At 64.0% G+C, this 55,269-nt stretch carries 54 protein-coding genes and 1 pseudogene (1 of these 55 only partly in view); 23 read left to right on the forward strand and 32 right to left on the reverse strand.

The genetic code is table 11. From position 1 onward, the window contains the following. Nucleotides 1-173 precede the first annotated feature (173 nt). The gene (locus ACCO56_RS31910; protein ID WP_433645000.1) at nucleotides 174-941 is read right to left on the reverse strand and encodes an N-formylglutamate amidohydrolase; all 768 of its coding nucleotides are present in this window, start codon (nucleotides 939-941) and stop codon (nucleotides 174-176) included. 183 nt (nucleotides 942-1,124) lie between these two features. On the opposite strand from ACCO56_RS31910, the gene ACCO56_RS31915 reads away from it, so the two are divergent. The 5 genes from ACCO56_RS31915 to ACCO56_RS31935 are packed head-to-tail and all read left to right on the forward strand — an operon-like array spanning nucleotide 1,125 to nucleotide 5,177. Next, a complete protein-coding gene (locus ACCO56_RS31915) occupies nucleotides 1,125-1,913 on the forward strand; it encodes an ABC transporter ATP-binding protein (protein ID WP_433645001.1) in 789 nt (262 codons plus the stop codon). Next, complete coding sequence (locus ACCO56_RS31920) at nucleotides 1,906-2,628, forward strand: ABC transporter ATP-binding protein (protein WP_433645002.1); 723 nt, start codon at nucleotides 1,906-1,908, stop codon at nucleotides 2,626-2,628. The genes ACCO56_RS31915 and ACCO56_RS31920 overlap by 8 nt, the downstream gene beginning before the upstream one ends. Beyond that, nucleotides 2,625-3,515 (forward strand): branched-chain amino acid ABC transporter permease, encoded by an 891-nt coding sequence (locus ACCO56_RS31925; RefSeq protein ID WP_433645003.1) that lies wholly within the window; start codon nucleotides 2,625-2,627, stop codon nucleotides 3,513-3,515. The genes ACCO56_RS31920 and ACCO56_RS31925 overlap by 4 nt, the downstream gene beginning before the upstream one ends. After that, a complete protein-coding gene (locus tag ACCO56_RS31930; RefSeq protein WP_433645004.1) occupies nucleotides 3,496-4,530 on the forward strand; it encodes a branched-chain amino acid ABC transporter permease in 1,035 nt (344 codons plus the stop codon). Before ACCO56_RS31925 ends, ACCO56_RS31930 begins: the two co-directional genes overlap by 20 nt. 8 nt (nucleotides 4,531-4,538) lie before the next feature. Beyond that, nucleotides 4,539-5,177 (forward strand): cysteine hydrolase family protein, encoded by a 639-nt coding sequence (locus ACCO56_RS31935; protein ID WP_433645005.1) that lies wholly within the window; start codon nucleotides 4,539-4,541, stop codon nucleotides 5,175-5,177. Nucleotides 5,178-5,211: 34 nt separating this feature from the next. Here ACCO56_RS31935 and ACCO56_RS31940 read toward each other — a convergent pair whose 3' ends face one another. Together ACCO56_RS31940 and ACCO56_RS31945 are read right to left on the reverse strand one after the other, a co-directional pair. Further along, nucleotides 5,212-6,522, reverse strand: a complete 1,311-nt coding sequence (locus tag ACCO56_RS31940) for a glutamine synthetase (RefSeq protein WP_433645006.1) — start codon at nucleotides 6,520-6,522, stop codon at nucleotides 5,212-5,214. Beyond that, nucleotides 6,512-7,429, reverse strand: coding sequence for a MurR/RpiR family transcriptional regulator (locus ACCO56_RS31945; RefSeq protein WP_433645007.1), 918 nt, complete (start codon nucleotides 7,427-7,429; stop codon nucleotides 6,512-6,514). The genes ACCO56_RS31940 and ACCO56_RS31945 overlap by 11 nt, the downstream gene beginning before the upstream one ends. Before the next feature lie 196 nt (nucleotides 7,430-7,625). Here ACCO56_RS31945 and ACCO56_RS31950 point away from each other — a divergent pair, with 196 nt between their 5' ends. Then, on the forward strand, nucleotides 7,626-8,768 hold the full coding sequence (locus ACCO56_RS31950; RefSeq protein ID WP_433645008.1) for an ABC transporter substrate-binding protein: 1,143 nt from the start codon (nucleotides 7,626-7,628) through the stop codon (nucleotides 8,766-8,768). Between the two features lie 299 nt (nucleotides 8,769-9,067). Here ACCO56_RS31950 and ACCO56_RS31955 read toward each other — a convergent pair whose 3' ends face one another. From ACCO56_RS31955 to ACCO56_RS31990, 8 genes are all read right to left on the reverse strand, one after another. Continuing rightward, nucleotides 9,068-10,237, reverse strand: a complete 1,170-nt coding sequence (locus tag ACCO56_RS31955) for an acetate/propionate family kinase (RefSeq protein ID WP_433645009.1) — start codon at nucleotides 10,235-10,237, stop codon at nucleotides 9,068-9,070. A gap of 313 nt (nucleotides 10,238-10,550) precedes the next feature. Then, on the reverse strand, nucleotides 10,551-12,944 hold the full coding sequence (locus tag ACCO56_RS31960; protein WP_433645010.1) for a phosphoketolase family protein: 2,394 nt from the start codon (nucleotides 12,942-12,944) through the stop codon (nucleotides 10,551-10,553). Nucleotides 12,945-13,347: 403 nt separating this feature from the next. Further along, nucleotides 13,348-14,148, reverse strand: a complete 801-nt coding sequence (locus tag ACCO56_RS31965; RefSeq protein WP_433645011.1) for an IclR family transcriptional regulator — start codon at nucleotides 14,146-14,148, stop codon at nucleotides 13,348-13,350. 39 nt (nucleotides 14,149-14,187) lie between these two features. Then, on the reverse strand, nucleotides 14,188-14,574 hold the full coding sequence (locus ACCO56_RS31970) for a RidA family protein (RefSeq protein ID WP_433645012.1): 387 nt from the start codon (nucleotides 14,572-14,574) through the stop codon (nucleotides 14,188-14,190). A 19-nt stretch (nucleotides 14,575-14,593) separates the two neighbouring features. Beyond that, entirely contained in the window at nucleotides 14,594-15,364 is a 771-nt protein-coding gene (locus tag ACCO56_RS31975) for an amino acid ABC transporter ATP-binding protein (protein WP_433645013.1), read from the reverse strand. 10 nt (nucleotides 15,365-15,374) lie between these two features. Next, entirely contained in the window at nucleotides 15,375-16,037 is a 663-nt protein-coding gene (locus tag ACCO56_RS31980) for an amino acid ABC transporter permease (protein WP_433645014.1), read from the reverse strand. A gap of 5 nt (nucleotides 16,038-16,042) precedes the next feature. Further along, entirely contained in the window at nucleotides 16,043-16,705 is a 663-nt protein-coding gene (locus tag ACCO56_RS31985; protein ID WP_433645015.1) for an amino acid ABC transporter permease, read from the reverse strand. Between the two features lie 54 nt (nucleotides 16,706-16,759). Continuing rightward, nucleotides 16,760-17,593, reverse strand: a complete 834-nt coding sequence (locus ACCO56_RS31990) for a transporter substrate-binding domain-containing protein (protein ID WP_433645016.1) — start codon at nucleotides 17,591-17,593, stop codon at nucleotides 16,760-16,762. Nucleotides 17,594-17,739: 146 nt separating this feature from the next. On the opposite strand from ACCO56_RS31990, the gene ACCO56_RS31995 reads away from it, so the two are divergent. Continuing rightward, nucleotides 17,740-18,798 carry a D-TA family PLP-dependent enzyme gene (locus ACCO56_RS31995; protein WP_433645017.1) on the forward strand — a complete coding sequence of 353 codons (1,059 nt, stop codon included), beginning with the start codon at nucleotides 17,740-17,742 and terminating at the stop codon, nucleotides 18,796-18,798. An 11-nt stretch (nucleotides 18,799-18,809) separates the two neighbouring features. After that, a pseudogene (locus tag ACCO56_RS32000) lies at nucleotides 18,810-19,057 on the forward strand (PIN domain-containing protein); the annotation flags it as partial. A gap of 32 nt (nucleotides 19,058-19,089) precedes the next feature. Here ACCO56_RS32000 and ACCO56_RS32005 read toward each other — a convergent pair. Both ACCO56_RS32005 and ACCO56_RS32010 read right to left on the reverse strand, forming a co-directional pair. After that, nucleotides 19,090-20,679 (reverse strand): gamma-glutamyltransferase family protein, encoded by a 1,590-nt coding sequence (locus tag ACCO56_RS32005; RefSeq protein ID WP_433645018.1) that lies wholly within the window; start codon nucleotides 20,677-20,679, stop codon nucleotides 19,090-19,092. A gap of 14 nt (nucleotides 20,680-20,693) precedes the next feature. Continuing rightward, nucleotides 20,694-21,101 (reverse strand): hypothetical protein, encoded by a 408-nt coding sequence (locus ACCO56_RS32010; RefSeq protein WP_433645019.1) that lies wholly within the window; start codon nucleotides 21,099-21,101, stop codon nucleotides 20,694-20,696. 359 nt (nucleotides 21,102-21,460) lie between these two features. Between ACCO56_RS32010 and ACCO56_RS32015 the strand changes: the two genes are divergently transcribed. Continuing rightward, entirely contained in the window at nucleotides 21,461-23,023 is a 1,563-nt protein-coding gene (locus ACCO56_RS32015; protein ID WP_433645020.1) for an amidohydrolase, read from the forward strand. A 61-nt stretch (nucleotides 23,024-23,084) separates the two neighbouring features. Beyond that, nucleotides 23,085-23,579, forward strand: coding sequence for a serine protease inhibitor ecotin (gene eco / locus ACCO56_RS32020; protein WP_433645021.1), 495 nt, complete (start codon nucleotides 23,085-23,087; stop codon nucleotides 23,577-23,579). An 88-nt stretch (nucleotides 23,580-23,667) separates the two neighbouring features. On the opposite strand, the gene rpmF is transcribed toward eco, so the two are convergent. Then, a complete protein-coding gene (gene rpmF, locus ACCO56_RS32025; protein ID WP_433645022.1) occupies nucleotides 23,668-23,850 on the reverse strand; it encodes a 50S ribosomal protein L32 in 183 nt (60 codons plus the stop codon). A gap of 163 nt (nucleotides 23,851-24,013) precedes the next feature. Beyond that, on the reverse strand, nucleotides 24,014-24,772 hold the full coding sequence (locus tag ACCO56_RS32030; RefSeq protein ID WP_433645023.1) for a biosynthetic peptidoglycan transglycosylase: 759 nt from the start codon (nucleotides 24,770-24,772) through the stop codon (nucleotides 24,014-24,016). A gap of 128 nt (nucleotides 24,773-24,900) precedes the next feature. Here ACCO56_RS32030 and ACCO56_RS32035 point away from each other — a divergent pair, with 128 nt between their 5' ends. Both ACCO56_RS32035 and ACCO56_RS32040 read left to right on the forward strand, forming a co-directional pair. Beyond that, complete coding sequence (locus tag ACCO56_RS32035; protein WP_433645024.1) at nucleotides 24,901-25,818, forward strand: polyprenyl synthetase family protein; 918 nt, start codon at nucleotides 24,901-24,903, stop codon at nucleotides 25,816-25,818. Between the two features lie 87 nt (nucleotides 25,819-25,905). After that, nucleotides 25,906-26,106 (forward strand): DUF2905 domain-containing protein, encoded by a 201-nt coding sequence (locus ACCO56_RS32040; protein ID WP_433645025.1) that lies wholly within the window; start codon nucleotides 25,906-25,908, stop codon nucleotides 26,104-26,106. Nucleotides 26,107-26,303: 197 nt separating this feature from the next. On the opposite strand, the gene ACCO56_RS32045 is transcribed toward ACCO56_RS32040, so the two are convergent. The 4 genes from ACCO56_RS32045 to ACCO56_RS32060 are packed head-to-tail and all read right to left on the reverse strand — an operon-like array spanning nucleotide 26,304 to nucleotide 28,934. Next, nucleotides 26,304-26,873 (reverse strand): DUF2076 domain-containing protein, encoded by a 570-nt coding sequence (locus ACCO56_RS32045; RefSeq protein WP_433645026.1) that lies wholly within the window; start codon nucleotides 26,871-26,873, stop codon nucleotides 26,304-26,306. 33 nt (nucleotides 26,874-26,906) lie between these two features. Next, nucleotides 26,907-27,626, reverse strand: coding sequence for a Bax inhibitor-1/YccA family protein (locus tag ACCO56_RS32050; RefSeq protein ID WP_433645027.1), 720 nt, complete (start codon nucleotides 27,624-27,626; stop codon nucleotides 26,907-26,909). Nucleotides 27,627-27,643: 17 nt separating this feature from the next. After that, nucleotides 27,644-28,411 carry an anti-sigma factor family protein gene (locus ACCO56_RS32055; protein ID WP_433645028.1) on the reverse strand — a complete coding sequence of 256 codons (768 nt, stop codon included), beginning with the start codon at nucleotides 28,409-28,411 and terminating at the stop codon, nucleotides 27,644-27,646. After that, nucleotides 28,404-28,934 (reverse strand): sigma-70 family RNA polymerase sigma factor, encoded by a 531-nt coding sequence (locus ACCO56_RS32060; RefSeq protein WP_433645029.1) that lies wholly within the window; start codon nucleotides 28,932-28,934, stop codon nucleotides 28,404-28,406. Before ACCO56_RS32060 ends, ACCO56_RS32055 begins: the two co-directional genes overlap by 8 nt. A gap of 296 nt (nucleotides 28,935-29,230) precedes the next feature. On the opposite strand from ACCO56_RS32060, the gene ACCO56_RS32065 reads away from it, so the two are divergent. After that, nucleotides 29,231-31,561 carry a response regulator gene (locus ACCO56_RS32065; RefSeq protein WP_433645030.1) on the forward strand — a complete coding sequence of 777 codons (2,331 nt, stop codon included), beginning with the start codon at nucleotides 29,231-29,233 and terminating at the stop codon, nucleotides 31,559-31,561. Nucleotides 31,562-31,620: 59 nt separating this feature from the next. On the opposite strand, the gene ACCO56_RS32070 is transcribed toward ACCO56_RS32065, so the two are convergent. The 8 genes from ACCO56_RS32070 to ACCO56_RS32105 form a co-directional block, all read right to left on the reverse strand. Further along, complete coding sequence (locus tag ACCO56_RS32070) at nucleotides 31,621-32,508, reverse strand: lytic transglycosylase domain-containing protein (protein ID WP_433645031.1); 888 nt, start codon at nucleotides 32,506-32,508, stop codon at nucleotides 31,621-31,623. Then, nucleotides 32,477-33,730 (reverse strand): flavodoxin-dependent (E)-4-hydroxy-3-methylbut-2-enyl-diphosphate synthase, encoded by a 1,254-nt coding sequence (gene ispG, locus ACCO56_RS32075; RefSeq protein ID WP_433645032.1) that lies wholly within the window; start codon nucleotides 33,728-33,730, stop codon nucleotides 32,477-32,479. The genes ACCO56_RS32070 and ispG overlap by 32 nt, the downstream gene beginning before the upstream one ends. Nucleotides 33,731-33,958: 228 nt before the next feature. After that, nucleotides 33,959-35,842, reverse strand: a complete 1,884-nt coding sequence (locus ACCO56_RS32080; RefSeq protein WP_433645033.1) for an MFS transporter — start codon at nucleotides 35,840-35,842, stop codon at nucleotides 33,959-33,961. A gap of 239 nt (nucleotides 35,843-36,081) precedes the next feature. Further along, nucleotides 36,082-36,252, reverse strand: coding sequence for a hypothetical protein (locus tag ACCO56_RS32085; RefSeq protein WP_433645034.1), 171 nt, complete (start codon nucleotides 36,250-36,252; stop codon nucleotides 36,082-36,084). A gap of 174 nt (nucleotides 36,253-36,426) precedes the next feature. Continuing rightward, nucleotides 36,427-36,840: a hypothetical protein gene (locus tag ACCO56_RS32090; RefSeq protein ID WP_433645035.1), complete on the reverse strand. Its 414-nt coding sequence runs from the start codon at nucleotides 36,838-36,840 to the stop codon at nucleotides 36,427-36,429. A gap of 173 nt (nucleotides 36,841-37,013) precedes the next feature. Further along, nucleotides 37,014-40,352 (reverse strand): error-prone DNA polymerase, encoded by a 3,339-nt coding sequence (locus tag ACCO56_RS32095; protein WP_433645036.1) that lies wholly within the window; start codon nucleotides 40,350-40,352, stop codon nucleotides 37,014-37,016. After that, a complete protein-coding gene (locus tag ACCO56_RS32100; RefSeq protein ID WP_433645056.1) occupies nucleotides 40,349-41,845 on the reverse strand; it encodes a DNA polymerase Y family protein in 1,497 nt (498 codons plus the stop codon). The genes ACCO56_RS32095 and ACCO56_RS32100 overlap by 4 nt, the downstream gene beginning before the upstream one ends. Continuing rightward, entirely contained in the window at nucleotides 41,727-42,716 is a 990-nt protein-coding gene (locus ACCO56_RS32105; RefSeq protein WP_433645037.1) for an ImuA family protein, read from the reverse strand. Before ACCO56_RS32105 ends, ACCO56_RS32100 begins: the two co-directional genes overlap by 119 nt. Nucleotides 42,717-42,998: 282 nt before the next feature. Here ACCO56_RS32105 and ACCO56_RS32110 point away from each other — a divergent pair, with 282 nt between their 5' ends. Next, nucleotides 42,999-43,442 (forward strand): metallopeptidase family protein, encoded by a 444-nt coding sequence (locus tag ACCO56_RS32110; protein ID WP_433645038.1) that lies wholly within the window; start codon nucleotides 42,999-43,001, stop codon nucleotides 43,440-43,442. Between the two features lie 11 nt (nucleotides 43,443-43,453). On the opposite strand, the gene ACCO56_RS32115 is transcribed toward ACCO56_RS32110, so the two are convergent. The 3 genes from ACCO56_RS32115 to ACCO56_RS32125 are packed head-to-tail and all read right to left on the reverse strand — an operon-like array spanning nucleotide 43,454 to nucleotide 45,159. Beyond that, on the reverse strand, nucleotides 43,454-44,038 hold the full coding sequence (locus ACCO56_RS32115) for an HD domain-containing protein (protein WP_433645039.1): 585 nt from the start codon (nucleotides 44,036-44,038) through the stop codon (nucleotides 43,454-43,456). Nucleotides 44,039-44,077: 39 nt separating this feature from the next. Continuing rightward, nucleotides 44,078-44,284, reverse strand: coding sequence for a DUF1737 domain-containing protein (locus tag ACCO56_RS32120; RefSeq protein ID WP_433645040.1), 207 nt, complete (start codon nucleotides 44,282-44,284; stop codon nucleotides 44,078-44,080). Then, the gene (locus ACCO56_RS32125) at nucleotides 44,281-45,159 is read right to left on the reverse strand and encodes an HpcH/HpaI aldolase/citrate lyase family protein (protein WP_433645041.1); all 879 of its coding nucleotides are present in this window, start codon (nucleotides 45,157-45,159) and stop codon (nucleotides 44,281-44,283) included. The genes ACCO56_RS32120 and ACCO56_RS32125 overlap by 4 nt, the downstream gene beginning before the upstream one ends. 522 nt (nucleotides 45,160-45,681) lie before the next feature. On the opposite strand from ACCO56_RS32125, the gene ACCO56_RS32130 reads away from it, so the two are divergent. From ACCO56_RS32130 to ACCO56_RS32150, 5 genes are all read left to right on the forward strand, one after another. Beyond that, complete coding sequence (locus tag ACCO56_RS32130; RefSeq protein WP_433645042.1) at nucleotides 45,682-46,848, forward strand: NAD(P)/FAD-dependent oxidoreductase; 1,167 nt, start codon at nucleotides 45,682-45,684, stop codon at nucleotides 46,846-46,848. A 190-nt stretch (nucleotides 46,849-47,038) separates the two neighbouring features. Beyond that, nucleotides 47,039-47,362, forward strand: coding sequence for a hypothetical protein (locus ACCO56_RS32135; RefSeq protein WP_433645043.1), 324 nt, complete (start codon nucleotides 47,039-47,041; stop codon nucleotides 47,360-47,362). Between the two features lie 3 nt (nucleotides 47,363-47,365). Next, complete coding sequence (locus ACCO56_RS32140; RefSeq protein WP_433645044.1) at nucleotides 47,366-49,246, forward strand: M6 family metalloprotease domain-containing protein; 1,881 nt, start codon at nucleotides 47,366-47,368, stop codon at nucleotides 49,244-49,246. Nucleotides 49,247-49,354: 108 nt separating this feature from the next. Further along, nucleotides 49,355-50,749 (forward strand): selenium-binding family protein, encoded by a 1,395-nt coding sequence (locus tag ACCO56_RS32145; protein ID WP_433645045.1) that lies wholly within the window; start codon nucleotides 49,355-49,357, stop codon nucleotides 50,747-50,749. A 10-nt stretch (nucleotides 50,750-50,759) separates the two neighbouring features. Next, entirely contained in the window at nucleotides 50,760-51,392 is a 633-nt protein-coding gene (locus ACCO56_RS32150) for a hypothetical protein (RefSeq protein WP_433645046.1), read from the forward strand. A 116-nt stretch (nucleotides 51,393-51,508) separates the two neighbouring features. On the opposite strand, the gene ACCO56_RS32155 is transcribed toward ACCO56_RS32150, so the two are convergent. After that, nucleotides 51,509-51,820, reverse strand: coding sequence for a zf-TFIIB domain-containing protein (locus ACCO56_RS32155; protein WP_433645047.1), 312 nt, complete (start codon nucleotides 51,818-51,820; stop codon nucleotides 51,509-51,511). 151 nt (nucleotides 51,821-51,971) lie between these two features. Between ACCO56_RS32155 and leuD the strand changes: the two genes are divergently transcribed. The 4 genes from leuD (at nucleotide 51,972) to leuB (ending at nucleotide 55,104) form a co-directional block, all read left to right on the forward strand. Next, complete coding sequence (gene leuD / locus ACCO56_RS32160; RefSeq protein ID WP_433645048.1) at nucleotides 51,972-52,577, forward strand: 3-isopropylmalate dehydratase small subunit; 606 nt, start codon at nucleotides 51,972-51,974, stop codon at nucleotides 52,575-52,577. A 100-nt stretch (nucleotides 52,578-52,677) separates the two neighbouring features. Further along, entirely contained in the window at nucleotides 52,678-53,508 is an 831-nt protein-coding gene (locus ACCO56_RS32165; RefSeq protein ID WP_433645049.1) for a hypothetical protein, read from the forward strand. Between the two features lie 11 nt (nucleotides 53,509-53,519). Then, nucleotides 53,520-53,903, forward strand: coding sequence for a RidA family protein (locus tag ACCO56_RS32170; protein ID WP_433645050.1), 384 nt, complete (start codon nucleotides 53,520-53,522; stop codon nucleotides 53,901-53,903). 94 nt (nucleotides 53,904-53,997) lie between these two features. Next, the gene (gene leuB, locus ACCO56_RS32175) at nucleotides 53,998-55,104 is read left to right on the forward strand and encodes a 3-isopropylmalate dehydrogenase (protein WP_433645051.1); all 1,107 of its coding nucleotides are present in this window, start codon (nucleotides 53,998-54,000) and stop codon (nucleotides 55,102-55,104) included. Here the strand turns inward: leuB and ACCO56_RS32180 are convergent, their stop codons facing one another. After that, a protein-coding gene (locus ACCO56_RS32180) for a DUF6644 family protein (RefSeq protein WP_433645052.1) crosses the window boundary here: on the reverse strand, nucleotides 55,105-55,269 show its final stretch. 306 nt of this gene lie beyond the right edge of the window; only the last 165 of its 471 coding nucleotides appear in the window; its start codon lies beyond the right edge, outside the window — the gene reads right to left on this strand; its stop codon occupies nucleotides 55,105-55,107. It abuts the gene before it with no gap.

Here is a 55,269-nt window from a genome sequence, read left to right on the forward strand (position 1 = left end):
GCTTGCGGGGAGAAGACCGCTTTCATCCCCACTTTCGCCAATCGTTCGCCTCTGGCGACTGGCGAAAACCCAAGCGGCCGTCGTCTCTCTCCCCGTTCTTCACGGGGAGAGATGTCCGGCAGGACAGTGAGGGGCCATTTCGCGACCTGGCCCAGAGATCGACGCCCTCGGTATCAGGAAGCCGGCTGCAACGCCGCTGCGTGGGTGACTGCGCGGGCGATCAACATGGCCCATTCCCCAGCTGCGGCACCGGAGGTCAGGTCGTTGCGGATCTCGATCTCCACGCAGGGCAGGTTGCGCGCCTCGCCATGCACGGGGATGGCGTAGTCGGTCTCGTCGCCGACGCTGTAGGGTTGGTTCTCGCCGACGTCGTAATGCGTGTTGGATCGCAGATAGTCGAGCACGGCATGCGAGAAATGGCGGTCGCGATTGAACAGGACGCCGATCTCCCACGGCCTCGCTACGCCCTTGAAGACAGGCGTGAAGGTGTGGATCGTGATCAGGAGCGTCTTTCGCCCCGCCCGGCGGCGCGCATCGAGCACCGAGGCGACATGGTCGTGGAACGGCCAAAAGATCTCCTTTTCCCGGCGCTCGCGATCTTCCCGGGTTAACCCGATATTGCCGGGGATGAAGGTCGTCTCGCTCATCTCCGGAATGAAGGTCGCCACGTCGGGGCGGCGGTTGCAGTCGCACACCAGCCGGGAATAGATTTGCATGAAGAGCGGCGCATCGAGCAGCCGCGAAAGCCCCAGAGAGATATCTCGCGCGCCGACGTCCCAGGCGATGTGTCGCAGAAGTTCGGATTCCGGCAGGCCGAGGTCTCCGAGAGCTCGGGGGATCTGCCGGCCGGCATGCTCGCAGACCAGCACGAAGTCGGACTTGCCGTCGGGATTGACAGCTTCGAGCGGTGGCGGCTCGCTCGGCTGAAGCAGTCGGGTCAAGATTTCTTCCATAGGCTTCGTGTGATTGAAATAGCGGCAGACTGGCGCAAACCATGCGGTCCGGCGCGAACCAAATCATACAAATTGCTCAAATTATGGCAAGATGTATCTAATGATTGACGCCGGACTCCCCGGTGGCTAACCTTCGCCAAAAAGGGAACACTCGTAGAGCGAATTTGCGTATTGGCGGAAGCGGCAATCATCGAAGGCCGGGATCTGACCCGGAAATTCGGCGGCCTTGCCGCTGTCTCGCATTGCAGCCTCACCCTCAACAAGGGCGATCTCAACGGCCTGATCGGCCCGAATGGCGCCGGCAAGACGACCGTCTTCAACCTGATGACCGGGGTGCTGGCACCAACCAGCGGCGACATTATCGTCGCGGGCGAGAACCTCACGGGACGTTCGCCCTGGCGCTTCGCCGCCGCCGGCATTGCGCGCACCTTCCAGAACATCCGGTTGTTCAATGATTTGAGCGTGACGGAGAACGTGATGTGCGGCGCCCATCGTCGTCATGGCGAAGGGCTCGTGGCATCCGTCCTGCGTAGCGGTCGCTTCCAGCGGTCCGAACGCGCGATTGCCGAGCGCGCCGAGGCGGCGCTCGAACTGGTCGGCCTGGCGCGTTTTCGCCATCACCGCGCCGGCGATCTCTCCTATGGGGACCAGCGCCGCGTGGAGATCGCGCGGGCGCTCGCCACCGAGCCTGTCGCTCTGATGCTCGACGAACCGGCCGCCGGTCTCAATCCGACGGAAACCGCGAGCCTCATCGACCTCGTCCGCCGGCTCAATGGCGAATTCGGGGTGACCATTCTGCTGGTCGAACACGATATGCGCCTGGTGATGGAGCTCTGCCGGCACATCCAGGTGCTCAATCGCGGCCAGACGATCGCTGTGGGAACAGCGGCCGAGATCCAGTCCCATCCGGCGGTCATCGAGGCTTATCTCGGCGTGCGGCGCAGAGGGCGTGATGCTTGAGCTGAGCAAGATCAGCGTCCGCCGCGGCGCGACCCAGGTGCTGCATGATGTGGATATCAGGGTTGGGGAAGGCGAGATCGTCGCGCTGATCGGAGCCAACGGCGCGGGGAAATCGACCACGCTCCTTACCATTTCGGGACTGCTGCGGCCGGTGACCGGTGTTATTCGCTGGCAGGCCGACGGCCGGGAACGCGCACTCAATCGCTTGTCGCCCGAGGCCATCGTGCGTGCCGGGGTGGTCCAGTGCCCCGAAGGCCGCCAGATCTTCGGCTCGCTCAGCGTAGCGGAAAACCTCGCCATGGGCGCCTATACGCGCACCGACCGGGCGGATGTCGCGAGAGACGTAGAGGAGGTCTACGCTCTCTTTCCCATCCTGGCGGAGCGCGCCCGCGTTGCCGGAGGTGCATTGTCGGGCGGCGAGCAGATGATGCTGGCCATCGGGCGCGCGCTGCTCGCCCGGCCGCGTATTCTCTTGCTCGACGAACCTTCGCTCGGCCTCGCGCCCAAGATGATCGAGCAGATATTCGATGTGATCGAAGATTTGCGCAGACGCGGCACGACCTGCCTGCTGATCGAGCAGAACGCGGCGGCGGCGCTCGATATCGCCGACCGCGCCTATGTGATGGAGAACGGCCGCATCGTGACGAGCGGCAGCGGGCGGGAGCTGGCCGCCGACGATGCGGTGCGTCGGGCATATCTCGGAGGCGCGGCATGAGCCAGTATGTGTTCCAGCAACTCGTCAACGGCCTCTCCCTCGGCAGCCTCTACGCGCTGGTCGCAATCGGTTTCTCGATGATCTACGGCATCGTGCGGTTGATCAATTTCGCCCATGGCGACCTGGTGATGGTCGGTGCCTATGCCGCGCTCGCCATGGTGCTGACCGGCGTGCCCTGGCCCGCCGTCGTGCTCTTGACCTTCCTTATCGGAGCGCTCGCCGGGATGAGCATCCAGACCGCCGTGTTCCGGCAATTGCGGGGAGCACCGCAGGTCACCGGATTCATCGCCACGCTCGCGGTGTCGGTCGTCATCCAGAACACGGCGCTGATGCTTGTCAGCGCCCAGCCCCGCACCTTCAATTTTCCTGCCTTCATGCGCCAACGCGTCAGTTTCGGCGACGTCAGCGCCGCCCTCACCGACGTGGTCATCATCGCCCTTTCCCTGGTTCTCATCCTGGCGCTGGCCTTCGTCGTCTACCGCACGCGCCTGGGCGTGGCGATGCGGGCGACGGCGGAAAACCTTACCGCCGCGCAGCTCATGGGCATATCGATCAACCGAACCATCCTCGCCGCCTTCGCCATCGGCAGCGGGCTGGCGGCGGTGGCCGGGGTCATGTGGGGCGGCAAGTTCGGCCAGATCGACCCGCTGCTCGGCTTCGCGCCGGGGCTGAAGGCTTTCATCGCCTGTGTGATCGGCGGCGTCGGGTCGATCGGGGGTGCTCTCGCCGGAGCCTATCTGCTCGGCATGGCGGAAGTGCTCTTCGTCGGCCTGTTGCCGCCGGAATATGCGCCCTATCGCGATACCTTCGTCTTTCTGCTTCTGATCCTCATCCTTCTTCTCAGACCGTCCGGACTGTTCGCAAGCCATGTCGAAGAGCGCGCCTGACCTTCATCCGGCCGGACCGCCCACGACGGGCGCGCTCGGCGTGCAGGCGCCCTGGCTCGTTCTGGCTGCGTTGCTGGCGGCCGGAGTGTTCGTCCTTCAGAACGCTGTCAGCGACTATGCGCTGACGCTCGCGGCGCTTCTCTGCCTCAACATCGCGCTTGCCGTCTCACTGACGCTCACCAACGGCCTGACTGGACTGTTCTCGCTCGGCCATCCCGCCTTCATGACCATCGGCGCCTATGTCTCGGCGGTGCTGACCTACCCGGTGGCGCGTAAGTCCTTCATGCTCCAGTCGCTGCCGGAACCCTTCGTCTCGATGCAACTGCCTTTCCTTGTCGGCCTTGGGGCCGCCGTCATGGTCGCCGGCGTCGCTGCTTTCCTCATCGGCGTGGTGGTGCTGCGGCTGAAAGGCCATTATCTCGCCGTCGCCACGCTCGGCTTCATCGTCATCGTGCAGGGTCTCGCCACCAATTGGCAGGGGCTGACCCGCGGCGGCTCCGGCCTCAACGGCATCCCGCGCTTCACGAACCTTTGGTGGTGCGCGGGGCTGATGGTCCTGACCTTTCTCATCGTCTGGCGAATCAAATTCTCTTCGCTCGGCCGTGCCATGCTGGCCGTGCGCGAGAACCAGCTCGCCGCCGAATGCACCGGCATCCGCAGCGCGCGGGTGAAGCTCGTCGCCTTCGTGCTCGGCGCCATTATCGCCGCGATCGCCGGGGCGATGATGGCGCATCTGATCACGGTGGTGACGCCGAAGAGTTACGGGATCGGGCTTGCCTTCAACCTCGTCGTCATGGTGGTGATCGGCGGCGCCGGCTCGATCAGCGGCGCCGTCCTTGCGGCGATCGCCATAACCGCCATTTCGGAGGGCATGCGCCCGTTGGAGGAAAGCCTCAACTTCTACGGCCTGAGCCAGGTGGTCGTCGCGCTGGCACTGATCGTCGCGCTGCTCTACCGGCCGGCCGGGCTTTTCGGCAGCGGCGAGCCTGGCTGGCTCAAACGCCTCTTGCGTTAGGAGACAAGATGAAACCGCGTCCCTCCGACATCTATCCCAGCCGCATCGTGCCGATCCGGGCTGAGCGGACCGCGCTGCTTGTCATCGACGCGCAGAACTGGGTCATGGACGAAGCCAGCCGCCAGCCGCGTCCGGAATTCTACGAGGACGCCCGCAACATCGTCATTCCGAACCTGCGGCGCCTCATCGAGCTTTGCCGGGAAAAACACCTCGAAGTCGTCTATACGGTGATGGAGAACCTGACCCGCGACGGGCGAGATCGCAGCCTTGATTACAAGCTGTCGAACTTCTTCATTCCCAAAGGCTCGTGGGATGCGAAGGTGATCGACGAGCTCGCCCCCGGCGAGGACGAGATGATCATCCCCAAGACCTCGTCCAGCCTGCTGAACTCTACGAATTTCGAGTATCTGATGCGCAATATCGGCATCGATACGATCATCGTGTCGGGTTTCCTCACGGACCAGTGCTGCGACCACACGATCCGCGACGGTGCCGACCGCGGCTTCCACATGATCGCTGTGTCCGACGGCTGCGCCACGGATACGCGCGAGCGCCATCGCGCCGCGCTCAACGCCTTCAAGGGCTATTGCCGTACTGAAACGACGGAAAGCCTGGTGGAGGCGATCAGGCGCGACAATCCGCGCTGAAGATCACCCCTAGGCGACGTCGGATGGGGCGTGATCAATAGGCATCCCGGTAGCGCTCGCAACGCTCCTCGTCGCTCAGTTCCGCCGTCAGCTCGATCTCGAAGCGCTTATGGGTGATGAAAGCCTGCTTCAACGTGCTGCCGATGATCGCGTCCAGATCGGAATCGGCCTCGAGGCGGTCCAGCGCCTCCGATAGGGTCAGCGGGAGGCGGCGGATGCCATGGGCGTCGAGGTGCCCCAGGTCGAAATTCTGCGGCGCGCCATCGAACACCTTGGCGCCATCCACTCCGGTGTCGAGGCCCCAAAGCCCTGCGGCGAGGATCGCCCCCAGCGCCAGGTAGGGGCTGGCGCTGGCATCCGCGGCCCGATACTCGAAATGGAACTGCTCGCGGATCTTGCTCGCGTCGAAAACCGGGCAGATGCGGATGCCGGCTTCGCGGTCGCGATAGCCGAGATTGTTGTAGGCGGCACTCCACCGGTTCGGCGTCAGGCGCAGACAGGAGATCGGGCTCGACGCAGTGAAGGCCAAATAAGTGTCCATCTTGGCGAGCATGCCGCCCAGGAAGCACGCCGCCGTTTTCGACAGGCCGTTCGGATGCGAGGGATCGTGATTGACGGGCTCGCCGGTCTTGAGGTCGAACAGGCTGAAATGGATATGGACGCCATTGCCGACGGCCGATGGCCGAAGGATGGGGCTGAAGCTGACGCTGTGACCGAGATGATGGGCGGCGGCGCGCGCAAGCTCGCGCACGGCGACGGCCGTGTCGGCGGCCTTCACGCCTTCATCAGGCCCGACGGTTATCTCATATTGCCGCGGTCCGTATTCGGGCATGAAGGTGTCGAGCTTCACGCCGGCTTCGCGCAACGCGCCGAGATAGGTTTCGGCGAACGCGCCCTGGCGCCGGAACGCATCGAGCGCATAGCTGGCATTGGTTTTTTCTTCGACGCCCGAATAGGCAAACTCATGCTCGAAGGCCGCCTTGACGCCGAGTCCATGCCGTTCGGCCAGCGCCTGGATCGCGCGGCGGAGGAAGCTGCGCGGGCAGACTTCCCAATCGCGGCCGTCGAGGTGGCAGATGTCGCCCATCACGAAATGGGTGGCCGCACCGGTCTCATCCAGTTCGACGCGCACCTCCGTCTCCGGCGCGGGTCGCAGGAAAAGATCGCCGAACGGCCCCCAGGGCGAGGGCGCTATCGCGCCAAGCGCGGTGATCATCGAATTGGTCGGTGTCCAGCCGATCCCCTTCTTCATCCGCTCGGCATGATCGCAGGCCGGGAAGCCTTTGCCGCGCACCTGGCCGGCAAGGTCGCTCGTGCAGATCATGACGATCTCTTCACGTGTCATTCGTTATGGTTCCCTTTTTATGCCTGCGGGTCTTGTGAGTTCGGCCTTCCCGCAAAGCCTCGAGCGTCACCATGCGCTCCTTGCCGCTCGTTCCGCTTTTCTGGACGATGAGGCCGAGCAGGGCCTCGGCCACGGCGCTGCCGACCGAGACCATGTCGAAGGCCGAGACGGAGGTGACGGGAAAGGTGATGACGTGGCGCGCTACCCGCGTCGCCGGCGATAGCCACGGATCGGTGAAGACGACGACCGTTGCCCCCTGCAGCGCGGCCAGTCGGGCGAATTCGACGACATCAGGCTGGTAGCGACGCACGTCGAAGACGACGAGGACGCTGTTGCGGTTGATGTCGAGCAACTGCTGGGTCCATCGCTGGGTCTGGCCGGCGACCGGATGGACTTTGGGCCGGACAGTGACGAGGAGGTCGGCAAAATAGCTCGCGATGTGACCGGAATAGCGACCACCGATGACATGGATGTCGCGGCGTCCATCGGCAAGCAGGGCCGCGACCGCGTCGAAGGCGCCGCGATCGAGCGTCTCGCGCATGCCGGCCATATGGTCGGCAAGCTGGCCGAAATAGCGGTCGATATAATCGCCGCCTGCGGCTCGTCGGGTTTCGATCCGTTTCAGCGGCGATTGCAGGCGTGTTTCGAGATGGTCCTTCAAAGCGCCCTGGAACTGGGCGTAGACGGGGAATCCCAGCCGTTTGACCAAGCGAAGCACTGTCGCCGTGCTCACGCCGCTCTGCTCGGCGAATTCGGCAACCGTGGTCAGGCCCGCCAGCGGGAAATTCGCCAGGAGATGACGGGCGGCGCGCGCTTCGCGATGGCCGAGCGAGGGCAGTTCCTGCTTCAGTCGAGCCAACAGGTCGGCGGCGGCTTCCGGCGTGTTCTCGTCGGCGAAGGTGGTCATTCGGCGCTCCGTTGCGTCTGTATCAAATCAGACAAAGTTGCGAGTTCAAAGCGAAATGTATGTTTCGATTGACACGCGCCCGCGATATCGACAAAGTTTGCGATGGCGGCGCCCGGGCCTGCTTCACGGGTCACGGGCGCCCCGGATGTCCCGGCCTCACGGTCATGGCATCAAGGCCATAACAAGGGGAACCAAGATGAAGAGAATCCTGGCGGCCGCAGCTTTGGCGGCGGCGTTTGCAACCGGCGCCTTGGCGCAGGAAACCATCAAGATCGGTGCGCTCTACAATCTCACTGGCGGCATGTCCTCACTGGACGGACCGTCGCTTTCCGGTGCGCAGCTTGCCGTGAAGCAGATCAACGCGGCCGGCGGCCTGCTCGGCAAGCAGGTCGAGCTGATCGCGCCGGACGGCAAGACCGATCAGCAGGAAACGGCGAAGGCCGCCCAGCGCGTGCTTTCCGAGGGTGTCGTAGCCGGAATCGGCCAGTCCGACACGACCTTCGTCATGGCCGGCGCGCCGCTGTTCCAGGAAAAAGGCATCCCCTTCGTCACTTCGGGCGCGACGCATCCGAAGCTGCCGGAATGGGTCGGCGACTATATGTTCATGACGCCGTTCGGCGACGACGACCAGTCCTATGCAATCGCCGACTACGCCTACGACACGCTCGGCTACCGCAAGGTTGTGGTGTGGACCGATAATTCCATGGACTTCACCAAGGCGCTTTCGACCTTCTTCACCGAGCGCTTCAAGGCCAAGGGCGGCGAGGTGGTCGCCAATGACAGCTTCATGATGGGCGATACGGATTTCTCCGCCCAGATCGCGCGCCTGGCCGCTGTCGATCCCGCCCCGGACGCGGTGTTCATCTCGGCCATTCCCTCGGAGGCCGGCATCAGCGTACGCCAGATCCGCGAAGCCGGGCTGAAGCTGCCGGTTCTCTCCGGCGATGGTTTCGACACGCCGCTGGTCGCTTCGGTGCCGGGACCGGAAATGGCCAACGACATCTATTTCTCCACCCACACCTATCTCGCCGACGACCGGCCGGAAGTGAAGAAGTTCATCGACGACTACACAGCCGAATACGGCCGGGCGCCGGAAAACGCCTTCGCACCGCTCGGCTATGACGCGATGAACCTCGTCGCCGACGCCATCCGTCGCGCCAACTCCGCCGAGCCCGCCAAGATCCGCGATGCCCTGGCGGCCACGCGCGATTTTCCGGCCGTGACGGGCGCGATCAGCTACACCCGCAAGTCGATGGTTCCGCCGAAGCCCGTGTCGATCGTTAGCGTCAAGGGCGGGGAGTTCAAAGTGGAGCATATCTGGCGGCCGGTCACCGAATAGCGGACGTTATCCAGGGTGCCTCAGTCGCCGGCATGGCGGCCCATCAGGGCCGCGCCTTAGAGGCAGGAGCACCCGGCCCTGCCTGGCGAGGTCGAGAACGGCTTTCCAATCCGCCGGCACGGCGGGCAGTCCACGGTTTACCGTGGACTGGGTCCACTCCGTTACATTGGGCAAACCCACCAAGGGTGCAGAACGAAGTGGTCGCATCGTTACCAGCACCATCCCTGCATTCTACAAAGATGGATGAATATTGTTGTCGAGGAGCGAGCGAAGCGAGCCTCGAAGGACGAACCGAACTCTCAGCCCTGTGCCGTCAGTATCTCTTCGGCCACGGCGCGCTCCTCGTCGGTGGGGATGACCAGGACCTCGACTGCGGAGCCGGGCGCGCCGATGGATGTCTCGCCGGCGCGGTTTCGTTCGGGATCGATGGTGACGCCCAGCCAAGCCGCCGCCGCGCCGATCCTCTCACGGACTTCCGGCGCGTTCTCGCCGATGCCGGCAGTGAAGACCAGCGTGTCCAATCCACCTAGTGCCGCAGCAAGCGAGCCGATCTCGCGACCCGCCCGGTAGACGAAGAGATCGACCGCCTCCCTGGCGGCCGGATCATGGCTGGAAAGCAGAGTTCGCATGTCGCCGGAAATGCCGGAAACCCCGAGCAGGCCGGAATGCCGGTAGAGGAGATCGGTGATCTCGGCCGCCGACATCTTCCGCTCCTCCAGCAGATGAAGGATGGCGCCGGGGTCGATGGCGCCGGAACGCGTGCTCATCACCAGCCCGTCGAGCGGGGAAAAGCCCATTGTCGTGGCAACGCTCTTGCCGTCCCTGATCGCGCAGAGGCTGGCGCCGCTGCCGAGATGGGCGACAATGGCGCGGCCGCCCGCCTCGTCCCGGTCACGATCGCGGAGCCGCCCGGCGATATAGCTGAAGGAGAGCCCATGGAAGCCGTAGGAAATGAGGCCGGCCTCGGTCAACTCGCGCGGCAAGCCGTAAAGGGTCGCGATGCGCGGCCGCATCGCGTGGAAAGCCGTGTCGAAGCAACCGTATTGATCGGCGTCGGGAAAGAGGGCGGTCGCTTCCTCGACAATCTCCAGATTGACGGGCTGGTGAAGGGGGGCGAGCGGGACCAGCCGGCGCAGTGCAGCCAAGGTGGACTCGTCCAGCAAGGTAGCGCCGGTGAAGTCGCGCCCGCCATGGACTATGCGGTGGCCGACGGACCGAACACGGGCAAAATAGTCATGCGCCCGGATTTCCTCGACCACTCGTCCGACTGCCGCCCTTACATCGAGAGGACCATCAGCGAGCGTCCGCTCGATTTTTCCGGTCCCAGCGGACCAGACCTTCATGGAGGGTTTGTCGGGCAAGGAGGACACGCCGCCCTTGGCCAACAGGGGAAGCTGGTGACGCCGTTCGAAAACGGCAAATTTCAAGCTGGAAGACCCGGCGTTGAGGACGAGGATTGCGTCGGTCATGGCGCGTGACCAGCAGCGCGTGACCTGTCCCCCTCACCCGGCCTCCACTTTCCTGCACTGTTGCTTGGCGGCCAATCTGTGCGGATGAGCATGGCGCGTACGACAGGTCCCCCTCTCCGTCTCGGCTTCGCCGAGCCACCTCTCCCCCACTGTCGTGAGGGAGAGGAACCGCCGGCCGCATGCTCGACGCCTTTCCTCTTCCCCACGAAGTGGGGGAGAGGTGGCTCGGCGAAGCCGAGACGGAGAGAGGGACCTGCCAAACAATGAGGAAAGACATTTCCAGATGTGTGACTGTCGTAGCCCGGAAAGTGAATCACTCGGCCGGGCTCCATTGCCACTCCCTGACCTCCGGCATGTCCTGGCCGTGGGCGCGGATATAGTCGTGATGCTCGGCCAGCTTCGCCTCCATCAGCGCCTTCAACCTGGCGCCGGGCTCGCCGGCCTGGCCGGGCAGCCGTTCGAGCGCGCCGATGACGAGATGGAACCGGTCGAGCTCGTTGAGCACGGTCATGTCGAACGGCGTTGTGGTCGTGCCTTCCTCCTTGTAGCCGCGTACGTGGATGTTGTGGTGGTTGGTGCGGCGATAGCTCAGCCGGTGGATGGTCCAGGGATAGCCGTGATAGGCGAAGATGACGGGTTTGTCCGCCGTGAACAGCGCGTCGAAATCCTTGTCGGGCAGGCCGTGCGGATGCACGTCTTCCGGCTGCAGCGTCATGAGGTCGACGACGTTGACGACGCGGATCCTCAGTTCCGGCAGATGCTCGCGCAGGATCGTGACGGCGGCGAGCGTTTCCTGCGTCGGCACGTCGCCGGCGCAGGCCATCACCAGGTCGGGATTTTCGGATCCGCGCGGGCAGGCCCAGTCCCAGACGCCGATGCCCGTCTCGCAATGGGCGCGGGCGGCCTCCGCCGACAACCACTGCCATGAGGGCGCCTTGCCCGCCACAATGATGTTGATGCGGTCCCAGGTGCGCAGCACGTGGTCGGTCACGCAAAGCAGCGTGTTGGCGTCCGGTGGCAGGTACACGCGCACGATATCCGCCTTCTTGTTGAGCGCCACGTCGACGAAGCCGGGATCCTGGTGACTGAAGCCGTTGTGGTCCTGCTGCCAGACATGGCTCGTCAGCAGGTAGTTGAGTGACGAAATCGGCTGGCGCCAGGGGATCTCGCGGCTGGCGTCGAGCCATTTCGCATGCTGGTTGAACATGGAATCGACGATGTGGATGAAGGCCTCGTAGCAGGAAAAGAGCCCGTGGCGGCCGGTCAGCAGATAGCCCTCGAGCCAGCCCTGGCAGGTGTGCTCGGAGAGGATCTCAAGCACCCGCCCTTCGCGCCCGAGATGCACGTCCTCCGGCAGGATCTTCTCCATCCAGGCGCGTTCCGTCACCTCGAAGACGTCCTGCAATCGGTTGGAGGCGGTCTCGTCCGGGCCGACGATGCGGAAATTCCGCTGCGCCTGGTTAGCCCGCATCACTTCGCGCAGGAACGAGCCCATCACCCGCGTCGCTTCCGCCTTCACCGCGCCAGGCCGAGGCACGTCGATCGCCTGCTGGGTGAAATCGGGCATTTCGAGCGGCTTGCGCAGCAGGCCGCCATTGGCGTGCGGGTTGGCACTCATGCGGCGCGGGCCGACAGGCGTCGTGTCCCGGATCAGGGCGATCGGGGCTCCCGTTTTGTCGAAGAGTTCTTCGGGCCGATAGCTCTTCAGCCACTTCTCCAGCAGCTTCAGATGTTCGGGGTTCTCGGCGAGGCCGGAGAGCGGCACCTGGTGCGCGCGCCAGAAACCTTCCGTCTTCAGCCCGTCGACCTCCTTCGGGCCTGTCCAGCCTTTGGGGCTGCGAAACACGATCATCGGCCAGCACGGGCGCGCGATGTCGCCGCTGTTGCGGGCGGTTTCCTGGATGTCGCGTATTTGCTGCATCGCCTCGTCGAGCACGGTGGCCATGCGCTCGTGCATGGCGGCGGGATCGTCGCCTTCGACGAAGAGCGGCGTATAGCCGTAGCCGACGAACAGCGCGCGCAGCTCGTTTTCGGGAATGCGTGCCAAGAGCGTCGGGTTGGCGATCTTGTAGCCGTTGAGATGGAGGATCGGCAGCACCGCGCCGTCGCGTTCCGGGTTCAGGAACTTGGTCGAATTCCAAGCCGTGGCGAGCGGGCCGGTCTCGGCTTCGCCGTCGCCGACGACGCAGGCGACGACCAGACCGGGATTGTCGAAGGCCGCGCCGAAAGCGTGGGAGAGGGCATAACCCAGCTCGCCGCCCTCATGAATGGATCCCGGCACCTCGGGCGCCACATGGCTCGGTATGCCGCCCGGGAAAGAGAATTGCCGGAACAGCTTACGCATGCCGGCCTCGTCCAGCGACACCTCGGGATTAAGCTCGCTGTAGGTGCCTTCGAGCCAGGTGTTGGCCACCATGGCCGGCCCGCCATGGCCGGGTCCGCAGACATAGATGACGTTGGCGCCCTGCTTGCGGATCACGCGGTTGAGATGGGCATAGATGAAGTTGAGGCCGGGCGAGGTGCCCCAATGGCCCAGCAGCCTGGGCTTTACGTGCTCCAGCCGCAACGGCTCGCGCAGCAGCGCATTCTCGAGTAGATAGATCTGGCCGACGGTGAGGTAGTTCGCTGCCCGCCAATAGGCATCGATGTTCTTCAGTTCCGCCGGAGACAGCGTCGCCTGGGATGATGACGATGGGTGTGGGGTCATGGGCTTTCCTCAACGTTCAGAGGCCGTTCCCGACTCGCTCGGAGCCAAAGCGTCGGCCGTCTCGTCGGCCGCGACCGGGTCAGGATCGCATAGCGTGGCCGCTACGTCGACAGGCCAGCGTTCCGCATGGGATCAAACGCGCGGGTCAAACGATCGCTCCCTCGTGGCCAGAGGGACAGGCGGCCAAAGGCCCGGTGCAGTGTAGCCGGCATATTCCGGCGCCGGTCTTGCGCTGGATCAAATCGGTGCGATCCGCGATGTGGGATTGTTAGAGATGCGGGGTATCGGGCGTCTTCTCCCTGTTTCTTCACAGGCGAAGGCGGGGAGAAGATGCGCGCCCTATCGCTTTGTTCTGGCGGTATCCGTTCGACGCCAGCGATTCCGTTTTGACAGCAAAAAGCTCCTAGGCGGAATGCACGTGGCGCTTGCCGGCATGGCCGAGCCGGCTCGACAGATCGGCGCCCGCGTCGAGCAGGCTGCGCAGGTAACGCGCATGGTTCCTGAGCCCATCCTCCTTCGGCGCGACGAGGCAGAGCGTCGCGATGCAAACCTGGTCCGCTTGGTAGACCGGGGCGGCGAAGCAATGCGTGAAGGTCTCGACGATACTGTTGAAGGTGAAGTAGCCGTCCTCCTTGGCCTTTCGGACTTCGGCGATGAAGACGGCCGGATCGAGCCAGTGCCCATTCGGCAGGCGGAAATCCTCGGGGGGGATGAAGTCGAGGATCTCGGCGTCGCTCATATGGCCGACGAGTAGCCGGCCAGATGCCGTCCATGGGATCGGGACGGGATCACCGACATTGGAGGAGATGCGGAAAGGACGGATGCCTTCCTTCATCTGCGCGACCGTGTATTTGTTGCCTTCGAGCAGGCACATCTGCGAGGTTTCGCGCGTCTCCTCGGCGATCTTGGCGAGCAGCTTGTCGCATTCGCGCATCAGGTCGAACTGTTCGGCATAGGCCGTGCCGAGAAAGTAGAGTTTGCGACCGAGGAAGACCCGGCCGTCGTCGCCTCGATATTCGAGCACGCCCTGGCGCATCATCAGGTTGACCAACTCGTAGACCGAGGAGCGCGGCGCGCCGATCGCCTGGGCGATCTCGTTCGGCCGCACCGGCTGACGCTTGATCCGCAGGAAGTCGAGGATTTCGAAGGCTCGGTCGAGCCCCCGCGCCCGCCTGTTGATCATCTCCGCCGAAACATCGTCCATTCGCCGCTCCTCCGGGCCCGCGTCTTTGCTGCGCGCCGCTTATCGCCCGGCCTTATACGCCACGCAATCGATCTCGACCTTGCAATCGACCATCATGCTCGACTGGACGCAAGCACGGGCCGGCGGGTTGGCGCCGAAATATTCCGCATAGACCCCGTTGAAGCTCCAGAAATCCCGGGGATCGTCCAGCCAGACGCCGACGCGCACCACGTCCTCCAGGCCGTAACCGGCCTCATGCAGAATGGCGACGAGATTTTCGATCGCCTTGCGGGTCTGGGGAATGATGCCGCCATCGACGATCTCGCCGTTTTCCATGGCGACCTGGCCCGACACATAGAGCCAGCCATCCGCCTCGACGGCCCGCGCAAAGGGCAAGCCCTGTTTTCCCGCGCCCGTCTCTCCGGTGCCGTAACGCTTGATGGTCATTTCGTTCTCCAAAATCTCTTTAGTTGAAGGTTGAAGTCTTGAGGAATTCGGCAAGCCGCTCCGTGCGCGGCTTGTGGAACATCTCGCGCGGATTGCCCTCCTCGCCGATGCGGCCCTGGTTCATGAAGATGACCCGGGAAGAAACCTCATAGGCGAAACGCATCTCATGGGTGACGAGCAGCATGCTCATGCCGTCCCCGGCGAGATCCTTGATGACCTGGAGCACCTCGTTGACCAATTCGGGATCAAGCGCCGAGGTCACCTCGTCGAAGAGCATCAGCTTGGGGTTCATGGCGATGGCGCGGGCGATCGCGACACGCTGCTGCTGGCCGCCGGAGAGCTGGCCGGGATAACGGTCGGCGCGCTCGCGAAGGCCCACCCGGTCGAGCCATCTCTCGGCAATGGCGCGAGCCTCCTCCCGGCTCATCTTCTTGACCTTGACCAAGCCCAGCATGACGTTCTTCGCGGCGGTCATATGAGGGAAGAGATTGAACTGCTGAAAGGCCATGCCGGTCATGGCGCGCTGCCGGGCGATTTCGGATTCCTTCTTGCGGCGCCGCGCGCCGCCTATAGTTTCGTAGCCGATCTCCTCGCCGTCGATGCGGATCGAGCCGTCCTGGAACTCCTCAAGCATGTTGATGCAGCGCAGCAGGGTGGTCTTGCCCGAGCCGCTGGAGCCGATGATGCTGATCACCTCGCCCTGGCGCATGGTGCAGTCGACGCCCTTGAGGACTTCGACGGGGCCATATTGCTTGTGCAGGTTTCGGATTTCGAGAAGATTGCCGGCCATTGGTTCGGACTCACGAGGGGATGGACGTCTTGCGCTCGACGTATCGGCCGAAGCGCTCGATGCCATAATTGACGACGAAATAGAGCAGCCCCGCGAAGAAGTAGAATTCGAGGCTGAGGAAGGTGCGGGAGATGAGCTCCTGGGTGCGCAGTAGCAGTTCTGCGACGCCGATGATGGAAAGAAGCGTCGAGGCCTTGACCATTTCGGCCGCCGTGTTGACCCAGGCCGGCAACGCCTGGCGAAGCGCCTGCGGCCCCAGCACATAGGCGAAGGTCTGGGGGAAGGTGAGGCCTATGGCCTTGGCGGCCTCGGTCTGGCCCTGGGGAATGGCCTGGAGCGTGCCGCGCACGATTTCGCCGACATGCGAGCTGCAGAAGACGGCGAGCGCCAGCACGCCGGCCTGGAAGGGCCCGAGATCGAGGCCCACCGTGCTGAGCACGTAATAGCTCGCGAGCACCAGCACGAGGACCGGCGTGCCGCGGATGAAATCGGTATAGCCGCGCACCAGCCAGCGCAGCGGCTTCGCACCGTAGGTCAGCGCGAGCCCCACGCCGACGCCCAGCACCGTGCCGACGCAGATGGCAAGGAGGGAGATCGAGACCGTCACGCCGATGCCCTTGAGGATCGGAATGCGCGCCAGCCACACCTGGTCGAGAAAGCCCAAGATGTCCATGGCATTCACCGCGGAATGGAGATGCGCCGCTCGACCATGCGCATCAGCGCGGCGAGCAGCGAGCAGGTGGCGACGTAGAGGCAGCTCGCGACGATCCAGGTCTCGACGACGCGGAAGGTCTCGACGTTGATCTTGCGCGCCTCGTAGGTGAGTTCCGGCACTGCGATCGCGGCGGCGAGCGACGTATCCTTGAACAGCGAGATCAGCGTGCTGGAAAGCGGGGGCAGCACGTTGCGGATCATCAGCGGCATCACGATGGATGTGCGGATCTGCATCGGCTTCAGGCCGATCGCGAGACCGGCTTCATGCAGGCCGCGCGGCACCGAGAGAAGCCCGCCGCGAAATACTTCGGCGAGATAGGCGCCGGAATACACGGCGAGGGTCGTGACGAAACTTTCGATCTTTCCGAGCCTGAGGCCCAACTGAGGCAGGGCAAAGAAGGTGAAAAGCACCAGCACCAGGATGGGCGTGTTGCGGATGATCGTGACATAGATGCCGGCGATGCGACGCACCACACCCGACTTTGATGTCAGGCCGAAGGCGGTGACGAGGCCGATCACGCAGCCGATGAGGATCGCGATGAAGGCCAGCCCGAGGCTGAGCGCCAGTCCCTGGAGCAACTGGTCGAAATTGCGCCAGACCGCCGAGAAATTGAGAGTGTAGCCCATGCCGGAATCCCGCGTGGCGACGCTGCCGGTTCGCGACAGCGTCGCCCGAACTGCTTACTTGTACTCGACCGGGAAGCCGATCTGCGGCGGAGCGAGCTCCTTGCCGAACCAGGTCTTGAAAGAGTTGGCGTAGAAGTCGAATTCGACACCGGTCATCGCCTCGTGAAGGGCGGTGTTGACGAAATTCAGCCAGTCCTGATCCCCACGCTTGACGCCGCAGGCATAGGTCTGCGGATTCCAGCCATAGCCGGCGTCCTTGTAGCGGTCGGGGTTCTGCTTCATGTACCAGGCAAGCGACGACTGGTCGGTGGCGACCGCATCGGCGCGGCCGGATTCCAGGGCCTGGTAGATCAGGTCCACCGATTCGTACTGGTCGACCTGGGCTTCCGGCAGGGCGGCATGCACCATCGTTTCGGCATAGACGTTCTGCAGCACCGAGATGGTGACGCCGGAACCTGCCTCCTTGAGCGCCGCGTAATCGGCATAGTTGCTATCGGCCTTGAGCATCAGCCCCACACCTTCGCGGTAATAAGGAATGGTGAAGGCGATCTGCTGGGCGCGTTCTCCGGTCACCGTCATGAACTGGCACGTCATGTCGACCTTGTTGGTCGTGATGTTCGGGATACGGGCATCCGACGACTGGTTGACGAACTCGATCTTGTCGGGATCGCCGAACAACGCCTTGGCGACGATACGGCCCATGTCGATGTCGAAGCCCTGGAGCTTGTCGTCGGCGCTCTTGAAATGCCACGGCGCGTTGGTGCTGCCGGTCCCCATGATGAGATGGCCGCGAGCGAGCACCTCATCCAACTTGCTTTGCGCATCCTGCGCGCTTGCCGGCGCGGCGCCGAGCAGCGCGAGCGCGGCGACCATGGTGCTGATCCTCATCGGCGTAATCCTTCCTGTAAGGGATCCCCTCAATGTCCGCTATATTAGACACAAGTCTTGAATAGCGGATTGACGTATCAAACGGCTCGCGCCATAGATTGTCAAGGGCGTTCGCCGATGCCCAAGGGAATGGGAGACACCGGAACATGCTGCCTGAGATCCAAACACCCGCCGTGCTCGTCGATATCGGCGTGGCGGAAAGCAACATTCGTCGTTTCCAGGACTATGCCGACAGCCACGGATTGAAGGTCCGGCCCCATATCAAGACCCACAAGCTGCCGGCACTGGCCGAGATGCAGCTCGACGCGGGCGCCGTCGGCATCACCTGCCAGAAGGTCTCCGAAGCCGAGGCAATGGTGGCCGGCAGCGGGCGGCTTCGGGATGTGCTCATCACCTACAACATATTGGGCGAGGACAAGATCGATGCGTTGCGTGCCCTGGCGCAGCGGACGAAGCTCTCCGTAGTGGCCGACAACGCCGTGATCGTCGACGGCCTGTCCGCGGGCTTTACGACGGCGGACGAGCCGCTCACCGTGCTGGTCGAGTGCAACACCGGTGCCGACCGCTGTGGCGTGGAGACACCAGCGGCGGCGGCCGAACTCGCGGCCCGCATTGCCGCGTCGTCGGGACTGCTCTTCGGCGGGCTGATGACCTACCCGCCGGTCGGCGGCGCCGAGCGCGCCCAGGCCTTCCTCGGCGAGGCAAAAGCCCTCATCGAAGCGAAGGGCATCGCCGTTCCCGTTATTTCCTCGGGTGGTTCACCCGACATGATGAAGGCACACCAGGTTCCCGTCGTCACGGAGCACCGGCCCGGCACCTACATCTACAACGATCGGTCGCTGGTGGCGCGCGGCGTGTGCGGCTGGGAGGATTGCGCGCTCACCGTGCTGGCGACGGTGGTTTCCGTGCCGGCCCCCAATCGCGCGATCATCGATGCCGGCAGCAAGGTGCTGACGTCGGACCTGCTCGGCCTCACCGGCCATGGCCACGTGCTCGGCCGGCCCGATATTACGATCGATCAATTGTCGGAGGAACATGGGCGGCTGGTCGGCGACGGCGATATCGGCCTGACCGTGGGCCAGCGCCTGCGCATAGTTCCCAATCACGCATGCGTGGTGACCAATATGGTGGATGCGGTGCAGATCGTGCGCGACGGCAGCTTCGTCGCGACCTGGCCGGTCGCCGCGCGAGGGAAGGTGATCTGACGGGATCAGCTTCTGAGAGCCGGAGCGCCCTTCTGGGCTGGCGCGATGCGTTTCCGGTCATCGGAACGTCGCCCGAAGTCATGCTGGCGGCGGCCGATCTCTCGACTGACCATCCGCCGCTGCGCAGGCGGGTTGCCGATTGCTCCTTTCCGAAGACCTTCAGGACGGCTTCACCTGGGGCGGCGTGACGGTCGTCAATCCGTTTGCGTCACCACGCCACACGGTGCTGGAGGCATTGCTGGGAAGCGGCGCCAACTAACCTGAGGCGCATTTTGCGTGACTTGGTGTTCTTCACCAGCCGAGGGCGAGGCCGTCCTTGCGCGGGTCCGAGCCGCCGACCAGGAAACCGCTCCGTTCATCGATGACGATGACCTGCCCGCCACCATGCGGCTTGGCCGTCGGACGCAGGGCGTGGCCCTTGTTCGTCAGCGACGCGCGGACCTCGTCGGAAATGCCGGCCTCGGCTTCCAGCACGCCGTCCTCGCCCCAGAAAAGGCGGGGATGATCGAGCGCCTGCTGCGGGTCCATGCCGTGGTCGGCGAGGTTTGAGAAGACATGGGCATGCCCCATCGGCTGATAGGCGCCGCCCATCACCCCGAAGGAGACCGCCGGACGGCCGTTCTTCATGGCCATGGCCGGAATGATCGTATGCATGGGCCGCTTGCCCGGCCCATATTCGTTGGGGTGGCCTTCCCCGAGCGTGAAGCAGGCACCGCGATTCTGCAGCGCGATCGCCGATTTCGGGGTCACGATGCGCGACCCGAAACTGTCATAGACAGAGTTGATGAAGGACACGGCGCGGCGGTCGCGATCGACCACAGTGAGGTAGACCGTGTCGGATGCCGGCACCTTTGGGAGCGTGGTGTCGGGATTTCGCCTGGCTGGGTCGAAGCGCTCGGCAAGCAAGGCCGTGTAGTGGCGCGACAATAGGGTGGCCGGCGAGAGCGTCATCGCCCGGGGGTCGGCCACCATATGATCGCGGACGGAATAGGCCAGCCGGGCAGCTTCGATCTGCAGGTGGTAGCGTTCAGGGCTGTCGGGACCGAGGCCGCCCGCGCCGAGCCGATCCAACAGATTGAGCAGGATGAGCGCGGTGATGCCCTGCCCGTTGGGCGGAATCTCGAGGATGTCGTAACCGGCATAGGGAGTGGAGATGAGCTCGACCCACTCTGCGGTGGCGCCGGCGAGGTCGTCTTCGCTCAAGGTTCCGCCCTTGGCGCGTACCGTCGAAGCGATCTCGGCCGCGATCTCGCCTTCGTAAAAGGCGCCGGCGCCCTCCCTGGCGATACGACGCAAGGTGGCGGCAAGCGCGGGCATCCTGTGCCGAGAGCCCAGCGCCGGTGCCTTGCCGTCGACGAGATAGTGGCGAGCGGCCCCTTCATCCCCGGCGAGTTCCGATGCCTGGCCGGCCCAATCCGCCGCGACGCGGGCGTGGATTGCATAGCCTTCTTCCGCGTAGCGGATCGCATCGGCGAACAACCTCTCGAAGGGCAGCGCGCCGAAACGGGCGTGAAGCGTCTCCCAGGCCTTCACCGCGCCCGGCACTGTGACGGAATGGGGTCCGAACTCCGGCATGGCCGCAAATCCCTCCGCGCGCAGGCGGGCGGGATCGGCGCCGGCGGGGGCGCGGCCGGAGCCGTTCAGGCCGTGCACGGAGCCGTCGGGCTCGGCCAGGATCACGAAGCAGTCGCCGCCTATACCGGTCATATGCGGCTCGACCACGACGAGCGTCGCCGAAGCTGCCAGCGCCGCGTCGACGGCGTTGCCGCCCTGCCTGAGCACGTCGAGGGCCGACGCGGTCGCGAGCGGATGCGAGGTCGCGGCCATCCCGTTCTCCGCGATGACCGGCGAACGGCCGGGAAGGTCGAAGCTTCTCGTCATGATGCGCCGCAGCCCTATCGATCGAGATTGAAGTCGCGCCCGGCGGCGCGAAACGAGACGGAAAAGCCGGCGAGCACGTCGATGAAGGCGATCGTCATCAGCGTGAAGAACACCGAATGCGCCGCGCCTCGCACCAAGAGGAATTCCACGAGAAAGGCGATGAAGACGAAGGTCGACAGCAGATGATCGACCAGCGAAGCATTGGATGTACGGGTCGACTTCACAATCTCGACAAGAAGCAGGGCGAGCGCCAGCACGATGAGCAGGTCGCCGAGCGTCATCGACCAGACGCCGCCCGACATCATCGCCACCGAAAAGATCTCGGCTGCCCAGGGATCGGAGCCGGGTTCGCCGAAAACTCCCACGAGGCCGAGATTAAAAAGGAGGAACGGCAGGATCAGCAGCGGAACGGCGCCAAGCATGTCTTGCTCCGAAGAGGCAGTCCGATGGACCGAGGGTGGGAGCTTGTTTCTCGGGCAGTTCCACAGGGAATGCAAGGCAGGGAAGAGGCACATCGCGACCCGATCGGAATGCCTGACGGTCTAATTCATGGGACAAATGGGTTTTCTAGGAAAATTGGCCTCCAAGAAATTTGGACCTCCGCTCCGGTCGCTGGCTCAACCGCATTATCGGGGTTGTCGCAATAGAATGCATGACTTTTCAAGGCTGAGTTGGCAAGCTCTGGCATGACGTATTGAGATGTTTGAGTTCCTACTTGCCCGGCAGGGCTGCTCATCACCGGCACGGGCGAAATTATTGACACGCTATTTGGAGATTCGCCATGTGGGACAATTCCCTCGACCACACCACCGACACAACGCGCCGATCAGTTCTGGCCGGCACACTCGCATCAACGGCCGCGTGGATGCTGGCACCGTCTTTTGCGTATGCCGAGGATGCGGCCGTCGGCGGTTCCGCCAAATCAGCATACGCCGCCGTAGAATCGGTTCGTGACGCGATCCTGCGAATCTCCCGCGAAGTCTGGAAAAATGCGGAACTGTCGCTGCATGAGGAGATCTCTTCCGAGATACACCTCAGGGAGTTGCGGGAGGCCGGTTTCACCGTCGTCAGTACCGGAACCTCCGGTATTCCCACGGCTTTCATCGCCGAATGGACACAGGGGGAGGGCGGCCCCACGATCGGCTTCCTGCCGGAATACGACGCGCTTCCAGGGTTGGGCAACGCGGCTGAACCGCGCCAGACACCCGGCCCCACCGGGGTGGAGGTCGGGCATGGCTGCGGCCACAACATGCTGGGCGCGGGCTGTACCGGCGCGGCCTTTGCGCTGAAGAAGATGATGATCGACGGCGGCCATCCAGGCACGATCCGCGTCTATGGCTGCGCCGCCGAGGAGACCGAAGGCGCCAAGGTCTACATGGCGCGTGACGGTTTGTTCAACGATCTGGATGCCTGCCTTGCCTGGCATCCGGGCCCCATGAACGCCACTGGCCTGTTGCGGACGGCCGCGGTCAACATGCTGCGTATCCGCTACACGGGCCGCACCGCTCATGCCGGGGTCGATCCATGGGAAGGGCGCAGCGCGTTGAAGGGGGCCGAATTGTTCGGCACAGGCATCCAGTTCATGCGCGAACACCTCAAGCCGACGACGCGCATGCACTATGTCTATACGGATGGCGGCGGAACGCCGAATGTGATTCCTGATACCGCCGAGGTCCTCATCATGATCCGCGACCAGGATCGGGCCGAGGTCAACTCCGTCACAGAATGGGTCAAGGATGTTGCCAACGGTGCGGCCACTTCGACCCAGACCGAGGTCGACATCAACCATTTCTTCGGCCTGCACGACCTGTTGCCCAACGAAACGCTCGTCCAGAGAATCCACGCACATATGTCGGCCCTGGAGCTGGAATGGACGAACGAGGAGCAGGAATTCGCCAAAGCCTGCCAGCGCGAGATGGGCCTCCAGGAGGCCGGCCTCATGGCCAACGTCATGCCGCCGCTGCCCGAGATTACCACGGGCGGCGGAACGGATGTCGGCGACGTCAGCTACAACACGCCCACCGGGCTTTTCGCACTCGCGACCATGCCGATCGGGGTGGGACTGCACACATGGCCGGTAACCGCTTGCGGCGGAATGAGTATCGGCGACAAGAGCTCCATCTATTCGGCAATCGTCATGGCCGGCGTCGGCTACGATCTGATGATCGATGCCGACCTGCGAGCAGCGGCCAAGGCCGATTTCGAGCGCAGAAAAGGCGGAAGGGCCTATGTCTCGCCTCTGCCCGAGGGCAAGGCGCGCCCCGAAGGCATACCGCCGCATCTGCTGCTGCGCGACGGCAGCAGTGAGCTCGGCGTCGAATTCAACGAGGATGCCCGTTTGTAGCGTTCGCCTGGCGTCGGAGGAAATGTGGGAGATGAGTCGTTGGACTTGGACACACAGAAAAGTGCAACCGCGACGCCGGCACCGTGCTCGTTCGCTGGCCTTGGCCGCATTCCTTGGGATCGCCGCCGGGGCCGCGCACGCAGACACGGGCCACACGGCCCAGAGTGAACTGGCGGCTTTCCCCCCGGCTGCCCCCGGCCAGGTACGGCGGATCATTCTATTACCGAAAGAGGCCGATGAGGATGCGCTGAGGGTCGGGGTGATTGTCGGCCGAACGATGCTCGTGGACTGCAACCGCCATGTCTTCAGTGCTCGCATCGAAGAACGCACGGCCGAGGGGTGGGGGTATCCCTATTATGTCGTCACCGAGGTCGGGGCGCCGGCCAGTACCGGCATGGCTTGCCCGCCCGGCAGCGAGACGATGCAGTTCGTACGGAGTTCGGACGAGCCGTTGATTCGCTACAACAGCCGCTTGCCCCTTGTGATATACGCGCCGGCCGACGTGGAAGTCCGATATCGCATTTGGCGGGCAGGTCACGAGACTGTAGCCCGATGATGCCGAGTTCCCGATGTCATTGCTCCAGGCAACAAAAAAGCCGGCGCGAGGCCGGCCTTCTCGGAATCGATGCAAGCCTGGAGGGCGATCAGCCTTCCCGAGGCTCCAGGACCTGACGGCCGCGATACATGCCGGTCTTCAGGTCGATGTGATGGGGACGGCGCAGCTCGCCCGAGTTCTTGTCCTCGACATAGGTCGGGGCCTTGAGCGCATCGGCGGCACGGCGCATGCCGCGCTTGGACGGCGAAGTCTTTCGTTTAGGTACAGCCATGGAATTGCTCCACTACGATCGGTCAAAGCCCCGGTGATCCCTCGCGAAAGGGCCGCACTCACGGGCCATATTTCAAGAAAGTGGCGTGCCTATACACGCAGCGCGACCGTTTGACCAGCGCTGCCGGCCACTTTTTTTCGAGACCGGCGTATTTCGAGGAGCGCTAATCGACGCAGCCGACATAGGCTCCCGCGCGTGAAGCCCGCCTTTCGATCACCGAGGCCAGGCGACGCATGCCGGCCGAGGGGTTGGCGGGGTCGCGCCTGGCGGGATTGGGCAGGGTGACCGCGAGCAATGCAGCCTGCCGGCGGGTAAGCTCCTTGGCCGAGCGGCCGAAATGGCGCTGGGCGGCGGCCTCGATCCCATAGATGTTCGGCCCCCATTCCGCGATGTTGACGTAGATCTCCATGATGCGCCGCTTGGGCATGATCATGTCGAAATAGATGGCCAAGGGCAGCTCCAGCGCCTTGCGCAGGAACGAACGGCCCGACCAGAGATAGAGGTTCTTCACCGTCTGCATGGGAATGGTCGAGGCGCCGCGCGTCGTCTCTCCGGCCATGGCATCGTCGATGACCGCGTTGAGTTCGCCGAGATCGATCCCGTGATGGGAGCAGAACTGGCCGTCCTCGGACATCATCACCGAATGGAGCAGCACCGGCGACACCTCCCCGATCGGCACCCAGCGACGGTCGTATCCCTGAAGGGTTACGAGGTCGCGGATCATCAGCGTCGAGATCGGATGTACGAAGGACGGCAGATAAAGGATCGTCAGGACGGCAGGAACCAAGGCGATCGCTATTGCGGCCACGATACCGCGCCAAATCCACCGGCGGATGCCAGTGCCTGTCTTGCGCCGCTTCTTGCCGGGCATCGCCACCCTTTCGGTGTCCGGTTCTATGATCGGCTCGGTCAACCCGTCCATTCCCGCCAATCTGTTCGCATATCGCCGCCGAGCCGTTTCGGGATAATCGGAATTCCATGGGGCTCGCCTTTGGCATAAAGGCGCACGGCTTCTTGCGCAACGACAGACTGTCGGCTAGGCCACCGCGCATGACCGTAAATAGCCCCGTTCCGTTCGAAATCGCGCTCGAGAGCCGCGCCGGCCCGGTCGAGGCGATGCTGCGCCGGCTGCTCGAAGACCGTCTCCAGCCAGGCGAGATCGCGCGGCCGGAGCGGCTTTTCCAGGCGATGCGCCATGGTGTCCTCAATGGCGGCAAGCGGATCAGGCCCTTCCTGGTGATGGAAAGCGCCGCTCTCTTCGACGCTGACGGGGAGGCTGCGCTGCGCGTGGCGGCGGCGCTCGAATGCGTCCATTGCTATTCGCTGATCCATGACGACTTGCCGGCCATGGACGACGACGATCTCAGGCGCGGCCAGCCGACCGTCCACAAGGCGTTCGACGAAGCGACGGCGATCCTTGCCGGCGACAGCCTGCTGACGCTGGCCTTCGACATCGTTTCCGACGACGTCACCCAGCTTCCAGCGGCGGCGCGGCTTGCGCTTGTGCTGTCGCTGGCGCGGGCGGCAGGCCCCGGCGGCATGGCCGGCGGACAGGCGCTTGATCTTCAGGCCGAGCGCACGGCCCCTGACGAATCCGGCATCATCACCTTGCAGGCGATGAAGACAGGCGCGCTGATCCGGTTTGCCTGCGAGGCCGGCGCGATCATCGGCGACGCCGCTCCCTCCGACCGCGAACGGCTGACCGAGTTCGGCTCGGCGATCGGTCTCGCCTTTCAGCTCGCCGACGACCTGCTCGACCTCACGGCCGACGCGGATGCCATGGGCAAGGCGACCGGCAAGGATGCCGCCGCCGGCAAGGCGACGCTGGCCGGGCTGCATGGCATCGAGTGGACACGCCGGCAGTTGCAAGGGCTCGTCGAGCAGGCGGAAGCGCTGCTCGAGCCGTTCGGCGACAAGGCGCTGCGGCTGCGCCAGGCAGCAAGCTTTATCGCCCACCGCCGCAACTGATTGTCCTGCCCCAAGCCGGCGGACGTTGCCGTCAGGCTATGGCAAATCCGTCTTCGCAATGCCCAGATGTTCGTTCACGATGTCGTCATGTCGAGAACGCTGATCATCGTGGGGCTCGTCATCGTCGCGGTCGGAATTCTCTGGCCGTGGCTCTCCCGCATCGGCCTGGGAAGACTGCCGGGCGACATCGTCGTCCAGCGGGAAAATTTCACCTTCTACGCTCCGATCGCCACCGGCATCCTGGTTAGCGTAGTGCTTTCGGTGATCTTCTGGCTGATCAATCGCTGAGCCTGTCCAGAACGCCATCGGTCTATTGGGATGGCGCTCTGCCTCTTTGATCCAGCTTCATGCGGAGCCAAGCGATTCTCTTGGCTCCGCAGAGCTAAAGCGTGTCGCTGGCAATCGGATTCGGGTGACACGCTTTAGGTCTTTGTTTTTGCCGCATTCTCGCGACGCCGACCGAATCCGGTCGGCTGCGAAATGCTCTAAATTTCGGTGTCGTCGAAGCCGCCCTCGTCGAAGCCGCCACCGAAATCCGCCTCTTCCGCCTGAGCGTTGTCTGCTTGCGGCTCCGCGGCCTGCGCTTCGTCGCCACCGAACATCCCGGCGAGCATGTTGCCCAGCAGGACACCGCCCGCTACGCCCATCGCCGTCTGCGCGGCACCCGCCAGAAAGCCTCCCCCGGCGCGCTGTGGCGGCTGGCCTTGGCCGAAAGGCAGCGATCCGCCATGCGCCTGCGGGCGGCTGACGCTCGGCATGGACCCGGTAGGTCGCCGTGCTGGGCGGTTCTCGCCAAAGATGCCGGAGAACAAACCTCCGGGCGCTCGGCGGGACGCAACGTCCTGCTCAAGCTCCGCTATGCGAGCCTGGGCGGCATTCAACGCCTGCTCCTGCACCACGATGGTCTGGGCCATGTAGTAGGGCGCTCCCGGCTGCCTGGCGAGCTGGTCGTGAATATACTTGTCAGCCTCTATGTCCCGGGGTGGCGCCTGCCGCTCGACCTCGGCAAGCCTGTCGAAGAGCCCTTCGATCGCTTGTTGGTCGTTTCTGTCCATGATCACTTAAACTCCCTTTGTCCGCGGCTTGAACTACTCGTCCCGCTGACCCGTGAGCTGCAGGAGCAATTGGAAGATATTGATGAAATTCAGATAGAGCGAAAAGGCTCCGAACACGGCGAGCTTCTGCTGCGTCTCGGCGCCGGAGTTCTCGGCATATTGTTCCTTGATGGTCTGCGTGTCCCACGCTGTCAGCCCGATGAAGACGAAGATGCCGATCACCGAAATGGCGAACTGAAGGGCCGACGAACCGAGGAAGAGATTGACCAGGCTTGCGATGACCACGCCGATGAGGCCCATGATCAGGAAAGACGAGAATTGGGTCAGGTCGCGCTTCGTGGTGTAGCCGTAGAGGCTGGTCGCGCCGAACATCGTCGCCGCGATGAAGAAGGTGCGTGCGATGCTGGTGCCGGTAAAAACGAGGAACACCGAGGCCAGGGAAAGGCCCATCACCGCGCAGAAGGCCCAGAACATCGCCTGCGCGGCACCGGCGGACATGGTCTGGATCCGGAACGAGAAAAACAGGACGAAGGCGAGCGGCGCGAGCATCACCACCCATTTGAGGGGCGTGGAGAAGATCGGCACGTAAAGAGCCGGGGTCGATGCGACGATGAAGGCGACGATGCCGGTCAGCACGAGGCCGAGCCCCATATAGTTGTAGACGCGCAGCATATGCTGGCGCAGGCCCTCGTCGAAGAGAGCGTCCGTGCGGGCCCCGAAGCCCGTCCGATAATTGTAATTGGGCGTGTTCATCGATTTCTCCTCATTAATCAGTAAAGTGTGTCGGCAAGCCGATCCGCTGCCCGATCGAGCTCGCGGGAATCGGCCTTGCCGATGAGCGCGTATGCCACTTCTCCGATCTGCCAATAGGCAGCGGTGTTTTCCGCCGAGCTGTCGACCGTCACATCGACCACATTGAAGTTGCCGGGCCGTACCGCGAACAAAGACATCATGCCCAGTTCCCGGGATTCGAGCGCCAGCTCGACGCTCGGCCCGAACTGGGAGGGATAGATCTGCGCGTCGAGAACCTTCCATCCGCCCGGCAGGTTCGGCATGACGATTCCTGTCGCCGCCCTGATTTCAGCCTCGTCATAGGCGGCTGTCTCGGGCTGGGAGGCCATTGAGGCGCGCACCAGCGTGGTGTTGTGCGCTCTCAATGCGTCGCCGACGAAGGCCGGCGGGGGCGTCGATGCCACCACCTCCGTTACCGGCCCGATAGCGGCATGTGCGAGCCAGCCGGCGCAAACAAGGATCCCGATCGAGGCGGCACGCTGCAACAGCCTCCCGTGGCGTCGGCTTGCAAGCCCCCGCGAAAGCCTGCGTGCAGCCGCACTCGTGGCGGGCTTGGGGGTCGCTTCCGCGGAGACCATGGCGAGCCGCAACTCGTCACGTGCCCTCAGGTCCGCCATCACGCGGGCAGCGAGGTCCGGACGGGCGGACAGATAGGCCTCGACCTCGATGCGCCGGGAGGGCGCGAGCTGATCGTCCACATAGGCGTCGAGATCGGTATCGACTATGGGATCACGTGCTTCAGTCATTGTGACCTCCCACGATCCTGAGATGACCTCGCGGTTGGGGAAGTTCCTCCATCTCGCGAAGACGTGCCCTTGCCCGCCCGATGCGGGACATGAGCGTTCCAAGCGGTATCCCGAGCGTCTCGGCCGCCTCCTGGTAGGAAAGGCCCTCGATGGCGACGAGCGAAAGGGCTGCGCGTTGCTCTTCCGGCAGGTTGAAGAAGGCCTGCCTGACCTGCCTCAGGCGGACGGCATGGTCCTGTGGCGGCTGCTCCTCCGTTTCGACGAATGAAGCGGCCTGGTGCTCGCGAACCGAGGTCGAATGCTGCGAACGAATTCCATCGACATGCACGTTGTGGAGGATCGACAGAAGCCAGCTCTTCAGATTACCGCCCTGATGAAACGTGTCCCGGCGCTCGAACGCACGCACGAGCGTGTCGTGAACGAGGTCTTCGGCATCCACTGGGTTGCGTGCCAGCGACATCGCGTATCTGCGAAGCGATGCGAGCTGACCCAGGACGTCGAAACGTGATTTCTTGTCGGTCATGCAGCGTATACGGAGCGGCGGCCGCCTTTCATCCCTCGGTCCAAGAAAAAATTCCGACCGCTCGCGGTCAGACGGTCGAGACGGTTTGAAAAGCCGTGTACCACGACAAGGCGCGGGTGACCGTTTCCATCTGAACAGGGACCGCGCCGGCCCGAACGAATCCGCTCACGCTGTGGTCGCTGGCCGTGAAGGATGGCCGGCAGCCGAAACACCGTTCAATCCAGAACGGTTTCTTAATGTAAATCGGTCGTAATCGCTTCCGCTCGCATTGTATTGAGTAGCGGCGGAGCGGGACCTTGACCAAATACCATTCCTTTATTCGGTCGATCCGGATTCGTTATATTTCCGGTCTCCTGGTGATCGCGGTCGCCGCCGGTGCGATCATGCTCATGTTGTCCAGGATGAACGCCTTCGAACAGGAACTCGATCGGCTGGGGACCAGCACCGTCTCCCTGATGCGCGATCTGCGCAATGCCACGAGCTTCGCGGAACAGACGGCGGCTTCGTGGCGCGCTGAAAATCGGGCGGAGCTGGCTGCTGCCGCGCGCGGACATGTCGAACGGCTGGACGCCGGCATCCGCCGACTGGAGACCGAGATCGCCGTGGTTCGGCCACGGCTCTCGGAGGGGGCGCAGGCCGAGCTCGATGGCGCCGCCATCAATGGCGACCTGTTCTGGTCGGCACGGGATATGGTCCGCAACCTCGCCTCGCTGGCGGGCGCCGAGAGCTGGGACGAATGGGGCACGCGCGCGATCAAGAACCAAGACCATCTCTTCGCTCAGCCCATGTTGCTCCGCGCCCGCAACGCCATGGAGGCGGAACGTCGTCTCGCCGGTGCGCAAGCCAGCCGGTTCCTGTTCACCGCGGGCTGCCTGCTGCTGTTCGCGCTGGGCGGTGTCGCGCTCTGGATCTTCCTGCCCATGGACAGGGAAATCCAGCGCGCCTTCGAGGAATCGCAGGCGCTGCTGCTCAAGGCCGAGGCCGCCGACCGCGCCAAGTCGGAATTCCTGGCGAATATGAGCCACGAGATTCGCACTCCGATGAACGGCGTGCTCGGCATGGCCGAGCTGCTCAACAAGACCGAGCTCAGCAGCCGCCAGAAGACCTTCACGGAAGTCATCGTGAAATCCGGCAATGCGCTCCTCACCATCATCAACGACGTCCTCGATTTCTCGAAGATCAATGCGGGGCAGCTGACCCTCGATCCCGGTCCGTTTCGTCTGACCGAAGCAGTCGAGGATGTCGCTACGCTGGTTTCGGCGCGGGTTGCCGAGAAGAACCTGGAACTCATCGTGCGGGTCGATCCGACGCTGCCGGCAAGTGTGGTGGGCGATGTCGGCCGCTTCCGCCAGATCATCACCAACCTGCTCGGCAACGCCGTGAAGTTCACCGAGAAGGGCCATGTGCTCGTCGACCTGACCGGTGAACGAAGGGATGGCGTGGCGCATCTTCATGTCCGGGTCGAAGACACCGGCATCGGCATCCCTGCTGACAAGCTGGGCACGGTGTTCGAGAAATTCGCCCAGGTCGACGGCTCCTCGACGCGCCGGCACGAAGGGACGGGGCTCGGCCTGGCCATCGCCGCCCGTCTGGTCGAACTGATGGGTGGCCGCATCGGCGTCGAAAGCCAGGTGGGCCGGGGATCCGTCTTCTGGTTTTCGGCGTCCTTGCCCGTTCACGAGGCGGAGTCTTCCCTGACCCCCGTGCCGGTCGACGTGACGGGCGCGAGGGTGCTCGTTATCGACGACAATCCGGTCAACCGCGACATCCTGCTCGAACAGCTGAGGAGTTGGGGCTTCGACTGCGCGGCCACCGAAAGCGGCGCGGTCGGACTCGCCTTCCTTGACAGGGCGGCACAACTCGGTGCCCGCGTCGACTGCATCGTCCTCGACTACCAGATGCCTGGCATGAGCGGCGCCGACGTCGCCAAGGCAATCTCGGCGGATACCCGCATCTCGAACATACCGGTAATCCTGCTCACCTCGGTCGACCAGGTCGATTTCGGCCGCATGGTGCTCGACTTCGGCATCGCCGCGCATCTCACCAAGCCGGCGCGCTCGGCCGTGCTGCTCGGCACAGTGATCGCCGCCATCCAGAAGGCGCGCATGGCGGGAGACCGCGCCGCCTTCGTGCACGCTTCCGCCGAGAACGCGATGCCTTCCCCGCTGCGCCTGCCGCCCGCGGTGCCTCTTGTCATCAACGACATGCACGAGGCGGCCGTGGTTCCGCTGCAGCCGGTGGACATATTGATCGCCGAGGACAACGAGGTGAATCAACTCGTCTTCGGTCAGATCCTCAACGGCCTCGGCCTTTCCTACCGCATCGCCGCGAATGGCCGGACGGCGGTGGAGCTTCATCGCGCATTGAAGCCGAAGCTTATCCTCATGGATGTCTCGATGCCGGAGATGAACGGCTATGAAGCGGCCCGTGCCATCCGCGCGAGCGAGGCCCGTAGCGGCGACCACATCCCGATCATCGGGGTCACGGCCCACGCGCTCAAGGGCGATCGCGAGAAATGCATCGAGGCGGGTATGGACGACTACCTCTCCAAGCCGGTCTCACCCGACCGCCTCAGCGCCAAGATCGGCACATGGCTGAGCGAGCAGGCACTGGCGAAGAGCGCCTAGGCCGCGCGAATAATCCCTCAACCTAGCACAATCGCCTCATACAAGGGGTTCGTTGGCCTCTATCGGTTCCTCAGCACCACGCAGGAACCGCCTGCGCCGCGCAGCTGGCGGCAGATCGTGTCGGCCCCGGCGCGGTCATCGGCACCGATCCTGACGGCATAGATGCCGCGCCGCCCCATCGGCGACCGGATTCGGCTCACCACGGGTTCCTGTGATGCGAGCAGTCCCGGGAAACGTTTCTTCAGCCGCTGCCACTGCCCAAGCGCCGCGGAGCGGCGGAAATTCCCGGCGACCTGGATGCCCCAGGGCTTGACGTGAATGGTGGCCATCGCAATCGTCGCCGACATGATGGCTGGCAGCCGCCGGCAGGCCTGTCCGAAATCGAGCTTGGGATCGAGCGGATGGATCGTGCCGGCGTAGGCTGCATCCGCAAAACTGTCGGCCGGCTCGCCCATGATGTCGAGCACATAGGCTTCGGTCTCGAGCGGCAGGAAGCCGCCCGAGGCGAGCCAGCGCGAGACCCGGTTTTCGCCGGCATTGTAGGCCGCCGCCGCGAGGCCGAGATTGCCGAAGCCCTTCTTCAGCTCGGAGAGATAGCTGGCGGAGGCGGGGATGGCCTGGTCGATGTCGTAGGGATCGGCGAGCCCGCGCATCTTCGCCGTGCCGGGCATGAACTGGGCAATGCCCTCCGCGCCGACAGGGCTCACCGCATTGGGGTCGAAGCGGCTCTCCTTCCAGATCAGCCTTGCGAAGAAGTCGCGCGGCAGTCCATTGCGCAGCGCCTCGGCTTCGATGAGATCGCAGATGCGATGGATGTTGACCGGCCTGGACCGGCCCGGCGGATCGGCCCCCGCGATTTCGATCGAGAACAGGCCGCCCAGGAGAGCAGCGGCGAAAAAAACAGCTTTTCCCGGCCTACTCCGCCGCCTGCTTGCCGCTCCGGCCATAACGCTGCTCGATATAGTCGGCGACCATCTTCTGGAAATCGGCGGCGATGCCGGGGCCACGCAAGGTGGCTGCTTTCCTTCCGTCGATGAAAACCGGCGCGGCCGGCGTCTCGCCCGTGCCCGGCAGGGAGATGCCGATATCGGCGTGCTTGGATTCGCCCGGCCCGTTGACGATGCAGCCCATGACGGCCACCTTCAGTTCCTCGACACCCGGATACTGCTCACGCCAGACCGGCATGTTGCGGCGGATGTCGTCCTGGATTTGCTGGGCCAGCTCCTGGAAGACGGTCGATGTGGTGCGGCCGCAGCCGGGGCAGGCGGCGACGATCGGGACGAATTGCCGGAAGCCCATGGTCTGGAGCAGCTCCTGGGCCACCTGCACCTCGCGGGTGCGGTCGCCGCCGGGCTCGGGCGTCAGCGAGATGCGGATCGTATCGCCTATGCCCTGCTGAAGCAGGATGCCCATTGCCGCGGAAGAGGCCACGATGCCCTTGGTGCCCATTCCCGCCTCGGTGAGGCCGAGATGGAGGGCGTGGTCGGAGCGCTTGGCGAGTTCGGCATAGACGGCGATCAGGTCCTGGACCTGGCTGACCTTGGCCGAGAGGATGATCCTGTTGCGCGGCAGACCGATCTCTTCGGCGGCATATGCGGAGAGCAGCGCCGACTGCACGATCGCCTCGCGCGTCACCTGCTGGGCGGTGAGCGGCGAGCCATTCTCCTGGTTCTCGTCCATCAACCGCGTCAGCAGTTCCTGGTCGAGCGAGCCCCAGTTGACGCCGATGCGGACCGGCTTGTCGTGGCGGATCGCCATCTCGACGATGGCCGCGAACTGCTTGTCCTTCTTGTCCTTGAAGCCGACATTGCCGGGGTTGATGCGGTATTTGGCCAGCGCCTCGGCGCAGGCCGGATGATCGGCGAGAAGCTTGTGGCCGATATAGTGGAAGTCGCCGACCAGCGGCACGGAAACCCCGAGCCGGTCGAGCCGTTCCCGGATGCGAGGCACGGCGGCGGCACTCTCGTCGCGATCGACGGTGATGCGCACGATTTCTGAGCCGGCTTTGTGAAGCGCCGCGACCTGGGCGACGGTCTGATCGATGTCGGCCGTATCGGTGTTGGTCATGGACTGGACGACGACCGGGGCGTCGCCGCCCACCATGACGCCGTCGACATCGACCCCGACCGAAACGCGACGGGGGAAGGGGGAGGAAAAATACCCGGTCATCTCGGGCGCCCTCTTGCGTTGGAACAATTCCAGGGGATCAGTTTTCCGTGACGGAATTGCGAAATGGTTCAAGCGATCCGGTCCTGACGTGGCCGAGCTGAGCCCGTCTGTCAATATGGCGCACGCGCGCGGCCATCACTCGACCTTGGGGCCCTGAAAGAAAAACCCCGGCAGGCGTAGGGCCTGCCGGGGTTGTCGTCGCTGTCGGAACTGTCCCCGTAGACGGCCCTACTCCTTGGCGTGGAGGTCCGTGCCGAGGGTGTCCTTCACGAACAGCATGCCGATGATGAGCGACATGGCAGAGATCGCGATCGGGTACCACAGGCCGTAATAGATGTCGCCGGCCGCGGCGCTCATCGCGAAGACCGTCGCCGGCAGCAGGCCGCCGAACCAGCCGTTGCCGATATGGTAAGGCAGCGACATGCCGGTGTAGCGGATACGCGTCGGGAACATTTCGACGAGGATTGCCGCGATCGGGCCGTAGACCATGGTTACGTAGAGGACGAGGACGAAGAGGATCGCGATGATCATCGTCCAGTTCACCGCGGCCGGGTCGGCAACCATCTTGAAGGCGCCGGCGCCCGGGACGGTGAACACCGATATTTCGGTCGCGCCACCAGCCTCCTCGGCCGTGATCAGCTTGTCGCTGATTGCCTGCGCGACCGGAACCGTAGCCTTGTCGCCGGCGCGGATCGCGGCGGCGTCGAGCTTGAGCTCCGGATTGGCCGCAACGAAGGCATCGAGCTTCTGGTCGGCCACCTTCAAGGGATCACGCACCAGCGGGTAGCCGGCCGCCTGCAAGGCGATGTTGACCGCCTTGGAGAAGGCCGCTTCCTTGGCCTTTGCCTGGTCGCCCGCGGCGACGACATCGAAGGATTCGATCGTCGTATCGCCGATCTTCACGGTGGCGGCCTGGCCGGCCGGACCCGTCACGACGTCGTAGGGTACCGAGTTCCGTGTGAGGAACGAGGTCGCGACGTCGCAGGATGTGGTGAACTTCGCAGTGCCCGTGGGGTTGAACTGGAACCTGCAGTCGCCGGGCGCCGCGGTGACGGTGGCGCGGACATTCTGCTGGGCCGTGGCGAGCGCCGGATTGGCGGCCCAGGTCAAGGCCTTGAACAGGGGGAAGTAGGTCAGAATGGCGAGCGCCAGGCCGGCCATGATGATCGGCTTGCGGCCGACCTTGTCGGATAGCCAGCCGAACACGACGAAGAAGGCCGTGCCGAGCGCCAGCGCGATGGCGATCATGATGTTGACCGACTGTGCGTCGACCTTCAGCACGTTCTGCAGGAAGAACAGGGCGTAGAACTGCCCGGAATACCACACCACGGCCTGTCCGGCTGTCAGGCCGAGCAGCGCGAGCAGCGCGATCTTGGCATTCTTCCATTGGCCGAAGGCTTCCGACAGGGGGGCTTTGGAACCCTTGCCCTCGTCCTTCATGCGCTGGAAAGTCGGCGATTCGTTGAGCGACAGGCGGATCCAGACGGAGATGCCGAGAAGCACGACCGAGACGAGGAACGGGATGCGCCAGCCCCAAGCGGCGAAGGCTTCCTTGCTCATCATGCCCTGGATCAACAGGATCACGATGAGAGACAGGAACAGGCCGAGCGTAGCGGTGGTCTGGATCCAGGACGTGTAGTAGCCGCGACGGTCGTCGGGCGAGTGCTCGGCGACATAGGTCGCGGCGCCGCCATATTCGCCGCCGAGCGCGAGGCCCTGCAGCATGCGCAGCGCTATCAGGATGACCGGAGCGGCGAGGCCCCAGCTTGCCGAGCCGGGCAGCAGGCCGACCAGGAAGGTCGACAGGCCCATGATCAGGATGGTGACGAGGAAGGTATATTTACGGCCGACGAGATCGCCGATGCGGCCGAACACCAGCGCGCCGAACGGACGCACGAGGAAGCCGGCGGCGAAGGCGAGCAGCGCGAAGATGTTGCGTGTCGCCTCCGGATATTGGCTGAAGAAGGTCGCGCCGATGAAAGCCGCGAGCGAGCCGTAGAGATAGAAGTCGTACCATTCGAAAACGGTACCCAGCGAGGAAGCGAAGATGACTTTCTTCTCTTCCCGCGACATGCCGCGGCTTTTGCCGCCGGCAGTTGCCGAGATTGCCATGGGTCGTCCTCCCGAAAGACCAAGTGATCCACCGTGACGCCAACGGCTCCGAGCCCTCAGATCGGAAGGCGTCACGGTGGGAGAAATGCCACAAATGGCGCGGCAGAGGCAGCGATGCTTTGGGATTATGACTTTGGTCTTATGACTTTCGTATATGATCAAGAAATCGACAAATATTAAAAGAATAAGGGCCGCGCGAGACTTCGCGCGGCCCTTGTCTACGGCGACGAACGTCGCGTTTATGCGGCGCGGTTCTTGTCCTCGCCGAGATAGCCGCGCTCCTTCAGCCAGCGTTCGATGACGAGTTCGACGAGCGAGGAGACCGAGCGGTGATCGTCCTTCGCGGCCCTGACGAGGGCTTCCTTGATCTCGCGTTCGATACGGAAGCCGAGCGGATGGGTCTTTGACATTTGAAATTCCCTGTACTGGCCGGACCTGCCTGGGGCCGCCTCCTCGGGCGGCAGGGTTGTGACAAGCCGGCGGATGTCTTCATCGGATGGGCAGCCGAATAGCGGTTCCGACACCCGGCGGGGGAGCCGGCCTTGCGAGCGATGTCGAATCATCATCGGCAAGGCCGTCCGAATTCAGACAAGGCTCGGGGGCGCGCGGGAACTGAACCCAATCGTCGGCGTCTGCCGGAGCCCGCGGTCCGCGGAAAGGGAGGTAGCCTCCCCGCATTGTCCTTCGAGCGCGGCAGGGCCGGAAGCAATGGCGCTCGCCGACTCGGTGTTCTCGGTGGCATGCGCCTTCTGCGTGGCGCGGCTGGAGGCCGCCAGTTGCGTGTCGGTGGAGATATGGGTCGCCACCACATGGTGACGGCATGGGGCGGACCGGAATTCTCGGGAGAGCTTGGCTGAGCGGCTCTCGGGATCGGCGAAGAATTCCCCCCTGCCGAACGGCGTCTCGCTGAGGGAGAAGGCGACCACCAGCCACAACAGCAGACGATAGAGGAAGACTATCCCCTCTTGCTGGCCGTCGTGCTTGCCGGTTTCTTGCATTGCAGAGCGCTATCGAATCCCGAACATCCGCAGGGAATTGCTGACAAGTGTCATAATCCCGTTCGGCGGCATTCTTCAAGCCCGCGAAAGTAGCAAGCCGGCTTGAGCCCTTCATTATGAGAGTGATCGGCGCTCGAGGAAGCATTGCCGAAACTGGCTGAGATGCCGGTATTCTACTGGAAATTGCGCCCTTTGGGCATGACCTTGCCGGGCGCGCGGGCCAGCTCCTCGTAGTCGCCCGCTGCCGATGCCGGCGGAGAGGGAAGGCGCACGACATTGCTTCCGGCATTCTCTGTTGCACCACTTTCGGAGAAGTCCCGCACGAACCTGGCCTGTTCCGAAAGGTCGCCGAGCCAATGGGTCAGGTCCTCGAACCTGTCGGCCACAATATGGATGACATCGGATTCCGACTGCAGGCGTCCGTCGACGCGGATGAAACGTCCGCCCATGACCATGGGTCGGAACCGGTTGAAAACCCGCGGCCAGACGATGACATTGGCGACGGCCTGCTCATCCTCCAGCGTCAGGAAAATGGCATTGCCGTTGCCTGGCCGCTGGCGCACCAGCACGAGACCGGAAACCGAGACACGCCGGCCGTCCGGCACCGCCGAGAGGCGGCCGTTCGGCGTAACCCCCGCCCGGTCGAGGCGCGGGCGCAGGAAGGAGACCGGATGCGCCTTGAGCGAAAGGCCAAGTGAATCGTAATCATGGATGACATGCTGGCCGAGCGGCATGACCGGAAGGTCCGTCCTGGCCTCGTTGTCCGCCAGTCCCAGATGCGGGCGGTCGAAGAGCGGCAGGCGTCCGGCGGCGCTTCTTGCATCGAGCGCCCGGACCGCCCAAAGAGCCGCGCGACGGTCGAGGCCGAGCGAGCGGAAGGCGTCGGCCTCGGCCAGCCGCTCGATCTCGTCCCTGTCGAGGCCGGAGCGCAGCCACACATCGCGCACCGATGCGTAGCCGGCGCCGCGACGGGCGACGAATTCGACCATGCGTTTTTCCGGCAAGCCCTTGATCTGGCGGAAGCCGAGCCTGACGGCATGACGACTCCGGATGACGTCGCGCATTCCGGCATGGCGGGGTGCGATGCGCGCTGCGTCGAAAGATGTTTCCTCGAGCGTGCAATCCCAATCGGAGAGATTGATGTCGGCGTCGCGAATCTCGACACCATGTTCGCGAGCGTCGCGCACCAGCTGGGCGGGCCTGTAGAAACCCATGGGTTGGGAATTGAGAATCGCGGCGCAGAAGACGTCGGGATAGAAGGTCTTCAGCCAGCACGAGGCATAGACCAGCAGGGCGAAGGCCGCGGCATGGCTTTCGGGGAAGCCATATTCGCCGAAACCTTCGATCTGCTTGAAGCAGCGTTCGGCGAAGTCCCTTTCGTAATCCCGCGCGACCATGCCCTCGATCATGCGCTGGCGGTAATTGCCGATCGTGCCGGTACGCTTGAAGGTGGCCATGGCGCGGCGCAACTGGTCGGCCTCGTCCGGAGCGAAGCCGCCGGCTACTATGGCGATCTTCATGGCCTGTTCCTGGAACAGCGGTACACCAAGCGTCTTGTACAGGATCTCCCGCAACTCGGGCTTGGGATATTCGGCGGCTTCCTTCTTTTGCCGCCGACGCAGATAGGGATGGACCATGTCGCCCTGGATCGGGCCTGGCCGCACGATCGCCACCTCGATGACGAGGTCGTAGAATTCGCGGGGCCGGAGCCGCGGCAGCATGCTCATCTGGGCGCGGGATTCGATCTGGAAGACGCCGAGCGTATCGGCCCGGCAGATCATGTCGTAGACGCGGCTGTCCTCCGCGGGGATCGTCGCCAGCGTCAGTGGTCTGCCGTGTCTGTCCCGTTCGTCGTAATGGGTTTCCAACAGGTTGAGGGCGCGGCGCAGGCAGGTGAGCATGCCGAGCGCGAGGATGTCGACCTTGAGGATCTTGACCGCGTCGAGATCGTCCTTGTCCCACTCGACCATCTTGCGCTCGTCCATGGCCGTCTTGACGATCGGCACGATCTCGTCGAGCCGATCCCGGGTGATGACGAAGCCGCCGACATGCTGGGAGAGATGGCGGGGGAAACCGAGGATCTCGTTCGCCCTGGCGATCACATGCCGCGTGACCGGGTCGGTGCGGGCGAGGCCGGCGGCATTCGTCTCCTTCTCGCCGAGTTCCGAGGATGACCAGCCCCAGATCGAGCCGGAAAGCGCGCCCATGACATCGTCGGAAAGGCCCATCGCCTTGGCCACCTCGCGCAAGGCCGAGCGTCCGCGATAGGTGACAACCGAAGCGGCGAGCGCGGTGCGCTTGTTGCTGTATTTTTCGTAGATGTAGGCGATCACCTCGTCGCGGCGCTCATGCTCGAAATCGACATCGATGTCCGGCGGCTCGCCGCGCTTTTCGGAAATGAAGCGTTCGAACAGGCAGTCGATGATGTCGGGCCCGACCTCGGTGATGCCGATGCAGAAACAGATGACCGAATTGGCGGCCGAGCCGCGACCCTGACAGAGAATACCCTCGGAGCGCGCAAATTTCACGATGTCGTGGACGGTCAGGAAATAGCGCGCGTAGTTGAGCCGTTCGATGACGCCGAGCTCGTGCCGGATAAGGCTCTCCACCTTCTCGGGCACGCCGCCGGGATAGCGGACGTGAGCCCCCTCCCAGGCGAGCCGCTCCAGTTCGGCCTGCGGTTCGAGGCCGGATTCGGTGGGCTCGTCGGGATAGTTGTATTCAAGCTGCTTGAGATCGAAGGCCAAGGTCGCCGCAAAACGCTGCGTCTCGGCGAGCGCCTGGGGATAAAGCCGGAAGAGCCGGGCCATCTCCGAAGGTGTCTTCAGGTAGCGCTCGGCATTGGCCCTGAGTTCGAATCCCGCTTCGGCGACCGGGACGCCGAGACGGATCGCGGTGAGCACGTCCTGCAGGGGGCGGCGTTCCGGTGCGTGGTAAAGCACGTCATTGACCGCCATCAACGGCAGGCCGAGGCTTGCCGAAAGGGCGGCGGCCTGCTCCAGCCGGAAACGGTCGTTCCCGGAATAGTCGGGCGAGACGGCGAGCCACAAGGCGTCGCCGAAACGGTTCTTGAGAGCATTGAGGAAGGCTGCGTCCTCCTCCCCATGAACGGCAAGATCGGGCAGGACGGCAAGCGACATGCGGTCGCCCCATTCGAAGAGGTCGTCGCGACGCAGGTCCGGATTGCCTTTCTCGCCGCGCATATTGGCCTCGGTCAGCATGCGGCAGAGATGGCCCCATCCCGCGCGGTCCCGCGGATAGGCGAGAATGTCGGGTGCGCCATCCGAAAACACCAGCCTGCAGCCGGGATGATAAGGGATCTTGTCCACCTTCGCCTGCTGCCAGGCGCGCACCACACCCGCCACCGTATTGCGATCGGCGAGGCCGACGGCCGAGAAGCCGAGCAGGCGAGCCGAGACCACCAGCTCTTCGGGCTTCGATGCGCCGCGCAGGAAGGAGAAATTCGACTGAACGGCGAATTCGGCATAGGGAATGGCCGCCGCCGCGTTCATGCGAAGATCCCGTGCATGTACCAGCGCGGCAAGGCCTGCTTTTCGCCGTAGAAGCCTTGCCGATAGAGCCAGTAGCGGCGGCCGTCCACATCCTCGACGCGGAAATAGTCGCGCGTGGCGGCATCCGCGCCTTCACGCCACCATTCCGGCGCGATGCGCTCCGGCCCCTCGGCGCGAGCGACATGGTGGAGGGCGCGGCGCCAGCGGAAACGCGCGGGCGGTCCTTCGGGAATCTCGGCCATGACCTCGACCGGCTCCGGATAGGAAAAGAGCCGGATGGGCCGTTCGAGTGGAGCGTATGGTCCCCTTGCCGCCTTTCCCCACGGCGCGGCATCGGAGAAGGGGACGACGACCCCGGCCCTTTCCGGGTTGTGGCTCTCGACAAGGACGGGTTGCAGCACCGCTTCGTGACCGAGCCGGGCGCGCACCCGGTCGGCGAAGACGGCCAGCCCTTCCCCCTCTTCATCTTCAGTGCCGCCGAGATCGGCCTGAGCGATCTCCAGATTTGCCGATTGCAGCACGGAAAGCCGGATGAGATCGAAACCGTAACCGGCATCGATCGACGCTTCGGCCGCGGCCAGCCGCTCATGGAAGAGGCGCCGCACGAGACGCGGCTCGCGTATCGGACGCGATGTGCCGACGGCGATGCGGCGGACATCACCGTCGACCCGGAACAGGGCGAGTTCGAGAGCGCGCGCGCCCTCGCCGCGCCGTTCGAGATCGGTCTTGAGCGTCGTGGCGAGGATGAAGGCCAGTTCCTCGATATATTCGACGAGCGTGATCGGCTCGGGCAGATGCCGTTCGGCCGAGAGAGCCGCGACGGGCAGGCGCGGCGAGATCGCCTCGTCGATCCGGCCGAGCGCCTGGTCGAGCCGAATCAGGAGTTGCTTGCCGAAGCGCCGCGCCAGCGGCGCGCGGGGTGCCGTCATGATGACCCCCGCCGTCCTGAGACCGACGCTTTCCAGGCCACTGCGGGTCTCCAGGGGAAGCCGCAGCGCAGCGAGCGGCAAGGGTGCCAGCTTGTCCGCCTCGTTCCCCGGCGCAATCGGAGGGAGCGAAAAACGCGCTGCCGCCCAGGCCGCGCCCGGCGTCGAGGCAAGCCCCGCCCGCACGGCGAAGCCCTGGTGGAACAGGCGCGCCAGAAGATCGTCGAGCATCGCCTTTTCGCCGCCGAAGAGGTGGGCGCAGCCGGTGATGTCGAGGAACAGCCCGTCGGGACCGTCAAGCGCCACCAGCGGCGTGTAGCGGTCGCACCAGTCGGCCAGGCTTTCGAGCAGCCGCCGGTCCGCTGCCGGATCGGCCTCTTCCACCTCGATTGCGGGATGCATGGCGCGAGCATCGGCCAGCCCCATGCCGCGCTTCAGGCGTAGCGCCTCAGCCTGTTCGTCGAGGGCGGCGATGCGCTGGGTGTTGTTCTCGCGATGGCTGAAGACGAGCGGCGGCCTGGATTTCCGAGGGCCTGAACGCCAGGACCGTCCCAGACGCTGACGCAGGACGCGCTCGGCGCTGAGATGCGGGAACCATAGAGCCAGGATCCTCTGGCCGTCTTTCCTGAAAGGCGAGCTCATGGGGATTCCATTCCAGTACGAATTGACCGGCAAGGGCGGACCGGCTCTTGTCCAAGGTGACGGCATAGGCCGCTTGGCCGATCGAGCCGGGTAGGGGGCCGGCCACCGTGCTGCGCGGCGTGGCGGGCGCGGCCGAAACGAGGAGGCGAAAGGGGGCGGCTGTCGGTTCCGCCCCGGCGGATTGGCGCAACAGGAAGACCGGACGGCCGGCGATTTGCGCGCGCCGGTGCAGGCGCCGCGTCGCGGTCAGGTCGAGGATCCGCGGATTGCCGCGCACTTCCAGGAAAACGGCCGAGAGTTCGCTCAGCCGCGCGGCCTCTTCCGCGATCCACAACGCGTCGGCAAGCTTGCGTATGTCGCAGACGAGAAGATCGCCGGGCGAGAGGCCGCAAAAGGCGAGAAGACCCGGCGCATAGGGAAAACCCGCCTCCGAGAAAGCTTCGCCGGCGCCGATCCACAGCACGGGCCGCTCGGCATGCCGCCGCCTGGCGAGACCGGCCATGCCCAGTGCGAAACCTGCCGCGGCGCCGGCATCGCGGGGGTCGGGGCCGTGGATTTCGGTGAGCGCGGCATCGGGCAGGCCGCCGCCGAGAGCGGCGTCCAGGTGCTCGGCTCCCGTCCTGAGCGTGCTGGAAAGTTTCGATTTCACGGCAAGTCCGGACTCGCGCAGGATCACGCCGGCAACCATGGGCGCCGCGGCCGGGGTTTCGAGGCGCTCGGGTAAGACGCCCTCGATCTTCGCGATGGTCCGGCGCAGGGACAAAATGGTTTCCCGCGCCACGGCGGAAGTCGCCATGTCGGTCTGCTCTACGATGTGTTCTCGTTATGTTCTTATGGATTCCAGAGGCTGCCTCAGGAGTCAAGCACGCTTAAGGGGAATTTATTCCTGGCGCTCCTCGCGAGATTTCCCTGGCCGCAGCATGCCGACGCGAGAAATGCCGGCAGAGCACCCTTACGGCGCTCTATCTTTTTATTTAGCCACATTTGTGCGACGCCAGATGTCCCACTTGGCTGCAAAATGCTCTAGAGGCTCGAAAGCCACGGACGAAAGGGCTATATGCCGCCAAAAGGACAAAGAATGGCCCGTATCTATCAAACCCGTGCCTGGCACGACCAGCTATCTCCGTCGATCGAGGAAATCGAGCTTCTGGCCCTGGAGGCCTATGCGCATCTGCCGGAGGAGTTCCGCAAGCTTACCGGCGAGATCGTCATCCAGATCGCCGAATTTCCGACCGACGAGATCATGGACGACCTGTCGCTGGAGACGCCCTTCGACCTGCTCGGCCTGTTCGAGGGACGCGGCATCGCCGAGCGCTGGAACCCACAGACGGGCGAGGGCCCGAATCGCGTCACGCTCTACCGGCGGGCCATCCTCGACTATTGGGCCGAGAACGAGGAAACGCTGGGCACCATCGTGACCCATGTTCTCATCCACGAGATCGGCCACCATTTCGGCCTTTCCGACGACGACATGGAACGGATCGAGGAAGAAGCCGAGGAGGCTACGGCGTCGCCGACGTGAGAAAATGCGGGCTAGCGCTTCATCCGGCGCCTCGTCGCCTCGTCCACCAGGGCGCGGAGCTGCTTGATCAAAGGGTGCTTGTCGGTCTGCTTCAGCCCATAGGCGAGATTGAACCCGTAATCGAAATCGGGAGCGTTGCGGCCGATGACGTGCTGGAGCATGGTCTCCAGTTTGTCGAAGCCCTTGGCGAGGATCGCTTCGGGCGAGGCGCCAGCGTTATACTCGTCCCACAGGGCCAGGATCTCCTGCCGCAAATCTTCCGGCAAGGGCGCGCCTAACCGGACGAGATCCGATCGCTCCCGCTCATGCCGGCCGTCGTCTCCCTGCTGATGGATCGCGGGGACGTCGCCCGAGATGGCTTCGCCGAGATCGTGCACGATGCAGAGCTTGAGGAGCTTGAGGCGATCGCAGTCGCCGAGCTCACGGTCGAACATCATCACCATCAGCGACAGCCGCCAGCTATGCTCGGCCGTGCTTTCGGCGCGGCCTTCCGACGTGGTGCCGCTCCGCAGCGTATTTTTCAGGCGTTCCGCCGCCTGGAGGAAGTCGATGATGCCGAGGAAGCGGGAGGGGTCGGATTCGTTTCGTTGCGTCATGGCGGCAGGATAGCCTGGCCCACGAAATCCGCTAGCGGCTCAATAATCCCCGAGCTTCATGCCGGGCTCGTAGTCGACGCCATCGATATCCTTCACCACCGCCTGGCCGCAGCGCATCGTCTTCGTCTCCGCATCGAAGCCGTAGGTCGGCGAACCGAACAGATGCCAGCCATTGTTCAGCGCGGCCGTCACCTTGTGACAGAAGCTGGCGTCGTCAGGGCCCGTGAGGAAGCGGTAAATTTTCATGATCTTGCTCCGCTATTCCCTGCCGCTCTGGCAAGAAGCCTTTCCGCCTGTTCGAGATGCAGCCGCTCGACCATGCGACCGTCGAGCGAGATGACGCCCTTGCCGGCATTTTCGGGCCTGTCGAAGGCCGCGACGATGCCCTCGGCCTCCGCGACCGCCGCAGCGGAAGGCGAGAAGGCCGCATTGGCCGGGGCGATCTGGGCCGGATGGATCAGCGTCTTGCCGTCGAAACCCATGGCGGCGGCTTCGCGGCACTCGGTCTCGAATGCCGCGAGGTCGCGGAAATCGTTGCTGACGCCGTCCAGAATGTCGAGCCGCCCGGCCCGCGCGGCGAGCACCATCTGCATCAGCCAGGGCGTGAGATAGCGGCGATCGGGCGTCACAAGCACGCCGGTTTCCTTGACGAGATCGTTGGTGCCGGCCACCAGGCAGACGAGCCGCGCCGCCGGCTCGCGGCCGAGTTCGGAAATCGCACCCATATGGATGAGCGCCCGCGGCGTCTCGACCATGGCCCAGAGCCTTATCTCCTCCGCTCCGTCGATCGCGGCCAGCCTGTCGGCGGCGTCGAGAATATCGCGCGGCGTCTCGACTTTCGGCAGAAGGATCGCTTCGGGTCGGAGAGCGGCGGCAAGCGCCAGATCATCCGGGCCCCATTCCCCCGACAATGCATTGATGCGGATGACGGTCTCGCAGGCCGGCCGCGCGGCGAAGAACTGCCTCAGCCTGTCGCGCGCCGACGCTTTCTCGCCGGGAGCCACGGCGTCCTCCAGATCGACGATCACCGCGTCGCAGGCGAGCGAAGGGATCTTCGACAAGGCCTTTTCATTGACGGCAGGCACATAGAGCACGGAGCGGCGGGGACGGAAAAGCTGCATGGTGCGATCTAAGCAGATTTCGGAAAAGTGTCCCACGGTTTTCCCACCACAATCTGCGGCAAAAGTAGCTAAGCAGGTGAAGCGTGGGCGAAGCCACCCAAGCCTGCTTAGCCGCCTAGGGCTGGCCATGGCAAGCCGCCTCTTTTCCGACGATTTCGCCCGAAAATTTCCTTGTTTGCGCCATTCCGTTCTCATGGCAGGCTGCGAAACTTTGTCACCATGACCAAAGAGCCCGCCCTTCCCCGATGGTCCTTGCCCGCACGGCTGGCGAGCGATTCGTGGTGGCTCGTCGCACCGCCGACACCGCGCCCTTCAGGCACGGTCCTTCCCTTCATTCGCCGCACTCACCCGGAGCGTTGCTGTCTTGCGGTACGCGTCGTCGAGCGATCCGCAAGCTGGACCGTCTGAAACGGGTCCGATGGTACGATCGATCCGATTGACTTCGGAACCCGGACGCGCTTCGACATCATCGATCCGGCCGCCGGACTGCGACCGGCGCTGATGCAAGAGGAAAGACAGGGCATGCGTTATGACGTCGTGATCGTCGGGGGAGCGATCGTCGGAAGCTCGGTAGCTTATTATCTGCGCGAGGAGGGCTTTACCGGGAGCATCGCCCTGATCGAACGCGATCCGCAATTCGCCCATGCCGCGACCACGCTGTCCTGCGCCTCGATCCGCCAGCAATTCTCGATCCCGGAAAACATCCGCCTCTCGCAATTCACGCTCGGCCTGTTTCGCCGGTTGGAGCAGGAGTTCGGCCCCGACGCCGATATAGGTTTCCGCGAGAATGGCTACCTCATCCTCGCTTCGGAGGAAGGCCTGCCTGTTCTCCAGGCCAATCATGCCGTCCAGGCCGGCGAGGGCGCCGACATCGTGCTGGAGGATGCCGCGACCCTGAAGCGCCGCTTCTCCTGGCTCTCCGACGAGGGCATCGTGGCCGGCGCCTTCGGCCGTAGCGGCGAGGGCTGGTTCGACGCGCACGCCATGCTCGGCCTGTTGCGCAAGGCGCTGCGGACCAAGAGCGTCGACCTGGTCACGGCTTCGGCGGTCGGCATCGAACGGGCCGGCAACCGGGTGACGGCCGTGTCGCTGGGCAATGGCGAAAGGCTGGAAGCCGGCACTATCATAAATGCCGCCGGTCCGAACGCAGGCGTCGTCGCGGCCATGGCAGGGATCGAACTTCCGGTCGAGCCGCGTAAGCGCAACGTCTTCGTCTTCGAGGCGCGGGAGCGTTTCAGCGACATGCCGCTGCTCGTCGACCCGACCGGCATCTATGTACGGCCGGAAGGTTCCGTCTACATCACCGGCGGAGCGGAATCCGAAGAGGGCGAGACTGCGGCCGACCCACAGGATTTCGATCCGGCCTGGCCGCTTTTCGAGGAGGCGATCTGGCCCGTACTCGCCACGCGCATTCCCGCCTTCGAAGCGATCAAGGCGACACGCGCCTGGGCCGGTCATTACGACTACAACACGCTCGACCAGAACGCCGTCATCGGTCCGCATCCAGAGGTCGGCAACTTCATCTTCGCCAACGGCTTCTCCGGCCACGGCCTGCAACAGGCGCCGGCCGTGGGCAAGGCGCTGGCGGAATTGCTGGTCCACGGCGGCTATCGCAGCATCGACTGCTCGGCCTTCGGTTACGAGCGCATCGCCGAGGGTCGCGCCTTCAGAGAACTCAATGTGATCTAAGGTCAAATTGACAGTTCTTCCGGATTGGCGTGAAATACTTACGCAGGTTTCGGAAAAGTGTCCGATGGTTTCCAAGGAAAAACCTGCGACGAAGGGAAGAGGCTAAGCAGGGTAAAACGTGGCAGAGCCCCACGCGAGCCTGCGAGGGATGGCTGCGCCCGCCCGGTAAGCGCAGCCCTGAGGGTCTCCAATGGTCGGCGCGTTTGGTGAAAAGGCGTTCCTGGGCCAGGCCAACGGTCCGGAGGTCGAACTCGTCGTTTACGGGACGGAGCTCTACGCCAGATACGAAACTCTCGATGGGTATTCCGTGGTCTACGACGCGACGCTGGGACTCTTCTGCTATGCGCGGGTCGTCGCTGGCGGCTTCCAATCGACGGAGGTGCCGGTGACCTCACCACCGCCTCAGGGCCTCGAGCGGCACGCCGTCGAATCCGACAATGTGAGAATGGAGAAAATCAAAGAGCGCACGCTGCAGCTCGAGCAGCGGTCGCGCGCCTCGCCGAAACGGGAGTGATCGATGAGCGCCATATTCGGTGAAGTTCTGACTTTGGGACAGGCGAATGGTCCGGATATCGCGCTCAAGATTTTTGGCGACGAGCATTACGCCCGATACGAAAACCTCGACGGCTATTCAGCTGTCTATGACGACGAGCTCGGGCTGTTCTGCTATGCGCGCCTTACGGCGGCGGGAAGCTTCCGTTCAACCGGCACGGCCCTTTCGCGACCCCCACCGCAGGGCCTGCCCCGCCATCTCCAGGAATCACGCCGGACGGTGGTGGCCCGCGCGGAGGCACGAAAATTCCGCCGCGCCGCCATGGCCGGTGGCGACATGCACGAGGAAGCCGTCGTGCGCACCCTCGGCCCCAATCAGGGACTGCTGGAAGGCAGGGTCCTTTCCATGGGTGCGATCAAGGGACTGACTATCCTCGTGAACTTCCAGGATCTTGCCAGCACCGTCTCCCGAGCGGATGTGGAAGACCTCCTGAACGGAGATAATTATACCCGCAACGGCAACATCTGTTCGGCAAGGGAGTATTTCCGTCGTGTCTCCAGCGGCAAGCTCGATTACACCAACGTCGTCGTCGGGCCTTATACGCTGAGCAGGAACCGCGAATTCTACGTCGACAATCTCCTGGTCGAAGAGGCGCTGCAGCTCGCCGTCGCGGACGGACTCGATCTCAAGCAGTTCGATTCGCAGAACGAAAACGTCGTCGACGCTCTGAACGTGCTTTATGCCGGCCAGACCCAATATCGCGGGGAGCTGTGGCCGCACAACTGGCACATCGATTTGCGCTTCGGGAACATGCGCACCGATCTCTATCTTCTCACCAGCCTCGGCCGCACACCGGCCGATCTCAGCATCGGTACCTTCTGCCACGAGAACGGCCATCTGCTCTGCCGCTTTCCGGACATGTACGACTATGGCGAACGCGACGAGGACAGCGTCGCCAGTGCCGGTATCGGCAGCTATTGCCTGATGGGCTCTGGAAACCATAACGACAATGGGCTCAGCCCCTCGCCCGTCTGCGCATATCTGCGCGATCTTGCCGGCTGGTGCGACAACGAAATCGAGCTGAACGCCTCTGCCGCCCACGAGGCGCGCCATGGCGACTACAATACGGTGATGAAGTATCGTACGTCGCGGCCGAATGAATATTTCCTCGTCGAGAACCGGTCGAGGATGGGTCTCGATCGGGGCCTGCCGTCCAGCGGGCTTGCCGTCTACCATTGCGACATTCTCGGCTCGAACGAGTGGCAGCAGGGAACGGCCGACAAACATTATCAGTGCGCCCTGCTACAGGCCGACGGCCGCCGCGATCTCGAGCTCGACGCGAACAGAGGCGACGGCGACGATCTCTATGGCTCGATTGCGGGTATAGCCTTGTCGTCCACCTCGACGCCGAATTCGAGGGAATGGGACGGCCGCGATTCCGGACTGATCGTCTCCGACATCTCCGCGCCGGGGGAAATTATCAGCTTCGCCGTGGGCGCCGCGGTCTCCGACGTGGTCGCCGCCGGTGCCGCCAGCCCGATGTTGTCCATTCCGGACGACAAGGCGGCGGGTGTTTCCAGCACGATCGCCATCGCGCAATCGGGTACGGTCGCCGAGCTCAAGGTGAGCGTCGACATCAAGCACAGCTATATCGGCGACCTCAGGGTCGTGCTCACCTCGCCGGCCGGGCGAAGCACGGTGCTTCATCCCCAGCTCGGAGGTTCCGCCGACAATCTCATCACCACCTACAGTTCCGCGGTTCCCGGTATCCTGGACGACATGGTGGGACAGCCGATCATGGGCGTCTGGACGCTCAACGTTTCCGACCGGGCCAGGGTCGATGTCGGCAAGTTGCGCAAGTGGAGCATCGAGCTGCGGTCGAAGCCGGTTCCGCCAGTGGCGTAAGCAAGGCCTTTTCGATGGATCGAGAGCCGACGCTACGGATACTTCGAGGGACCGCCGGATTTTCTCAGGCAACGAAGGAGCAGACCAACAGCGATCAGGGAGGATGACATGGCGAGCTGGCGCCCCGACCCGAGTTTCTACCCATCTCCACGAATGGCGGAGAAGGCCAAGGCCGAGACCATCGCCTATGTGGCGATGTTCGATCCCCAGAGAAAGACGCCGGACGGCATCGCCGTCGTCGACGTCGACCCCGGAAGCAGTTCCTATTCCCGCATATTGAGCACGGTGGCTATGCCGAACGCCGGCGACGAGCTGCATCATTTCGGCTGGAACGCGTGCTCTTCCGCGCTCTGCCCCAACGCACCCCATCCCCATGTGGAGCGCCGGTATCTGGTGGTGCCGGGGCTGCGCTCCTCGCGCATCCATATCCTCGACACCAAGCCCGATCCCAGGAACCCTCAGATCGTCAAGGTCATCGAGCCCGAGGAAATCGCCGAGAAGACGGGCTACACGCGCCCGCACACGATCCATTGCGGCCCGGAAGGCATCTATGTGACGGCGCTCGGCAATGAAGAGGGCAAGGCGCCGGGCGGCATCTTCCTGATGGATCACGACAGCTTCGAGCCGCTCGGCCGCTGGGAGATCGATCGCGGCCCGCAGCAGTTTGCCTATGACGGCTGGTGGCATCTCGGCTACGACACGCTGATCACCAGCGAATGGGGCACGCCCGACACCTTCGAGGAAGGGCTGGTGCCCGAGATCCTCCTCGGTTCCAAATATGGGCGACGCCTGCATTTCTGGGACCTGAACAAACGCAAGCACATCCAGGAAATCGATTTCGGGGAGGAGCACCAGCTCGTTTTCGAGCTTCGCCCTGCTCATGACCCGACCAAGCCCTACGGCTTCGTCAATTGCGTGATCAGCCTGAAGGACCTGTCGTCGTCGATCTGGACGTGGCATCGCGACGGCGACAAATGGGCGGTGAGGAAAGTGATCTCGATACCGGCCGAGCCGGCAAGCGCCGACGACCTGCCGCCGATGCTGAAAGGCTTCGGTGCCGTGCCGCCGCTCGTCACCGACATCGACCTCTCCATGGACGACCGCTTCCTCTATGTGTCCTGTTGGGGCACGGGCGACATGCTGCAGTACGACGTCACCGATCCGCTCGACCCGAAGCTTACGGGCAAGGTGCGGATCGGCGGGATCGTTTCGCGTGCCACCCATCCCGGAGCCAGGAATGGAAAGCTGAGCGGCGGACCGCAGATGGTCGAGATCAGCCGCGACGGCAGGCGCGTCTATTTCACCAACTCCCTTTACGGGGCTATCGACACGCAATTCTATGACGGTGGTTTCGACGGCTGGATGGTGAAACTCGATGCCAAGCCGGGTGGCGGCATCGAATTCGACGAAAAGTTCTTCATCGATTGGCCGAAAGGCCATCTGCCACACCAGATACGTCTCGAGGGCGGAGATTGTTCGTCGGATTCCTATTGCTACCCGTAGGGAGCACGGGATGACGCAGAGCCTCGCGCCATGGCTTGCCATCGCCGGGCTCGGCGCCTTCCATGGTCTCAATCCGGCGATGGGCTGGCTGTTCGCCGTGGCACTCGGCATGCACCGGCAATCGCGCACGGCCGTGTTCGCGTCATTCGGGCCGATCGTGCTCGGCCACGCGCTGGCGGTCGGCGCGGTGCTCGCGGCTATCCTCGCCTTCGGCGTCTTCCTTGATTACGGGCTGCTCGCGCGCCTTGCCGGCGCGGTGCTGATCGGCTGGGCGGTATGGCATCTCGTCTATGGCCATCGGCGGCGTGTACGCATCGGTCTGCAGGCGGGGCTTCTCGGGCTGACTCTGTGGTCGCTACTCATGGCCAGCGCCCATGGTGCCGGCCTGATGCTGCTGCCGGTCGTCATGCCCTTGTGCCTGGCCGATGTCCCTGGCGGAGAATTGACGGTCCAGGCTTCGATCGGCACGGCGCTGACGGCGCTCGGCCTTCATACGGGAGCCATGCTTGTCGTGATCGCCGCCATATCCCTCACGGTCTATGAATGGCTGGGCCTCGCCTTCCTGAGGCAAGGCTGGATCAATCTCGATTACATCTGGAGCGCCGCGCTGGTGGCGAGCGGCGCCTTCCTGATCGCCTCATGAAGGGCTAGAGCAATTCCAGCAAAAGTGCGTGGCGGTTTTGCGTCCGGAGTTGCGTAAGAACAAATAGATAGAGCGTTTCCGCGGTTCGAAGAAAAGCGGAAATGCTCTAAGGCTGATCAATCGAAGTCGAATATCTCGCCCAGAAGCGATTTGCGCTTCTTGTGGGGGCGGTGGTGATCGCCGCGATAGCGATCGTCGTCCCGGTAGGAGCGATGGTCATCGCGCGCGTATCTGTCGTTTTCCCGCGAGGCGTATTGCCGACCTTCGTCCAAAGCGGCGCGCGGCTGCTCCTGCGCCGCCGAACGCTCGATGATCTTGTCGAGCTCACCGCGATCGAGCCATACGCCCCGGCATTTCGGGCAATAATCGATCTCGATGCCCTGGCGTTCGGCCATGACAAGATCGGAGTTGTCGATGGGACACTTCATTGGCGTTCCTCTGCTGGCATTTCACGGGAGATAAGGGCTCGACAGATGTATTCAAGGCGTAGTGACGACGGGGGTATGTCGCGCTGGCTCTTTGATTTCGGCGCAGCCTTGTGTAAAGCGTGCAAGTAATTTGAACCGACGGGCCAACGCAATGGACAAGTTCACGAAGCTCACCGGGGTCGCGGCACCCTTGCCGATCGTCAATGTCGACACCGACATGATCATCCCGAAGGACTACCTCAAGACGATCAAGCGCACCGGCCTCGGGGCAGGGCTCTTCGCCGAGAAACGTTATCTCGAGGATGGTTCGGAGAACCCGGATTTCGTGCTCAACAAGCCGGCCTATCGCAAGGCGCAGATCCTTGTCGCCGGTGACAATTTCGGCTGCGGGTCGAGCCGCGAGCACGCGCCTTGGGCGCTGCTCGACTTCGGCATTCGCTGCGTGATCTCGACCAGCTTCGCCGACATCTTCTACAACAACTGCTTCAAGAACGGCATTCTGCCGATCACCGTCAGCCCGGAAGACCTGGAAAAGCTCATGGACGACGCTTCGCGCGGCGCCAATGCGACGATCTCGGTGGACCTAGAGGCCAAGGAAATCCGCGGTCCCGATGGCGGCGTGGTCAAGTTCGATCTCGATGACTTCAAGCGCCACTGCCTGTTGAATGGGCTCGACGACATCGGCCTGACGATGGAGAAGGCCTCGGCCATCTCCGCTTACGAGCAGAAGGCTGCGGCCAGCCGTCCCTGGGCCTGATCCCAGACGACCCGCGGCGCGGCTGTCCGCCGCGCCGGTTTCATGACGGGCTGCTTGGCCTGATGCGGCCGTCGCAATTCCTCTCGGCGGAGGTGAGACGATGCGGCTTCTAGAATCGCTGCTGTTTTCGATCGGCATGCTGTCCGCGGGCATCGCCTTCGCCCAGGGGACTGTTCCCGAAGAGATCTCCTTCGAGGGCGGCAAGTTCACGATCACGGAAACCAGGGATCTCGACAAGATCCTCGCCTATGAAGGGCGGGAAATCGCGCGGAACTACGTGATCTTTTACGACCGCACGGTCGAAGTCGAAGGCATGCAGGTCGCGCTGTTCGCGGTCGGTGACGGGGGCAATGCCTGCGGCACCGCGACGGTGATCGCCTGGAAGCCGGAGGAGGGCGGGATCAGGAGCGACATCGTCGGCGAGGAATGCGGTTCGCCACCCGCGGCCGTCGCCGACAGCGGCATCTATTTCGTGCCCTACCTCATTCCCGGGGCTTCGGGAGTGGTCGAGGCCTGGTCGCCAAGGGATGGCGTCAGGGTCGCCGGCACGCTGAGCTTTGCGCCGCAGCCCGGTACGCAGTGGTCCGATCTCGATCCGGCCGGGTTCGAGACCATCACCGATGCCATGCACAACGAGGCCGTCTACGCGGCGGCCAAGACACTGCTCGGCGACAGCCTGCTCGGCGTCATGACCGGGTTGCAGGTCGGGGGCGGCCCCGCCGTCACCCCGTCGGGCATCATCTATGCCAGCGGGTGCGTGCCGCACGCCTGCGGCACCTCCGACGCGTTCATGGCCGTCGATCCCAAGGGCCAGAAACTCTATTTTGCACAAGAGCGCGACCAGCCGGAACCGGCCGCATGGCCTGAGATCGGCACCTGGCCGGCTGATCTCAGGCAAGCGATGCGGGACGGATTCGACCGTCCGCAATAGAGAGGGCATCCATGCGCAAGCTTATTTCCACCGGGTCGCCTTTCGAGAAGACCGCCGGCTATTCACGCGCCGTCGTCCAGGGCGACTGGTGCTTTGTCTCCGGCACGACCGGCTACGACTACATGACAATGACGATGCCGGAGAGCGTCGAGGAGCAGACGCGCGCCTGTCTTGCGACGATCGTCGCCGCTTTGGAGGAAGGCGGCTTCTCGCTGGCGGACGTGGTGCGCGCGCATTACTACGTGACCGACCAGGACTATGTGGACCGGGTATTCCCGATCCTGGGCGAAGCCTTCGGCGACATCCGGCCGGCAGCGACGATGATCGTATGCAAGCTCAACAAACCCGAGATGAAGATCGAGATCGAGGTTACGGCGCTGCGCCGGCCGGCGTAGCCAGCCTTTTCCGATCCATCGTACGCCCCTTGCGAAACCGTCTTGCCGCGTTTAGCAAGGGCGCGATTTTCCGCACGGTTCGAAGGATCTCATTATGGCATCGCGTAAGCTCCTCCTCCTCCCCGGCGACGGCATCGGCCCGGAAGCCATGGCCGAGGTCAAGAAACTCATCGCGGTGATGAACGCCGATCTCGACGCGGGCTTCGAGACCGAGGAAGGCCTTGTCGGCGGCTCGGCCTACGACGCGCATGGCCAGTCGATCTCGGAAGCGGACATGGCCAAGGCGCTCGCCGCCGACGCTGTGCTGTTCGGCGCGGTCGGAGGGCCGAAATGGGATGGCGTTCCCTACGAGGTGCGCCCCGAGGCAGGCCTGCTGCGGCTACGCAAGGACATGCAGCTTTTCGCCAATCTACGCCCGGCGATCTGTTATCCGGCGCTCGCTGCCTCGTCGTCGCTGAAGCAGGAAGTGATCGAGGGCCTCGACATCTTGATCGTGCGCGAGCTTACCGGCGGCGTCTATTTCGGCGAACCGAAGGAGATCATCGATCTCGGCAACGGTCAGAAGCGCGGCATCGACACGCAGGTCTACGACACCTTCGAGATCGAGCGTATCTCGGGTGTCGCTTTCGAGCTGGCGCGCACGCGCAGCAACAAGGTGTGCTCGATGGAGAAGCACAATGTGATGAAGTCGGGCGTGCTCTGGAAAGAGGTCGTCGCCCAGACCCACAGGGCCAGATATTCCGACGTCGAGCTCACCCATATGCTGGCCGATGCCGGTGGCATGCAGCTCGTGCGCTGGCCCAAGCAGTTCGACGTCATCGTGACCGACAATCTGTTCGGCGACATGCTGTCCGACGTCGCCGCCATGCTGACTGGTTCGTTGGGCATGCTGCCCTCGGCCTCGCTCGGCGCGCCCGACGCCAGGACCGGAAGCCGCAAGGCGCTCTACGAGCCGGTGCACGGCTCCGCGCCCGACATCGCCGGCAAGGGCATCGCCAATCCGATTGCCATGATCGCGTCCTTCGCCATGGCGCTACGCTATTCCTTCGGCATGGTTGCCGAGGCGGACCGGCTCGAAGCGGCGATCGCCGGCGTGCTCGACGACGGCCTGCGCACCAAGGATATCACGTCGCCGGGCAAGACCGAGATCGGCACCGCTGCCATGGGCGACGCCATCGTGGCACGCTTCCGCGCCGCCTGATCAACCATAGAAGCCGATAAACCGCCCGGCGAAGAGCACGCCGAGCCATAGCAGAACCGAACAGACCGCCGACAGCCGCATCAGCGGCGTCGGCGGTTTTGTTTCGGAACGGCCTGCCTGAAGCCAACTGAAGAACAGGAAGTTCGCGATCGCCGCCGCGATCAG

This window comes from Mesorhizobium sp. 1B3, assembly GCF_050958605.1.
GTDB lineage: Bacteria > Pseudomonadota > Alphaproteobacteria > Rhizobiales > Rhizobiaceae.

Excerpts from the sequence above, each read along its gene's own strand:
- ACCO56_RS31920 (WP_433645002.1), top strand. The coding sequence starts at position 1,906 with ATGCTTGAGCTGAGCAAGATCAGCGTCCGCCGCGGCGCGACCCAGGTG.
- ACCO56_RS31925 (WP_433645003.1), top strand. The coding sequence starts at position 2,625 with ATGAGCCAGTATGTGTTCCAGCAACTCGTCAACGGCCTCTCCCTCGGC.
- ACCO56_RS31930 (WP_433645004.1), top strand. The coding sequence starts at position 3,496 with ATGTCGAAGAGCGCGCCTGACCTTCATCCGGCCGGACCGCCCACGACG.
- ACCO56_RS31935 (WP_433645005.1), top strand. The coding sequence starts at position 4,539 with ATGAAACCGCGTCCCTCCGACATCTATCCCAGCCGCATCGTGCCGATC.
- ACCO56_RS31940 (WP_433645006.1), bottom strand. The coding sequence starts at position 6,522 with ATGACACGTGAAGAGATCGTCATGATCTGCACGAGCGACCTTGCCGGC.
- ACCO56_RS31945 (WP_433645007.1), bottom strand. The coding sequence starts at position 7,429 with ATGACCACCTTCGCCGACGAGAACACGCCGGAAGCCGCCGCCGACCTG.
- ACCO56_RS31950 (WP_433645008.1), top strand. The coding sequence starts at position 7,626 with ATGAAGAGAATCCTGGCGGCCGCAGCTTTGGCGGCGGCGTTTGCAACC.
- ACCO56_RS31955 (WP_433645009.1), bottom strand. The coding sequence starts at position 10,237 with ATGACCGACGCAATCCTCGTCCTCAACGCCGGGTCTTCCAGCTTGAAA.
- ACCO56_RS31960 (WP_433645010.1), bottom strand. The coding sequence starts at position 12,944 with ATGACCCCACACCCATCGTCATCATCCCAGGCGACGCTGTCTCCGGCG.
- ACCO56_RS31965 (WP_433645011.1), bottom strand. The coding sequence starts at position 14,148 with ATGGACGATGTTTCGGCGGAGATGATCAACAGGCGGGCGCGGGGGCTC.
- ACCO56_RS31970 (WP_433645012.1), bottom strand. The coding sequence starts at position 14,574 with ATGACCATCAAGCGTTACGGCACCGGAGAGACGGGCGCGGGAAAACAG.
- ACCO56_RS31975 (WP_433645013.1), bottom strand. The coding sequence starts at position 15,364 with ATGGCCGGCAATCTTCTCGAAATCCGAAACCTGCACAAGCAATATGGC.
- ACCO56_RS31980 (WP_433645014.1), bottom strand. The coding sequence starts at position 16,037 with ATGGACATCTTGGGCTTTCTCGACCAGGTGTGGCTGGCGCGCATTCCG.
- ACCO56_RS31985 (WP_433645015.1), bottom strand. The coding sequence starts at position 16,705 with ATGGGCTACACTCTCAATTTCTCGGCGGTCTGGCGCAATTTCGACCAG.
- ACCO56_RS31990 (WP_433645016.1), bottom strand. The coding sequence starts at position 17,593 with ATGAGGATCAGCACCATGGTCGCCGCGCTCGCGCTGCTCGGCGCCGCG.
- ACCO56_RS31995 (WP_433645017.1), top strand. The coding sequence starts at position 17,740 with ATGCTGCCTGAGATCCAAACACCCGCCGTGCTCGTCGATATCGGCGTG.
- ACCO56_RS32005 (WP_433645018.1), bottom strand. The coding sequence starts at position 20,679 with ATGACGAGAAGCTTCGACCTTCCCGGCCGTTCGCCGGTCATCGCGGAG.
- ACCO56_RS32010 (WP_433645019.1), bottom strand. The coding sequence starts at position 21,101 with ATGCTTGGCGCCGTTCCGCTGCTGATCCTGCCGTTCCTCCTTTTTAAT.
- ACCO56_RS32015 (WP_433645020.1), top strand. The coding sequence starts at position 21,461 with ATGTGGGACAATTCCCTCGACCACACCACCGACACAACGCGCCGATCA.
- rpmF (WP_433645022.1), bottom strand. The coding sequence starts at position 23,850 with ATGGCTGTACCTAAACGAAAGACTTCGCCGTCCAAGCGCGGCATGCGC.
- ACCO56_RS32030 (WP_433645023.1), bottom strand. The coding sequence starts at position 24,772 with ATGGACGGGTTGACCGAGCCGATCATAGAACCGGACACCGAAAGGGTG.
- ACCO56_RS32035 (WP_433645024.1), top strand. The coding sequence starts at position 24,901 with ATGACCGTAAATAGCCCCGTTCCGTTCGAAATCGCGCTCGAGAGCCGC.
- ACCO56_RS32040 (WP_433645025.1), top strand. The coding sequence starts at position 25,906 with ATGTCGAGAACGCTGATCATCGTGGGGCTCGTCATCGTCGCGGTCGGA.
- ACCO56_RS32045 (WP_433645026.1), bottom strand. The coding sequence starts at position 26,873 with ATGGACAGAAACGACCAACAAGCGATCGAAGGGCTCTTCGACAGGCTT.
- ACCO56_RS32050 (WP_433645027.1), bottom strand. The coding sequence starts at position 27,626 with ATGAACACGCCCAATTACAATTATCGGACGGGCTTCGGGGCCCGCACG.
- ACCO56_RS32055 (WP_433645028.1), bottom strand. The coding sequence starts at position 28,411 with ATGACTGAAGCACGTGATCCCATAGTCGATACCGATCTCGACGCCTAT.
- ACCO56_RS32060 (WP_433645029.1), bottom strand. The coding sequence starts at position 28,934 with ATGACCGACAAGAAATCACGTTTCGACGTCCTGGGTCAGCTCGCATCG.
- ACCO56_RS32070 (WP_433645031.1), bottom strand. The coding sequence starts at position 32,508 with ATGGCCGGAGCGGCAAGCAGGCGGCGGAGTAGGCCGGGAAAAGCTGTT.
- ispG (WP_433645032.1), bottom strand. The coding sequence starts at position 33,730 with ATGACCGGGTATTTTTCCTCCCCCTTCCCCCGTCGCGTTTCGGTCGGG.
- ACCO56_RS32080 (WP_433645033.1), bottom strand. The coding sequence starts at position 35,842 with ATGGCAATCTCGGCAACTGCCGGCGGCAAAAGCCGCGGCATGTCGCGG.
- ACCO56_RS32085 (WP_433645034.1), bottom strand. The coding sequence starts at position 36,252 with ATGTCAAAGACCCATCCGCTCGGCTTCCGTATCGAACGCGAGATCAAG.
- ACCO56_RS32090 (WP_433645035.1), bottom strand. The coding sequence starts at position 36,840 with ATGCAAGAAACCGGCAAGCACGACGGCCAGCAAGAGGGGATAGTCTTC.
- ACCO56_RS32095 (WP_433645036.1), bottom strand. The coding sequence starts at position 40,352 with ATGAACGCGGCGGCGGCCATTCCCTATGCCGAATTCGCCGTTCAGTCG.
- ACCO56_RS32105 (WP_433645037.1), bottom strand. The coding sequence starts at position 42,716 with ATGGCGACTTCCGCCGTGGCGCGGGAAACCATTTTGTCCCTGCGCCGG.
- ACCO56_RS32110 (WP_433645038.1), top strand. The coding sequence starts at position 42,999 with ATGGCCCGTATCTATCAAACCCGTGCCTGGCACGACCAGCTATCTCCG.
- ACCO56_RS32115 (WP_433645039.1), bottom strand. The coding sequence starts at position 44,038 with ATGACGCAACGAAACGAATCCGACCCCTCCCGCTTCCTCGGCATCATC.
- ACCO56_RS32120 (WP_433645040.1), bottom strand. The coding sequence starts at position 44,284 with ATGAAAATTTACCGCTTCCTCACGGGCCCTGACGACGCCAGCTTCTGT.
- ACCO56_RS32125 (WP_433645041.1), bottom strand. The coding sequence starts at position 45,159 with ATGCAGCTTTTCCGTCCCCGCCGCTCCGTGCTCTATGTGCCTGCCGTC.
- ACCO56_RS32130 (WP_433645042.1), top strand. The coding sequence starts at position 45,682 with ATGCGTTATGACGTCGTGATCGTCGGGGGAGCGATCGTCGGAAGCTCG.
- ACCO56_RS32135 (WP_433645043.1), top strand. The coding sequence starts at position 47,039 with ATGGTCGGCGCGTTTGGTGAAAAGGCGTTCCTGGGCCAGGCCAACGGT.
- ACCO56_RS32140 (WP_433645044.1), top strand. The coding sequence starts at position 47,366 with ATGAGCGCCATATTCGGTGAAGTTCTGACTTTGGGACAGGCGAATGGT.
- ACCO56_RS32145 (WP_433645045.1), top strand. The coding sequence starts at position 49,355 with ATGGCGAGCTGGCGCCCCGACCCGAGTTTCTACCCATCTCCACGAATG.
- ACCO56_RS32150 (WP_433645046.1), top strand. The coding sequence starts at position 50,760 with ATGACGCAGAGCCTCGCGCCATGGCTTGCCATCGCCGGGCTCGGCGCC.
- ACCO56_RS32155 (WP_433645047.1), bottom strand. The coding sequence starts at position 51,820 with ATGAAGTGTCCCATCGACAACTCCGATCTTGTCATGGCCGAACGCCAG.
- leuD (WP_433645048.1), top strand. The coding sequence starts at position 51,972 with ATGGACAAGTTCACGAAGCTCACCGGGGTCGCGGCACCCTTGCCGATC.
- ACCO56_RS32165 (WP_433645049.1), top strand. The coding sequence starts at position 52,678 with ATGCGGCTTCTAGAATCGCTGCTGTTTTCGATCGGCATGCTGTCCGCG.
- ACCO56_RS32170 (WP_433645050.1), top strand. The coding sequence starts at position 53,520 with ATGCGCAAGCTTATTTCCACCGGGTCGCCTTTCGAGAAGACCGCCGGC.
- leuB (WP_433645051.1), top strand. The coding sequence starts at position 53,998 with ATGGCATCGCGTAAGCTCCTCCTCCTCCCCGGCGACGGCATCGGCCCG.